Source organism: Micromonospora sp. NPDC005324 (assembly GCF_040607155.1).
GTDB lineage: Bacteria > Actinomycetota > Actinomycetes > Mycobacteriales > Micromonosporaceae > Micromonospora > Micromonospora trifolii.
In genome coordinates this window covers 236,287-291,874 of sequence record NZ_JBEXGE010000001.1, presented here as the reverse complement: position 1 = coordinate 291,874, position 55,588 = coordinate 236,287, and the positions used below count along the sequence as shown (strand labels likewise).

The 55,588-nt window shown below is 72.0% G+C and carries 56 protein-coding genes and 2 riboswitches (1 of these 58 cut by a window edge); of the genes, 24 read left to right on the top strand and 32 right to left on the bottom strand.

Annotated features, from left to right (window positions below; genetic code table 11):
• Window positions 1-985 carry the 5' portion of a folate-binding protein gene (locus ABZS40_RS01445; protein WP_354940538.1) on the bottom strand. Its footprint begins 128 nt before the window's first position, so only the first 985 of its 1,113 coding nucleotides appear in the window; it begins with the start codon at window positions 983-985; the stop codon falls past the left edge of the window.
• Window positions 982-1,410 carry a Fur family transcriptional regulator gene (locus ABZS40_RS01440; RefSeq protein WP_354940535.1) on the bottom strand — a complete coding sequence of 143 codons (429 nt, stop codon included), beginning with the start codon at window positions 1,408-1,410 and terminating at the stop codon, window positions 982-984. Before ABZS40_RS01440 ends, ABZS40_RS01445 begins: the two co-directional genes overlap by 4 nt.
• A 69-nt stretch (window positions 1,411-1,479) precedes the next feature.
• Here ABZS40_RS01440 and ABZS40_RS01435 point away from each other — a divergent pair, with 69 nt between their 5' ends.
• The gene (locus ABZS40_RS01435; protein ID WP_354940533.1) at window positions 1,480-2,358 is read left to right on the top strand and encodes an aminotransferase class IV; all 879 of its coding nucleotides are present in this window, start codon (window positions 1,480-1,482) and stop codon (window positions 2,356-2,358) included.
• Window positions 2,359-2,378: 20 nt separating this feature from the next.
• On the opposite strand, the gene ABZS40_RS01430 is transcribed toward ABZS40_RS01435, so the two are convergent.
• Complete coding sequence (locus ABZS40_RS01430) at window positions 2,379-2,966, bottom strand: FABP family protein (protein ID WP_354940530.1); 588 nt, start codon at window positions 2,964-2,966, stop codon at window positions 2,379-2,381.
• Window positions 2,967-3,080: 114 nt separating this feature from the next.
• Entirely contained in the window at window positions 3,081-3,185 is a 105-nt protein-coding gene (gene mtfM, locus ABZS40_RS01425; RefSeq protein ID WP_282264268.1) for a small membrane protein MtfM, read from the bottom strand.
• Between the two features lie 12 nt (window positions 3,186-3,197).
• On the opposite strand from mtfM, the gene ABZS40_RS01420 reads away from it, so the two are divergent.
• The 3 genes from ABZS40_RS01420 to ABZS40_RS01410 all read left to right on the top strand — a co-directional run bounded on the left by ABZS40_RS01420 (window position 3,198) and on the right by ABZS40_RS01410 (window position 6,083).
• The gene (locus ABZS40_RS01420; RefSeq protein WP_112584197.1) at window positions 3,198-3,572 is read left to right on the top strand and encodes a DsrE family protein; all 375 of its coding nucleotides are present in this window, start codon (window positions 3,198-3,200) and stop codon (window positions 3,570-3,572) included.
• A 79-nt stretch (window positions 3,573-3,651) separates the two neighbouring features.
• Window positions 3,652-4,032, top strand: coding sequence for an SCP2 sterol-binding domain-containing protein (locus ABZS40_RS01415; protein WP_354940526.1), 381 nt, complete (start codon window positions 3,652-3,654; stop codon window positions 4,030-4,032).
• A complete protein-coding gene (locus ABZS40_RS01410) occupies window positions 4,029-6,083 on the top strand; it encodes a glycogen debranching N-terminal domain-containing protein (protein ID WP_354940523.1) in 2,055 nt (684 codons plus the stop codon). The genes ABZS40_RS01415 and ABZS40_RS01410 overlap by 4 nt, the downstream gene beginning before the upstream one ends.
• 19 nt (window positions 6,084-6,102) lie before the next feature.
• Here ABZS40_RS01410 and ABZS40_RS01405 read toward each other — a convergent pair whose 3' ends face one another.
• The 7 genes from ABZS40_RS01405 to ABZS40_RS01375 all read right to left on the bottom strand — a co-directional run bounded on the left by ABZS40_RS01405 (window position 6,103) and on the right by ABZS40_RS01375 (window position 11,192).
• Window positions 6,103-6,870 carry a hypothetical protein gene (locus ABZS40_RS01405; protein WP_354940868.1) on the bottom strand — a complete coding sequence of 256 codons (768 nt, stop codon included), beginning with the start codon at window positions 6,868-6,870 and terminating at the stop codon, window positions 6,103-6,105.
• A 155-nt stretch (window positions 6,871-7,025) separates the two neighbouring features.
• Entirely contained in the window at window positions 7,026-7,484 is a 459-nt protein-coding gene (locus ABZS40_RS01400) for a winged helix-turn-helix domain-containing protein (protein WP_354940865.1), read from the bottom strand.
• A 195-nt stretch (window positions 7,485-7,679) separates the two neighbouring features.
• Window positions 7,680-8,000, bottom strand: coding sequence for a DUF1416 domain-containing protein (locus ABZS40_RS01395; protein ID WP_091402852.1), 321 nt, complete (start codon window positions 7,998-8,000; stop codon window positions 7,680-7,682).
• Between the two features lie 2 nt (window positions 8,001-8,002).
• The gene (locus ABZS40_RS01390) at window positions 8,003-8,851 is read right to left on the bottom strand and encodes a sulfurtransferase (RefSeq protein WP_238676657.1); all 849 of its coding nucleotides are present in this window, start codon (window positions 8,849-8,851) and stop codon (window positions 8,003-8,005) included.
• Between the two features lie 206 nt (window positions 8,852-9,057).
• Window positions 9,058-9,135 carry an Ms5788A family Cys-rich leader peptide gene (locus ABZS40_RS01385; RefSeq protein ID WP_310503780.1) on the bottom strand — a complete coding sequence of 26 codons (78 nt, stop codon included), beginning with the start codon at window positions 9,133-9,135 and terminating at the stop codon, window positions 9,058-9,060.
• 105 nt (window positions 9,136-9,240) lie between these two features.
• Complete coding sequence (locus ABZS40_RS01380; RefSeq protein ID WP_354940519.1) at window positions 9,241-10,029, bottom strand: DUF2993 domain-containing protein; 789 nt, start codon at window positions 10,027-10,029, stop codon at window positions 9,241-9,243.
• Between the two features lie 104 nt (window positions 10,030-10,133).
• Window positions 10,134-11,192 carry a hypothetical protein gene (locus tag ABZS40_RS01375; RefSeq protein WP_354940516.1) on the bottom strand — a complete coding sequence of 353 codons (1,059 nt, stop codon included), beginning with the start codon at window positions 11,190-11,192 and terminating at the stop codon, window positions 10,134-10,136.
• A 241-nt stretch (window positions 11,193-11,433) separates the two neighbouring features.
• On the opposite strand from ABZS40_RS01375, the gene ABZS40_RS01370 reads away from it, so the two are divergent.
• From ABZS40_RS01370 to pstB, 7 genes are all read left to right on the top strand, one after another.
• Window positions 11,434-12,153, top strand: a complete 720-nt coding sequence (locus ABZS40_RS01370; RefSeq protein WP_354940862.1) for a response regulator transcription factor — start codon at window positions 11,434-11,436, stop codon at window positions 12,151-12,153.
• 153 nt (window positions 12,154-12,306) lie between these two features.
• Window positions 12,307-13,185, top strand: coding sequence for a polysaccharide deacetylase family protein (locus tag ABZS40_RS01365; RefSeq protein ID WP_354940513.1), 879 nt, complete (start codon window positions 12,307-12,309; stop codon window positions 13,183-13,185).
• Window positions 13,186-13,243: 58 nt separating this feature from the next.
• Window positions 13,244-14,170 (top strand): mycothiol synthase, encoded by a 927-nt coding sequence (gene mshD, locus ABZS40_RS01360; protein ID WP_354940510.1) that lies wholly within the window; start codon window positions 13,244-13,246, stop codon window positions 14,168-14,170.
• A 313-nt stretch (window positions 14,171-14,483) separates the two neighbouring features.
• Complete coding sequence (gene pstS, locus ABZS40_RS01355; RefSeq protein WP_354940507.1) at window positions 14,484-15,584, top strand: phosphate ABC transporter substrate-binding protein PstS; 1,101 nt, start codon at window positions 14,484-14,486, stop codon at window positions 15,582-15,584.
• A gap of 38 nt (window positions 15,585-15,622) precedes the next feature.
• Window positions 15,623-16,717 (top strand): phosphate ABC transporter permease subunit PstC, encoded by a 1,095-nt coding sequence (pstC, locus tag ABZS40_RS01350; protein ID WP_354940504.1) that lies wholly within the window; start codon window positions 15,623-15,625, stop codon window positions 16,715-16,717.
• The gene (pstA, locus tag ABZS40_RS01345) at window positions 16,714-17,802 is read left to right on the top strand and encodes a phosphate ABC transporter permease PstA (protein WP_354940501.1); all 1,089 of its coding nucleotides are present in this window, start codon (window positions 16,714-16,716) and stop codon (window positions 17,800-17,802) included. Before pstC ends, pstA begins: the two co-directional genes overlap by 4 nt.
• A 17-nt stretch (window positions 17,803-17,819) precedes the next feature.
• A complete protein-coding gene (pstB, locus tag ABZS40_RS01340; protein WP_091402861.1) occupies window positions 17,820-18,596 on the top strand; it encodes a phosphate ABC transporter ATP-binding protein PstB in 777 nt (258 codons plus the stop codon).
• 461 nt (window positions 18,597-19,057) lie between these two features.
• On the opposite strand, the gene ABZS40_RS01335 is transcribed toward pstB, so the two are convergent.
• Complete coding sequence (locus tag ABZS40_RS01335) at window positions 19,058-19,891, bottom strand: NUDIX hydrolase (RefSeq protein WP_354940498.1); 834 nt, start codon at window positions 19,889-19,891, stop codon at window positions 19,058-19,060.
• 135 nt (window positions 19,892-20,026) lie between these two features.
• On the opposite strand from ABZS40_RS01335, the gene ABZS40_RS01330 reads away from it, so the two are divergent.
• Entirely contained in the window at window positions 20,027-20,995 is a 969-nt protein-coding gene (locus ABZS40_RS01330) for a Gfo/Idh/MocA family oxidoreductase (protein WP_354940495.1), read from the top strand.
• Window positions 20,996-21,052: 57 nt separating this feature from the next.
• Here the strand turns inward: ABZS40_RS01330 and ABZS40_RS01325 are convergent, their stop codons facing one another.
• The 3 genes from ABZS40_RS01325 to ABZS40_RS01315 all read right to left on the bottom strand — a co-directional run bounded on the left by ABZS40_RS01325 (window position 21,053) and on the right by ABZS40_RS01315 (window position 23,767).
• Window positions 21,053-22,060 (bottom strand): inorganic phosphate transporter, encoded by a 1,008-nt coding sequence (locus ABZS40_RS01325; RefSeq protein WP_354940859.1) that lies wholly within the window; start codon window positions 22,058-22,060, stop codon window positions 21,053-21,055.
• Window positions 22,061-22,070: 10 nt separating this feature from the next.
• Window positions 22,071-22,697: a DUF47 family protein gene (locus tag ABZS40_RS01320; RefSeq protein WP_053655020.1), complete on the bottom strand. Its 627-nt coding sequence runs from the start codon at window positions 22,695-22,697 to the stop codon at window positions 22,071-22,073.
• Between the two features lie 128 nt (window positions 22,698-22,825).
• Window positions 22,826-23,767 (bottom strand): PPK2 family polyphosphate kinase, encoded by a 942-nt coding sequence (locus ABZS40_RS01315; RefSeq protein ID WP_354940493.1) that lies wholly within the window; start codon window positions 23,765-23,767, stop codon window positions 22,826-22,828.
• Between the two features lie 190 nt (window positions 23,768-23,957).
• Between ABZS40_RS01315 and sigJ the strand changes: the two genes are divergently transcribed.
• Window positions 23,958-24,923: an RNA polymerase sigma factor SigJ gene (sigJ, locus tag ABZS40_RS01310; RefSeq protein WP_354940490.1), complete on the top strand. Its 966-nt coding sequence runs from the start codon at window positions 23,958-23,960 to the stop codon at window positions 24,921-24,923.
• Window positions 24,924-24,948: 25 nt separating this feature from the next.
• On the opposite strand, the gene ABZS40_RS01305 is transcribed toward sigJ, so the two are convergent.
• Window positions 24,949-25,455 (bottom strand): DUF402 domain-containing protein, encoded by a 507-nt coding sequence (locus tag ABZS40_RS01305; RefSeq protein ID WP_238676645.1) that lies wholly within the window; start codon window positions 25,453-25,455, stop codon window positions 24,949-24,951.
• Window positions 25,456-25,557: 102 nt separating this feature from the next.
• Here ABZS40_RS01305 and ABZS40_RS01300 point away from each other — a divergent pair, with 102 nt between their 5' ends.
• Window positions 25,558-27,762, top strand: coding sequence for an ATP-dependent DNA helicase (locus ABZS40_RS01300; protein WP_354940486.1), 2,205 nt, complete (start codon window positions 25,558-25,560; stop codon window positions 27,760-27,762).
• Window positions 27,763-27,885: 123 nt separating this feature from the next.
• Here ABZS40_RS01300 and ABZS40_RS01295 read toward each other — a convergent pair whose 3' ends face one another.
• The gene (locus ABZS40_RS01295; RefSeq protein WP_354940483.1) at window positions 27,886-29,250 is read right to left on the bottom strand and encodes an AI-2E family transporter; all 1,365 of its coding nucleotides are present in this window, start codon (window positions 29,248-29,250) and stop codon (window positions 27,886-27,888) included.
• A 105-nt stretch (window positions 29,251-29,355) separates the two neighbouring features.
• Here ABZS40_RS01295 and ABZS40_RS01290 point away from each other — a divergent pair, with 105 nt between their 5' ends.
• On the top strand, window positions 29,356-29,694 hold the full coding sequence (locus ABZS40_RS01290) for a co-chaperone GroES (protein ID WP_354940480.1): 339 nt from the start codon (window positions 29,356-29,358) through the stop codon (window positions 29,692-29,694).
• A gap of 93 nt (window positions 29,695-29,787) precedes the next feature.
• The gene (locus tag ABZS40_RS01285) at window positions 29,788-29,955 is read left to right on the top strand and encodes a hypothetical protein (RefSeq protein WP_167362445.1); all 168 of its coding nucleotides are present in this window, start codon (window positions 29,788-29,790) and stop codon (window positions 29,953-29,955) included.
• A gap of 27 nt (window positions 29,956-29,982) precedes the next feature.
• Here ABZS40_RS01285 and ABZS40_RS01280 read toward each other — a convergent pair whose 3' ends face one another.
• Window positions 29,983-31,473, bottom strand: a complete 1,491-nt coding sequence (locus ABZS40_RS01280) for a PrsW family intramembrane metalloprotease (RefSeq protein ID WP_354940476.1) — start codon at window positions 31,471-31,473, stop codon at window positions 29,983-29,985.
• A 23-nt stretch (window positions 31,474-31,496) separates the two neighbouring features.
• Window positions 31,497-31,617: riboswitch (SAM riboswitch) on the top strand.
• A gap of 70 nt (window positions 31,618-31,687) precedes the next feature.
• Here ABZS40_RS01280 and ABZS40_RS01275 point away from each other — a divergent pair.
• Window positions 31,688-32,932 (top strand): aminotransferase class V-fold PLP-dependent enzyme, encoded by a 1,245-nt coding sequence (locus tag ABZS40_RS01275; RefSeq protein ID WP_354940856.1) that lies wholly within the window; start codon window positions 31,688-31,690, stop codon window positions 32,930-32,932.
• Window positions 32,933-32,955: 23 nt separating this feature from the next.
• Here the strand turns inward: ABZS40_RS01275 and ABZS40_RS01270 are convergent, their stop codons facing one another.
• Window positions 32,956-34,191, bottom strand: coding sequence for an FUSC family protein (locus tag ABZS40_RS01270; RefSeq protein WP_354940473.1), 1,236 nt, complete (start codon window positions 34,189-34,191; stop codon window positions 32,956-32,958).
• An 88-nt stretch (window positions 34,192-34,279) separates the two neighbouring features.
• Here ABZS40_RS01270 and ABZS40_RS01265 point away from each other — a divergent pair, with 88 nt between their 5' ends.
• Window positions 34,280-34,954 carry a metal-dependent phosphohydrolase gene (locus ABZS40_RS01265; RefSeq protein WP_354940470.1) on the top strand — a complete coding sequence of 225 codons (675 nt, stop codon included), beginning with the start codon at window positions 34,280-34,282 and terminating at the stop codon, window positions 34,952-34,954.
• Here the strand turns inward: ABZS40_RS01265 and ABZS40_RS01260 are convergent.
• Window positions 34,926-35,210 (bottom strand): DUF4031 domain-containing protein, encoded by a 285-nt coding sequence (locus ABZS40_RS01260; RefSeq protein ID WP_354940467.1) that lies wholly within the window; start codon window positions 35,208-35,210, stop codon window positions 34,926-34,928. The two genes, ABZS40_RS01265 and ABZS40_RS01260, sit on opposite strands and share 29 nt — an antisense overlap.
• Window positions 35,211-35,278: 68 nt before the next feature.
• On the opposite strand from ABZS40_RS01260, the gene ABZS40_RS01255 reads away from it, so the two are divergent.
• Window positions 35,279-36,679: an FAD-linked oxidase C-terminal domain-containing protein gene (locus ABZS40_RS01255; protein ID WP_354940464.1), complete on the top strand. Its 1,401-nt coding sequence runs from the start codon at window positions 35,279-35,281 to the stop codon at window positions 36,677-36,679.
• A gap of 11 nt (window positions 36,680-36,690) precedes the next feature.
• Here ABZS40_RS01255 and ABZS40_RS01250 read toward each other — a convergent pair whose 3' ends face one another.
• A complete protein-coding gene (locus tag ABZS40_RS01250; RefSeq protein WP_354940461.1) occupies window positions 36,691-37,227 on the bottom strand; it encodes a hypothetical protein in 537 nt (178 codons plus the stop codon).
• An 88-nt stretch (window positions 37,228-37,315) separates the two neighbouring features.
• Window positions 37,316-39,184 (bottom strand): glycerol-3-phosphate dehydrogenase/oxidase, encoded by a 1,869-nt coding sequence (locus ABZS40_RS01245; RefSeq protein WP_354940458.1) that lies wholly within the window; start codon window positions 39,182-39,184, stop codon window positions 37,316-37,318.
• Window positions 39,185-39,403: 219 nt separating this feature from the next.
• On the opposite strand from ABZS40_RS01245, the gene ABZS40_RS01240 reads away from it, so the two are divergent.
• The 3 genes from ABZS40_RS01240 to ABZS40_RS01230 all read left to right on the top strand — a co-directional run bounded on the left by ABZS40_RS01240 (window position 39,404) and on the right by ABZS40_RS01230 (window position 43,315).
• The gene (locus ABZS40_RS01240) at window positions 39,404-41,983 is read left to right on the top strand and encodes a S8 family serine peptidase (protein WP_354940455.1); all 2,580 of its coding nucleotides are present in this window, start codon (window positions 39,404-39,406) and stop codon (window positions 41,981-41,983) included.
• Window positions 41,984-42,052: 69 nt separating this feature from the next.
• Window positions 42,053-42,988 (top strand): GNAT family N-acetyltransferase, encoded by a 936-nt coding sequence (locus tag ABZS40_RS01235; RefSeq protein ID WP_354940452.1) that lies wholly within the window; start codon window positions 42,053-42,055, stop codon window positions 42,986-42,988.
• 78 nt (window positions 42,989-43,066) lie between these two features.
• Complete coding sequence (locus ABZS40_RS01230) at window positions 43,067-43,315, top strand: hypothetical protein (protein ID WP_354940449.1); 249 nt, start codon at window positions 43,067-43,069, stop codon at window positions 43,313-43,315.
• Between the two features lie 56 nt (window positions 43,316-43,371).
• Here the strand turns inward: ABZS40_RS01230 and groL are convergent, their stop codons facing one another.
• From groL to ABZS40_RS01215, 3 genes are all read right to left on the bottom strand, one after another.
• Complete coding sequence (groL, locus tag ABZS40_RS01225; protein ID WP_354940446.1) at window positions 43,372-44,994, bottom strand: chaperonin GroEL; 1,623 nt, start codon at window positions 44,992-44,994, stop codon at window positions 43,372-43,374.
• 272 nt (window positions 44,995-45,266) lie between these two features.
• Window positions 45,267-46,448, bottom strand: a complete 1,182-nt coding sequence (locus tag ABZS40_RS01220; protein WP_354940443.1) for a hypothetical protein — start codon at window positions 46,446-46,448, stop codon at window positions 45,267-45,269.
• A 95-nt stretch (window positions 46,449-46,543) separates the two neighbouring features.
• On the bottom strand, window positions 46,544-46,747 hold the full coding sequence (locus ABZS40_RS01215) for a cold-shock protein (protein ID WP_124815530.1): 204 nt from the start codon (window positions 46,745-46,747) through the stop codon (window positions 46,544-46,546).
• 325 nt (window positions 46,748-47,072) lie between these two features.
• Between ABZS40_RS01215 and ABZS40_RS01210 the strand changes: the two genes are divergently transcribed.
• Window positions 47,073-47,603 carry a GNAT family N-acetyltransferase gene (locus ABZS40_RS01210; RefSeq protein WP_354940439.1) on the top strand — a complete coding sequence of 177 codons (531 nt, stop codon included), beginning with the start codon at window positions 47,073-47,075 and terminating at the stop codon, window positions 47,601-47,603.
• A 93-nt stretch (window positions 47,604-47,696) separates the two neighbouring features.
• Here ABZS40_RS01210 and paaN read toward each other — a convergent pair whose 3' ends face one another.
• Entirely contained in the window at window positions 47,697-49,370 is a 1,674-nt protein-coding gene (gene paaN / locus ABZS40_RS01205; protein ID WP_354940436.1) for a phenylacetic acid degradation protein PaaN, read from the bottom strand.
• A 111-nt stretch (window positions 49,371-49,481) separates the two neighbouring features.
• On the opposite strand from paaN, the gene ABZS40_RS01200 reads away from it, so the two are divergent.
• Window positions 49,482-51,716: a hypothetical protein gene (locus tag ABZS40_RS01200; RefSeq protein ID WP_354940433.1), complete on the top strand. Its 2,235-nt coding sequence runs from the start codon at window positions 49,482-49,484 to the stop codon at window positions 51,714-51,716.
• A gap of 75 nt (window positions 51,717-51,791) precedes the next feature.
• Here the strand turns inward: ABZS40_RS01200 and ABZS40_RS01195 are convergent, their stop codons facing one another.
• The 6 genes from ABZS40_RS01195 to ABZS40_RS01170 form a co-directional block, all read right to left on the bottom strand.
• On the bottom strand, window positions 51,792-52,070 hold the full coding sequence (locus ABZS40_RS01195) for a hypothetical protein (protein WP_354940430.1): 279 nt from the start codon (window positions 52,068-52,070) through the stop codon (window positions 51,792-51,794).
• A 253-nt stretch (window positions 52,071-52,323) separates the two neighbouring features.
• Complete coding sequence (thrC, locus tag ABZS40_RS01190) at window positions 52,324-53,610, bottom strand: threonine synthase (RefSeq protein WP_354940427.1); 1,287 nt, start codon at window positions 53,608-53,610, stop codon at window positions 52,324-52,326.
• A gap of 10 nt (window positions 53,611-53,620) precedes the next feature.
• Window positions 53,621-53,756: riboswitch (SAM riboswitch) on the bottom strand.
• A gap of 105 nt (window positions 53,757-53,861) precedes the next feature.
• Window positions 53,862-54,062, bottom strand: a complete 201-nt coding sequence (locus ABZS40_RS01185; RefSeq protein WP_354940424.1) for a hypothetical protein — start codon at window positions 54,060-54,062, stop codon at window positions 53,862-53,864.
• Complete coding sequence (locus ABZS40_RS01180) at window positions 54,059-54,433, bottom strand: YbaB/EbfC family nucleoid-associated protein (protein WP_354940421.1); 375 nt, start codon at window positions 54,431-54,433, stop codon at window positions 54,059-54,061. The genes ABZS40_RS01185 and ABZS40_RS01180 overlap by 4 nt, the downstream gene beginning before the upstream one ends.
• The gene (locus ABZS40_RS01175; protein WP_354940418.1) at window positions 54,430-54,861 is read right to left on the bottom strand and encodes a YbaB/EbfC family nucleoid-associated protein; all 432 of its coding nucleotides are present in this window, start codon (window positions 54,859-54,861) and stop codon (window positions 54,430-54,432) included. The genes ABZS40_RS01180 and ABZS40_RS01175 overlap by 4 nt, the downstream gene beginning before the upstream one ends.
• Entirely contained in the window at window positions 54,858-55,580 is a 723-nt protein-coding gene (locus ABZS40_RS01170) for a hypothetical protein (RefSeq protein WP_354940415.1), read from the bottom strand. The genes ABZS40_RS01175 and ABZS40_RS01170 overlap by 4 nt, the downstream gene beginning before the upstream one ends.
• Window positions 55,581-55,588 lie beyond the last annotated feature (8 nt).

Sequence of the window (55,588 nt, the reverse complement as noted above, 5' to 3'; positions counted from 1 at the left end):
CGACCGCCCGGCCGTCGAGGGTCACCGGCGTACCGGCCACCGGCGGCTGATCGGTGGTCACCCCGTCCAGATGCAGCAGTACGAGGCGACGCGGCGGCCGGCCCATGTTGTGCACCCGCGCCACCGTCTCCTGCCCCCGGTAGCACCCCTTGTCCAGGTGCACCGCCGGGGCGATCAGGTCGACCTCGGCCGGAATGGTCCGGTGGTCGGTGTCCACCCCGACCCGCGGCTGCCGGGCGGCCACCCGGATCGCCTCGTACGCCCACAGCCCCGCGACCGGCACCCCGGCGCCGCGCAGCTCCGCCACCACCTGGTCCATTGCCGACCGGGGCACCAGCAGGTCCACCCCGAGCGGACCACGTCGGGCCCAGCCGCCGATCGGCAGCGGTCGTACGTCGTACCGCGCGCTCGCCCGGAGTGGCACGGCACCGTGCGGGAACTTCGGACCCGGCACCGCTACCACGTCCGGTGCGGCGAGCCCGGTCACGCCGAGCGTGCCGAGCGCGTCCATGGCCGCCGGCCCGACCAGCGACAACAGCGCGCGCTCGGCCGTCGCGTCGCGTGGTTCGACCTTGCTGAAGAACCGCATCTTCTCCAGGTAGGTCAGCAGGCCCTGGGTGGCGCCGGGCTCGGTGTCCAGCCAGGTGGTCTCGCCGTCCTCGGCGACCATGGCGTGCTGCTCGATGTGGCCGTGCGGGGACAGCACCAGCAATTCGGTGCCCTCGCCAGCGGCGAGCGCGCTCAAGTGCTGCGAGGTGACGGTGTGCAGCCAACTGGCCCGTTCCTCCCCGGGCACCGCGATGACCCCTCGATGCGACCGGTCGACCAGACCGACAGCGGTGTCGAGGGTGCGCTGCTCGCGCAGCGGGTCGCCGTAGTGAGCCGCCACCCCCCGCACCCCGGCCGCGACGTGCGCCGGATCCGGCTGGTCACGGCTGGCCTCGTCGATGCCCTCGACGGCCACCGCGCCCGCGATGTCGATCATTTCTCGTCCCCGTTCTCGCAGCGTACGCAGACGCCGAAGAGTGACACGTGCCCGATGTCCACCCGGAACCCGCGCTGCGCGGCCAACTGGTCGGCGAGGGGGCGGAGCAGCTCCGGATCGATCTCGTCGATCGCGCCACACTCCCGGCAGACCAGGTGGACGTGTTGGTGTTCACCGGCGGCGTGATAGGTCGGTGAGCCGTGCGACAGGTGTGTGTGGGTGACCAGACCGAGCCGTTCCAGCAGCTCAAGCGTGCGGTAGATGGTGGTGATGTTGACGCCGGCGGCGACCTCCCGGACCGCGTTGTGCACCTGCTCCGGGGTGGCGTGGCCCAGATCGAGCACCGCCTGGAGGACGAGCTGCCGCTGGGCCGTCAGCCGCAGCCCACGGGCCCGCAGCATTTCCGCGAGGGAGGATTCGGACACCGTCCGATCATAGTTCGGCCACCACGCTGTTCCCCGCACCGCGATCGATCACCGCTACGCTCGACGGTCATGGTGAGGTCGTCCGTCGGGAAGAACGCTGCCGACCCGACCGCGCGGATCGCCGTCCTGGGCCGTGGCCCGGTGTCGCCCGGCGACCCGGTGCTCCGCGCTGACGACCTCGGGGTGCTGCACGGCGACGGCCTCTTCGAGACCATGCACCTGCGCGACGGCCAGCCGTGGCTGCGCGACGAACACCTGGCCCGCCTGGCCACTGCGGCCGACGCCGTCGAGCTGCCACTGCCCCCCACCGCCGCGTTGATCGACCTGCTGGACCAGGTACGAACAGGCTGGCCAGCGGCTGTGGAGGGGGCACTTCGGTTGGTCTGCACCCGAGGCCCGGAGGCTGGCGGCCCGCCCACCATCTACGCCACGCTGGCCCCGGTGCCGGCGGCCTCCCGGGCCGCCCGGCGGGACGGAATCACTGTGGCCACCCTGCCGCTGGGGCTGCCCGCCGCCGCCCGCAACGAGCTGACCTGGCTGCCGGCCGGCATCAAGTCCACGTCGTACGCGGTCAACAGCGCCGCCCGCCGCTGGGCCCGCCGAACCGGCGTGGACGACGTGCTCTGGATCTCCTCCGACGGGTACGCGCTGGAGGGCCCCACCGCCAATGTGGTGTGGCTCACCGACGACACGCTCTGCGCGGTGCCGGCCGCCAGCACCGGCATCCTCGCCGGCACCACAGCGGCCTGGCTGCTCGCCCACGCGAGCGAGCTGGGCCTGCGCGCCGCCGAGCGGATGGTCAGCGCCGCCGAACTGCACGAGGCGGACGGCGTGTGGTTCACCTCGTCAGTGCGCGGAGCCGCCGAGGTCCACACGCTGGACGGGGTACGCCGGGCTCGCTGCCCGCATACCCCCGCCCTACAGGCAGTGCTGGGTTTCCCCGTCTAGCCAGCCACCGACCGTCGAGGTCAGCCGCCGACCCGGACGAGTCGGGCCGAGAGGTGCGGGCTGAGCCCGTGCCCCATGGCGGCCATCTCCTGGGCGTAGAGCAGCGCACCCTCGACGATGCCGAAGAGCCGGTGCCCGCCGGTGACCTCCTTGGCGGTCGGAGTCCGGATCACCGCGTCGGTGGCGAACTCGAGCTGCGTGCCGTTGCGCTTGCCCAGGTGCAGCTCCATGACCCCGGTCGGGGTGGTCAGCAGCGCCTCCAGCTCGTCGGTCGCCCGCCCATCCACCAACACCGGCCGCCACCAGCCCACCTCGCGGCCGGCCGGACGGACCGGCTTGCTCTGCTCGTCGAGGATCCAGGCACGCGACTCATAGTGCAGGAACGGTCGGCCGTCGTGGCTGATCCGGATCTCCTGCGCGTAGTCGAAATCCTCGATGGTGGGGAAACCGCCCTTGCCCCGGCCACGCCACAGACCGATGTACGGAAGCAGGGCATCCAGCGCGGGGTGAAGCTTCGGCCCGACCCGCAGGTCGTGGCTCTCCTCGAACGGGTACTCCTCGACCGGCGGCGCGTTCAGCCACGGCGGCTGCAGCGGGTTCTCGCTCACAGGGCCACCTTCGTTCGCGACTGCGGGGCTCGCAAACCCGGCTCACTCCTCGCGCTCACAGGGCCACCTTCGTTCGCGACTGCGGGGCTCGCAAACCCGGCTCACTCCTCGCGCTCACCAGCGTCCTCTCGACATGCGTACGGCTAGGTAGACCAGGCCACCGGCGAGCCCGCCCAGGCCAGCGACCAGCAGGCTGACAAACCCGATCTCGGTAACCATCCCGACCATCCTATGCTGGGCCACATGGCCCGCACTCTCGTCGTCAAGGCCACCGCAGGGGCGGACGCCCCGGAGCGGTGCGCGCAGGCATTCACCGTCGCCGCGACGGCGGTGGCGGCCGGGGTGGACGTCTCGCTCTGGCTGACCGGTGAGTCCACCTGGTTCGCGCTGCCCGGTCGCGCCCAGCAGTTCGATCTGCCGCACTCCGCGCCCCTGGCCGAGTTGCTGCACGTCATCCTGACCAGCGGTCGGGTGACCGCCTGCACGCAGTGCGCGGCCCGACGGGAGATCGGCCCGGACGACGTACTCCCCGGGGTCCGGATCGCCGGTGCCGCGGTCTTCGTCGAGGAGGCGTTGGCCGAGGGCGCGCAGGCGCTCGTCTACTGACCGCACGGCGGTTGTGGGTCGATCCGAGCGGAGTGCCGATACCGACCCGACATCTCGGACGGCTGCCTACGATTCGGATGTGACCGAGGCGGCGGAGAGATTCTTCGAAGCGCTGCCGTCGCGCGCACCCGACGTCCTGGGCGGCCTGGCCGACGGCACCCTTCAGATCGACCTCGGCGACGACCACCGCACCGAACACTGGCTGGTCCGGATGCGGCCCGGGTTCGTGCAGGTCAGCCGGGGGCGTGGCCCGGCCGACGCGATCTGGTACAGCAGCGCCGCCCTCTTCGACCGGCTGATCAGCGGCGAGGCCCAGGGGGTCGCGGCGGTGCTGCGCAACGAGAGCACGTTCAGCGGGAACGTGGTGCTCTTCCTCGCCTTCCGCCGGTTCTTTCCGAACCCGCCCGGCACCCGCGACCCCCGCGAAACGGCCCGCCGAGCAGCCGGGCGACTTCGGTGAACGACCTCGTCAGCATCCTGGACGGCAACACCTTCCTGGTCAGCGATCGGCGGGGGGACATCGAGCCGTCCTACGACTTCCCCACCGGCCTGTTCTCCTTCGACACCCGCTTCCTGTCCACCTGGGTGCTGACCCTGGACGGCGAACGGCTGCACGCCCTCTCCGTCGACGACGCCGAGTCGTACCGCACCAAGTTCTTCCTCGCCCCCGGCGAACCCACGCACTATCTGGACGCCAAGGCGTCGGTGGTCCGCAGCCGGGCGATAGTGGGCAGCTTCGAGGAGGAGCTGACAGTGCTGAACCACCTCGGCGCGGAGGTCGAGCGCACCGTCCGGATCGAGATCGGGGCCGACTTCGCCGACCTGTTCGAGATCAAGAACTCTCGGCAGAAGCGGGGCCGGACCACAGTCACTGTCGCCGAGAACGAGCTGCGACTGACCTACCGGCGGGAGGCGTTCCACCGGGAGACGGTGGTCAGCACCACCGCGCCGGCCCAGGTCGACGACACCGGGATGACCTTCCGGATCCGGTTGGCCCGCAACGGCAGGTGGACCACCCGGCTGCACGTGTCCAGCGTCGTCTACGGGGCCCGGGGCGAGGACATCCGAGCCACCCTGCCGTACGGCGGCAGCCGCAGAGCGGACGTCATCCGGGCCGAGCAGCAGGAGCTGATCGACCGGGCGCCGAAGCTCGGCTGCGACTGCGAGCCGCTGGCCGGGGCGTACCGGCGCAGCCTCAACGACCTGGCCGCGCTGCGCTACGAGTCGATCGCCCTGGGCGTACGGCTCATCGCGGCGGGACTCCCCTGGTTCATGACCCTGTTCGGCCGGGACAGCATCATCACCTCGTTGCAGGTGCTGCCGTTCCTGCCGGAGCTGGTTCCGCCGACCATCCTGATGCTGGCCGGTCTGCAGGGGGAGCGGGTGGACGACTTCCGGGACGAGGAACCCGGCAAGATCCTGCACGAGCTGCGATACGGCGAGACCGCCGGCTTCGAGGAGCAGCCACACTCGCCGTACTACGGGTCGGCCGACTCCACGCCCCTGTTCGTCATCCTGATCGACGAGTACGAGCGGTGGACCGGTGACGCCGCACTCGTCCGCAAGCTGGAGCCGCAGGTCCGCAGGGCGCTGGAGTGGATCGACACCTATGGGGACCTGCTCGGCACCGGCTACCTCTGGTACCAGACCCGCAACCAGAAGACCGGCCTGCAGAACCAGTGCTGGAAGGACTCCTGGGACGCCATCTCGTACGCCGACGGTCAGCTGCCCGGCTTCCCCCGGGCCACCTGCGAGTTGCAGGGCTACGCGTACGACGCGAAGGTCCGGGCCGCCCGGCTGGCCCGGAAGTTCTGGAACGACCCGGAGTACGCCGACGAGCTGGAGCGGCAGGCCGCCGACCTCAAACGGCGGTTCGACAGCGACTTCTGGATTCCCGAGCGCGAGCACTACGCGCTCGCGCTGGACGCCGACGGTCGGCAGGTGGACGCGCTGACCTCGAACATCGGGCACCTGCTGTGGAGCGGCATCGTGGACGAGTCGCGCGCCGGCAAGGTGGTCGAGCACCTGCTCGGGCCCCGCTTGTTCTCCGGCTGGGGGGTGCGGACGCTCGCCGCGGACGAGGGACGGTACAACCCGATCGGCTACCACGTGGGCACTGTCTGGCCGTTCGACAACTCGATCATCGCCTGGGGGTTGTGGCGGTACGGCTTCCGGGAGGAGGCCGGGCTGCTCTGCGACACGATGCTGGCGGCGTCCCGGTACTTCGAGGGTCGGCTGCCGGAGGCGTTCGCCGGCTACGCCCGGGACCTCACCGACTACCCGGTGGAGTACCCGACCGCGTGCAGCCCGCAGGCCTGGTCGACCGGCACCCCGCTGCTGTTGCTGCGGGTGATGCTCGGTTTGGAGCCGCAGGGCGAGCACCTGATCATCGACCCGGCCGTGCCGCCGGGGATGGGCCGGGTCGAGCTGCTGGACATCCCCGGCCGGTGGGGCATGGTCGACGCGTTGGGCCGCAGCCGTGACCCGGAGGATCAGCCGGGCGACGGCTGACCCGAGCGGGCAGCCCGGCTCAGCTCGGGCAGCCGACGGTGGCGGCGAGTCGGGTGGCGTCCGGGCTGATCTCGGCCAGCACCGTGACGGCACCGCTGCGGTACGCGTACACCGGGGGTTGGTCCAGCAGTGGGGCGTTGCCGGCCAGCGGGGCGAGTGCGGCCGTCGAGGCGGCCGGGCCGGGACCGTTCGCGGACCACGCGGTACGGGCGAGCCCGCCTCCCGGACAGGGCGCGGTGACCAGCTCCGAAGCGGCATCGCCCGGCTGGTCGAGGGCCCGCAGCGCGGCGGTCAGCGCGGTTGTTTCCGGCCCGGCAGCGGTGGCCGGGGCCGGGGTGTAGCCGGCGCCGACCGGCCGGCAACCGGTGTCGACGACCAGTCGTACCCGGCCGTCGACCGTCGGTCGACCCTCGACGGCCACGAAGTCTCCGGCGTCGGCGCGCAGCTCGGGGCCGTCCACCCCGGGCCCGACCCCGGCCCGCCAGCTCGCCGGCAGCCGGTCGGCGATGCCGGCCAGCACAGCCCGCTCGTCACCGGTGGCCGCGAGTACCCCGAGCTCGCGTCGCAGTCTCGCCCCGTCCTCGAACGGGGTGACCCGGCAGCCGGACGCGACCCGCGCCGGACCCAGTTCCAGCAGACCGCCCGCACCGGCCGCGCGAGCCAACTCGCCGACAGCCCGGTCGACCACCGGGCCGGCCTGGTCGAGGGAACGCTGTTCGCGCACTGTCGGCGGGTCGTTCCGCACCGATATCCAGGTGAGCCCGGCCAGCAGCACGGCCCAGGCCACGGTCACGGCCAGCAGCCAACGCCGCCGCGACCGGGCCGGTGTCGGCGCGGCGGGGTCGGCCGAAGAGGCCCGACCCGTCTGGACAGCACCGCTCACCCGGCCATGGTGTCACGCGCCCGCCGCCGGGCCGGCAGCGGAGGCGGTCGGCCCGGCGGTCAGTGGTCGTTCAGCCGGGGCGGCGGGTCGAGCCGGTAGCCGATCCCTCGTACGGTGTGCACCTGCGGCCCGCCCGGCAGGCCCCGCAGCCTGCGACGAAGCCGTTTGACGGCGGATTGCAGCGCCGCGGTGTCCGCGCCACCCAGCGCGGCGGCGCAGAGCCGTTCGTAGCTCCACACCACCAGCGGTGGGCCGATGAGCAGCGTGAGCAGCTCTCGTTCGGCGGGGGTCACCGGGAGCACCTCGCCGCGCCAGGTGACCCGGTGTCCGGCCCGGTCGACGACCAGCTCACCCCACTCCACCAGGCCCCGCGCCTCGGTGAGCGGAAGGACTGTGGGATCGACCGGCGCCGTGCCCGTCGGCGACGACAACAGCTCGCGTAGCTCGGTCAGGTCGGAACAGCTGAGCACCGGGGCGCTCCCGCTGAGTTGGCTCAGCACCCGCTCCCGCATCGACATGTCCGTGCCCACGCAGAGGACGATGGGGACCGCTTCGCCGGACCCGCCACTTTCATCCCTGAAATCCACCAGTAGATAGTGACGTATGCCGATGGATTTCGGCACCCGCCCCGGCGTGCCGACGCGCTGTGAGGAAACGACCGGGGCCAGCCACCCCCGGGAGGGCGACCGGCCCCGGTCCATCAGAGCAGTCGGTCAGGCGACGGTGACGGCAACCTCGTTGACGCCCCGGCCGGCAGTGACAGCGGTGTCACCGTTGCCGTGCCGGGACAACGCCCGCAGCGTCCAGGAACCCGGGGCGGCGAAGAACCGGAACTGCCCGGCGGCCGAGGTGACCACCTCGGCGGTGAACTCACCGGTCGAATCGAGCAGCCGGACGTACGCGCCCGGCACCGGCTCGGCCTCGGCGGAGCGGACGATGCCGGTGATGACGGTTTCCTTCTCCAGGTCCAGGCTGGCCGGCAGCGGCGCGGCCTGGTCCGGGGCGGCGCAACCCGCGGCGGTGGGAAGAGTCATGATCAGGCCTCCCCGGGTTCGTCGCCGAGCGCGACAGGCACACCGACCAGCGAGCCGTACTCGGTCCAGGAGCCGTCGTAGTTCTTGACGTTGCGGTGACCCAGCAGCTCCTGGAGCACGAACCAGGTGTGCGACGAGCGCTCACCGATCCGGCAGTACGCGATGGTCTCCTTGCCGTCGTCGAGCCCCGCGTCGCCGTAGATCTTGCGCAGGTCGTCGTCGGACCGGAAGGTGCCGTCCTCGTTGGCCGCCTTGGACCACGGCACGCTGATCGCGGTGGGGATGTGGCCGGCCCGCTGTGCCTGCTCCTGCGGCAGGTGGGCGGGGGCGAGCAGGCGACCGGCGAACTCGTCGGGGCTGCGCACGTCGACCAGGTTCTTCGTGCCGATCGCGGCGACGACCTCGTCGCGGAAGGCCCGGATGGAGGTGTCCGGCTCCTGCGCGACGTACTGCGTCGCCGGACGGGACACCGCGTCGGTGACGAGCGGGCGAGCGTCCAGCTCCCACTTCTTGCGGCCACCGTCGAGCAGCTTCACGTCGCGGTGGCCGTAGAGCTTGAAGTACCAGTAGGCGTACGCGGCGAACCAGTTGTTGTTGCCGCCGTACAGGATGACGGTGTCGTCGTTGCTGATGCCCCGCTCGGAGAGCAGCGCCTCGAACTGCGTCTTGTTGACGAAGTCCCGGCGGACCTGGTCCTGGAGGTCGGTCCTCCAGTCGATCTTGATGGCGCCGGCGATGTGGCCGGTCTCGTAGGCCGAGGTGTCCTCGTCGACCTCGACGAAGACGACGCCCGGGGCGTCGAGGTTCTTCTCGGCCCACTCGGCCGAAACGAGTGCGGTGTCGCGACTCATCGAATCACTCCCTGGTGAGGATGGATGGTGAGCCAACGCGCGCGAATCGATGGATGTATCTGTCGCACCACGCGCGGGACCCAGCGGAAGGACGGGATCACGGGTTCGTGCGACGGCGCCGCTGCCGGGCGTTCGGTGGGATAACCGGAGGGTGCGAGAACCCTGTGCCGGTGGCCGCCGTCAGGCGGCCGGAGACAGCCCCGCCGTCAGATGACGGGGCGACACAGGCAGGTGGCCACGCGGCACAGGTCGACCGCGCGCCGTTTGGTGAGGTGGGTCCCCATGGCCAGGGAGCCTACCAGCCAGCGACCGTGCTGCCACTGGGCCGACCACCATCCGGGAATCGCCGGGATCGCCGAGGATTTCGGCGTCCCACAGCGCCTCCGGCGTCAGCCAGCGGAGTTGATCGGCACGTTCTTGGCGTCGGCGGTGACCGCCAGCCCTTCCGGCAGTGGACGGACCTCCCGGACCGCGAGCTGGAACGGCAACTCCGGCAGGGGCACGTCGATGGAGATGCTCTTGGCGTAGTTGCTCAGGAAGGCACGGGCCAGCGGCAGGTTCGGCAGACCCGCGGCGTCCAGGTCGTTGAACCGCAGGGCGACAGCGCCGTTGTCGGCGACGGTGACGTCGGCGGTGCCGCTGATGGTGAGCTTCTGACCGAGGATGTCGGCCGGGGCCGTGACGGTGAGCTTGCCGTTCTGCTCGCCGAGCGTGAGACCCGGGCGGTTCAGCAGCGCGGCCAGACTCTCGTAGCTGATCGTGCCGGCGCCGTTGACGGTGCCCGCCACGACGTCACCCTGGCCGGTGCGCAGAGTGTCCAGCGAGGCCCGAACGTTGCGGGCGGTCACATCGAGCACGGGCAGCCGGACGGCGTCGCCCTCGACCGAGGCCTGCACGTCGCGCAAATTGATGGTGATCCGCTGGTAACGGCCATCCAGCACCTGGGTGAGGAAGGGAGTTCCGCCCACCTCCACCTCGGGCGCGGCGGACTGCGCGCCCTGCTTGGCGATCTCCTGGCGTACGCGGTCGCCGATCATCCGCTCGGCGACCCCGACCGCCACCCGGTCGGCGACCACCAGCAGACCCGCCAGCAGCAGGAGCAGCACGAACAGCCCGATGAGCAGCTTGCGGCCACGCCGTCGGGGTCGCGCCTGGTCCACCGGATAGTCCTGCGCCACGCCGCCTCCTGTCTCCGCCCGTCGCGCCGCGACGGGTCGCTCCTACCGACGCCGCAGGGCGGCGCACCCGTAGGTACCCGACCGGCTCAGCGCTCAACCGTGACTCAGAGGAAGAGCATGCACATGGCGTACGCGGCGGGCGCCGCCAGAGCGAAGCCGCCGAGCGGACCCTGCATGTGCCGGGCCACCCACATCGTGGGCGGTTCGCCAGCCATCAACCGGCCCGCCTCCGCATACCCCACGGCGAGGTCGGAGAGGACGGCGGTGACCGCCGCGACCAGGCCGATCACGGCGGCCCGGGTCGGCGTGAAGGGAGCCACCAGGTAGCTGCCGAGGAGGGCGCTGGTCAGCGTGCCGACCATCGCGCCGGTCACCACGCCGGCGGCGCCCCGAGGCACCTGCGGGGCGAGCCGGGGCCAGGGCAGTACGGCGTCGGTGAGCCGGGCGACGGTGAGCGCGACACCGCTCGCGGTCAGGCAGACGGTGATCGCCTGGGTGCCGGCCGGGATCCGGCTGAGCACGATCAGGGTGCCGAAGGCCACCACCCCGACCACGATGAGCAGCGTGGAGCCGAGGGAGTCGGTGACCCGGACCCGGTCGACCCGACGAACCAGCTGGCCGAGCACCGCAGCGAGGAACCCACCGGCGGCCAGGTAGCCCAGCGGCGCCAGGCCGGCGACGTCGGTCTGCACCGCCGCGATGTCGACCAACGCCGCGACCGTGGCGCTGATCCCGGCGACCACCAACAGCGCGGGCGGACGCATGGCCATCGTCCAGGCGAGCACGAACAGCAGTTGGACGCCGAAGATGATGAAGGCGAACGGCAGCCGGTGACCGGGGCCTGACGTCTGCGCGCCGAGCACCAGGCCCACACCGAGCAGCGCGGCGAAGCCGGCGATCGTCAGCGCCAGTTGACGGTGCACCGCGACCGGGGCAATGACCTCCTCTTCCGGCTCGTCGATCTCGTCTTCGGATCGGCGGGCCGGCTCGCCGGAGCGACGGGCACGGCGCGGCCCACCCCGTTGACGGCGGTCGCCATCGGTGGTGGCCGGACCGGTACGCGGCGCGGGCGGTTGGCCGCGCGTCGCTGCGGCGGCCGGACCCGGTTGGGGCCCAGCGGGCCACGATTCGCGGCCGGCCTCGGGCGAGGTGGAGGGAAACACGACCCGATCGTGCCAGACCGACGGCCCGACGCGGTGGTCACGGGTTTCAGCGACGTTAAAATCCGGGCCACGATCAGGGGCAAGGTAGACAAACAGGAAATGGCCCGACGGCGCGGCCGAGGCGATCGGTTAGGCTCGACGCGTTACCCGCCCGTCAGCGACGCCGGGACCACGCAATTTCTCAGCGCACTCCTTGATGAGGGCGACTGGTCGCGTGCGGCCTCGCGCCGCCGGGACGGAGGTGATCGTGGAGATCCTGCTGCTGGTGACCGCACGCGCAGGGGAACCGTCGGCTGTGCTGCCGGCACTCGACCTGCTGCCACACTCGGTCCGTACTGCGCCGCGTGACGTTCGCACCCTGGTCGCGGGCCCCAGCCCGGACGCGGTGATGGTGGACGCCCGATCGGAGTTGAGCGAGGCCCGGGCGACCTGTCGGATGCTGCACGCCACCGGGCTCGGCGTGCCGCTGGTCGCGGTGGTGACCGAGGCCGGCCTGATCGCACTCAACGCCGACTGGGGCGTCGACGACGTCATCCTCGCCTCGGCCGGTCCCGCCGAGGTCGAGGCACGGCTGCGGCTGGCGGTGGGCCGGCTCAGCAACGCGACAGCTGGCGCGGGTGGCTCGATCCGGGCCGGCGAGCTGACCATCGACCCGGACACCTACGCGGCCAAGCTCAAGGGCCGCCCTCTCGACCTCACCTACAAGGAGTTCGAGCTGCTGAAGTTCCTGGCCCAGCACCCGGGCCGGGTGTTCACCCGGGACCAGCTCCTGCGCGAGGTCTGGGGCTACGACTACTTCGGCGGCACCCGCACTGTGGACGTGCACGTCCGGCGACTGCGCGCCAAGCTCGGCTCGGAGTACGAGTCGATGATCGGCACCGTCCGCCAGGTCGGCTACAAGTTCGTCGTTCCGCCGTCGCGGTCGCTTCCCGAGGCGGAGCACGTGCCCCTGCCGGTCTGATCCGCGGACCACCCAGGCGATTTCCCATATGCCCTTTTTGCGCAGCTTGGCAGCTCTATTCTGACTGCCGGGTTTGTCGGAGAAAGGGGCGACGGTGCGCGCACTGAACACGGGGGCGACGGGCCGGCGTGACCGGCAAGCCAGGTGCGAGTCGTGACGCGGGGCAGCTCCACCGCGCGGGCCGTGGGGATCGTGACGCTGGTGGTGGCGGGGCTGCTCGGCTCCGCGTACGTGCTGGGCCGCAGCCTCGTCCCCGACCAGACGCCTCGGCACTCCACGGGAGTCACCACGAGCGCCGACGGGCCGCACTACGCCGACCAACCCAGTGTTGGCGAGCCGGGTGGAGCCCCGAGCGCCAGTGCCAGCGCGGTTGAGACCGGCCCGGCCGAGGCCGGCCAGGACGGGTCCGGACGGAACGCCGGCGACGACAACCTGTTCGGCGCGCACGCCACCACCGGCACCCCGCGGCTCGCGCTGACCTTCGACGACGGGCCGGACCCGCGCTACACCCCGCAGGTCCTCGCCCTCCTGCGCGAATACGACGTGCGCGCCACGTTCTGCGTGGTCGGCGAGAACGCGCAGAACCACCCCGACCTGGTCCAGTCGATCGTGGACGCCGGGCACACCCTGTGCAACCACTCCTGGCACCACGACGTCGGCCTGGGCGCCCGATCGGCCGACGCCATCCGCTCCGACCTCCTGCGCACCAACGCGGCGATCCGGGCGGCGGTGCCGAACGCCCCGATCGTCTGGTACCGCCAGCCGGGCGGGGCCTGGACGTACCCGGTGGTGTCGGTGGCGCAGCAGCTCGGCATGACCCCGCTGCACTGGTCGGTGGATCCGTCGGACTGGGAGCAGCCCGGCGCCACCAAGATCACCGCGACGGTGCTGAGCCAGGCCGCACCGGGCTCGGTGGTGCTGCTGCACGACGCCGGTGGGGACCGACAGGGCACGGTGGAGGCGCTGCGCCGGATCCTGCCCGACCTGACCGCCCGGTTCGAGCTGGAGGCACTACCCACCGACCCGACGTGAGCCGCGGCTTTACGGCGACGCTCCGGGCGTCACGACAGCCAACGGATACGGTGGCGGGATGAGCAGCGCGGAGCCGACCAGCGACCAGGTGACCCGGAGCGACCGACTGGCACCGGCGGAGATCGCCGACGTCCTCGCGCTCGCCAGCACCGCAGGTGACACGGACGGAGCCGACCCGCTCGACGAGCACGTCCTGTTGCGGCTGCGCGACGCCGACGCCCCCGCCGTGCATCTGATCGCCCGCGCCGACGACGGCACCCTCACCGGGTACGCGCACCTGGACACCACCGACCCGGTCGGCGGGATCGGGGTCGAGCTGGTGGTGCACCCCGAGTACCGGCGGCGGGGCACCGGGCGGGCGCTCGCCCGGGGCGTACTCGCCTCGGCCACCGGGCCACTGCGGGCCTGGGCGCACGGCGACCACCCCTCGGCCGCCGCGCTCGCCGTCGACCTCGGCTTCACCCGCGCCCGGGTGCTCTGGCAGCTGCGCCGGCCGTTGGCCGCCCCGCTGGGCGAGCCGCGCGTGCCCGACGGGGTGGCGCTACGCGAGTTCCGACCCGGGCTTGACGACACGGCCTGGTTGGCCCTCAACGCACGGGCCTTCGCCGAGCACCCCGAGCAGGGCCGGTGGACGTCGGACGACCTGCGGGTCCGCCTCGCCGAGCCGTGGTTCGACCCGGCGGGCTTCCTGCTCGCCGAGGAGACCGCGACCGGCCGGCTGCTCGGTTTCCACTGGACCAAGGTGCACGAGCGGCCGGGGTCGGCCCGGATCGGCGAGGTGTACGTCCTCGGGGTGGAGCCGACCGCGCACGGCGGCGGGCTCGGCCGTGCCCTGACCACCGCCGGGCTGACATACCTGCGGGACAAGCGCGGCCTCGACCGGGTGATGCTCTTCGTGGACGACTCGAACACCGGGGCCGTCGCGCTCTACGAGCGGCTGGGCTTCGCCCGCTGGTCCGCGCACATCAACTACCACCTGGGCTGACCGTCGGCCGTCGCCCCGACCGGTCACCGGTGGGTGACCCGACCGGTCACCGGTGGGTAACGGCCGGGCGTCGGCGGGATAACGCCGAACCGGATATATGCCCATACTTCCGACAGGTGTGCCCGGGTTCACTTAACGGACAACTCACCCTCAGCAAGCGGTCACCTCGGGGGCCGTACGTGTTCACCTTGCGTTCACTTGCGACCGGCGAACCGGCTACCTGGCACTTCTAACTTTCGTGTCAGCCGGTCAGTGCCGGTCCTCGGGCCCCGGGATCGGGGTGCCAAGTCAGACGCGAAGGGAAACCCCTCAGGTGAAGCTCCAGCGGTACGGCACTATTGCCTGCCTCGCTCTTACTGCGACGCTCGGTCTCAGTGCATGCGGCTCGGACAACAACGAGCCCAGCACCAGCGCTTCGGGCTCGGCCGCCGCGGTCGACTGCGCCACCGGAACGGTGAACGCCCAGGGCTCGTCGGCGCAGAAGAACGCCATGGCCGAGTGGATCAAGGCGTACCAGCAGAAGTGCCAGGGCACCACGGTGAACTACGAGGCTTCCGGCTCGGGCGCCGGCATCCAGGCGTTCATCGCCGGGACCGCCGACTTCGCCGGTTCCGACTCCGCGCTCAAGCCGGAGGAGCAGCCGCAGGCCGACGCCAAGTGCGTCGGTGGCAAGGCCATCCACCTGCCGATGGTGATCGGCCCGGTGGCCGTCGCCTACAACGTCAGCGGCGTGGACAACCTCCAGCTCAAGCCGGCCACCCTGGCGAAGATCTTCGCCGGCAAGGTCACCAAGTGGGACGACGCCACGATCAAGGCCGACAACCCGGACGCCAAGCTCCCGGCGACCACGATCCAGACCGTCCACCGTTCGGACGAGTCGGGCACCACCGACAACTTCACCAAGTACCTCTCGAAGACCGCCGAGAGCGACTGGACCCTGAGCAACGCCAAGTCGTGGAAGGCCCCGGGCGGCACCGGCGCCAAGGGCTCGGACGGCGTGGCCAGCCGGGTCAAGGGCGCGGACGGCTCCATCGGCTACATGGAGTGGTCGTTCGCCGAGAACGCCGGTCTGAAGATGTCGAAGATCGGCAACGGCAACGGCGAGTTCGCCGCGCTGACCGCCGAGGCGGCCGGCAAGACCATCGCCGGTGCTGCCGTCGAGGGTCAGGGCGACGACCTCAAGCTGAAGATCGACTACAACACCAAGGAGGCCGGGGCGTACCCGATCGTCCTGGCCACGTACGAGATCGTCTGCAGCAAGGGCCTCGCGGCCGACAAGCTGAAGCTGGTCAAGGGCCTGCTGGGCCACGCCGCCAGCGCCGAGGGCCAGGCATCTCTCACCGAGCTGGGCTACGCCCCGCTGCCGGAGACGGTCCGCACCAAGGTCGAGACCGCGGTCAAGAACCTCTCCTGACCCGATTCCACACCTCCGCAATCGAATCGAGCGAGCAGATGGGTGAAACCCCTCACCGCTCGGCCGACGCCGGCACCGGCGGGACGCGCGTGACCCAGAGTCACGAGTGGCCCGCCGGTGCCTCGGCGCGTGTGGCCGAGGCACCAGTCAGCACCCGTTTCCCGGGCGGCACCGGGCTGGGCGGCGGCGGCGGCGCACTGCCGCGCAGCCGTAGGTTCGGCGCCGAGCGGGCCTTCCGCGGTCTCACTCTGGCCGCCGGCACCGCCGTTCTGGTCATCATCGCCGCCATCGCGATCTTCCTGGTCGCCAAGGCGGTGCCGGCCCTACGCGCCAACACCGAGAACTTCTGGTCCTACGAGGGCTGGTCCCCCAACGAGACGCAGCCGAAGTTCGGCATCGGCGCGCTCGCCTTCGGCACCGTGCTCAGCTCGGCGCTCGCGCTGCTGATCGCGGTGCCGGTGGCGCTCGGCATCGCGCTCTACCTGTCGCACTACGCGCCGCGCCGGCTGGGCACCGCGCTCGGCTTCCTGGTCGACCTGCTGGCCGCCGTACCGAGCGTGGTCTTCGGCCTGTGGGGACGGGACGTCTTCAGCAGCCCCGTGCGGGACTTCTCGGTATGGCTGAACCAGCACTTCGGCTGGATCCCGCTCTTCGGCGGCGACGGTCCCTTCGGGGCGTCCGTCATGCTGGGCGCCCTGGTGCTCGCGATCATGGTGTTGCCGATCATCACCTCGCTCTCCCGCGAGGTGTTCCTCCAGACGCCCACCGCGAACGAGGAAGCCGCCCTCGCCCTGGGCGCCACCCGTTGGGAGATGCTCCGCACCGCGGTGCTCCCCTACGGCCGCCCCGGCATCATCGCCGCGATGATGCTCGGCCTCGGCCGGGCGCTCGGCGAGACCATCGCCCTGGCGCTGACCCTCGGCATCACCTTCGGAATCTCGTTCAACCTGATCCAGAACGGCGGTAACACCATCGCCGCCAACATCGCCAACGCGTTCGGCGAGGCGAACGAGACCGGCCGGGGTGCATTGATCGCCTCCGGCCTGGTGCTGTTCGCCATCACGCTGATCGTCAACATCACGGCGCGGGCGATCATCTACCGCCGCCGGGAGTTCACGGAGTCGGCCGCATGACCACAACCGTCACCTCCCACCGCACCCGGCCACCGGCCCAGCCCGACTCGCTGCGGGCCAAGCGGCTGCCCTGGTACGCCGCCCCGGCCATCGCCGTGGCAGCCCTGGCGCTCTCCGCCGTGGTCGTCTACGGCACCGGCATCGGCGGCCCGGTCCTCGTGGTCGTTCTCGGCGCGATCCTCTATCTGGTCGGCCTCTTCGCCGCCGCCAACGCGGTCGAGGGGCGCCGGTCGGCCCGCAACCGCACCTGGAGCGCGCTGATCCACTCCGCCTTCGTCCTGGCGGTGCTGCCGCTCATCTCGGTGGTCTGGACGCTGGTCAGCAAGGGCACCGACCGACTGGACGCCGACTTCTTCCAGACCTCGATGAACAACATCGGGGCCCGGGACCCCAACGGCGGCGCCTACCATGCGATCGTCGGCACGCTGGAGCAGGTCGGAATCGCCACCCTGATCACCGTGCCGCTCGGCATCCTCTGCGCCATCTACATCGTCGAGTACGGCCGGGGCAAGTTCGCCTTCGCCATCCGCTTCTTCGTGGATGTGATGACCGGCATCCCGTCGATCGTCTCCGGCCTCTTCGTGCTGGCGTTCTGGGTGCTTGTCGTGTCGCCGTGGTTCAACGACGGTCGGCCCAGCTTCTCCGGCTTCGCTGCGGCGCTCGCGCTGAGCGTGCTCATGCTGCCCACCATCGTCCGGTCCACCGAGGAGATGCTCCGCCTCGTCCCGGCGCCACTGCGCGAGGGCGCGTACGCGCTCGGCGTACCCAAGTGGAAGACGATCCTGCGGGTGGTGCTGCCGACGGCGCTGCCCGGCATCGTCACCGGCGTCATGCTCGCCGTCGCCCGCGCGGCCGGCGAGACCGCGCCGGTGCTGCTGGTCGCCGGCGGCGGCGCCGCCATCAACGCCGATCCCTTCCAGAACAACCAGTCGTCGCTGTCCCTCTTCGTCTACCAGCAGGCCGGTGACGCGTCGAAGTACGCGCCGGCACGGGCGTGGACCGCGGCGCTCACCCTGGTCGCCCTCGTGCTCATCCTGACGATCGCGGCGAAGCTGCTGGCCCGTCGCAACAGGCTCAGCCGATGAACCCCGGAGGTACCACCATGGCCAAGCGCGTCTCCGCCTCGAACGTCACCGCGTACTACGGCGGCTTCAAGGCAATCGAGAACATCAACCTGACGGTCGAGCCGAAGACGGTCACCGCCCTCATCGGGCCGTCCGGTTGCGGCAAGTCGACGTTCCTGCGGTCGATCAACCGGATGCACGAGGTGCTGCCGGGGGCACGGGTCGAGGGCAGCCTGACCATCGACGACCAGGACATCTACGACCGGGACGTGGACGTCACAGCGGTCCGGCGCACCATCGGCATGGTCTTCCAGCGGCCCAACCCGTTCCCCACCATGAGCATCTTCGAGAACGTGGTGGCCGGGCTGAAGCTCAACGGGGTCCGCAAGAAGTCGATCCTGGAGGACGCGGCCGAGAAGGCCCTGCGCGCCGCGAACCTGTGGGGCGAGGTCAAGGATCGGCTGGCCAAGCCCGGCGCGGGCCTCTCCGGCGGTCAGCAGCAGCGGCTCTGCATCGCCCGGACCATCGCGGTCGAGCCGCAGGTCGTCCTGATGGACGAGCCGTGCTCCGCCCTGGACCCGATCTCCACGCTGGCGATCGAGGACCTGATGTTCCAGCTCAAGGACAAGTTCACGATTATCATCGTGACGCACAACATGCAGCAGGCCGCGCGGGTCTCGGACCGGACCGCCTTCTTCTCGATCGAGAAGACCGGCGACCCGGGCCGGCTGATCGAGTACGACAACACCCAGAAGATCTTCAGCAACCCGAGCGTGAAGAAGACCGAGGACTACATCACCGGCCGCTTCGGCTGAGCCGCTGATTCCCGGTCCGCTAGGGGCGTCGGTCGACCTGACCGACGCCCTTCTGCGTACCCGATGCGGTTTCCGGTCCGGCGGCGGCGCGGCGCGGTCCGGCCCCGCACTGCCGCAGTCGATCAAGGAGTTGTGGTGGGTGACAAAGGTTCCAAAGAAGACTAAACCAGGCACCACCACTCCATGATCGACAAGTCTATGCTCCCCCGGGCCCCCCTTCCCCGCGATCTTGCACTTGCTGTTGCGATATAAAGGGTGTTTGCGCGCATATCGGCGACCGAAACTGCAAGATCGCGTGCCTCCCACGCGTCTGAGGCAGCAGTACCCCTGAAGTTGTGCGGATCTTGAGGGGCACCCGCCGACGCTAGCGCCCAGAGGCGAGGTCACCGCAGCGCGGGCAGGGCCCAGCGCGCGGGCAGCGGGGGCCGACGGCCGGGCCGGTGGACAGCCTCGGCTGGTGCTCAGCCCAGGACGAAGCGGGGCTCGCCGTCCGGGGGCAGGTCCAGGCGCGGGGTGACAGGTGTGGCGGCGTCCCGGTCGGCCGCCGCCCGCGCCACCCCGGCCAGGTCGCCGGCCGCCGCCACCTGGGCCAGCGTGACAAGTGTCGGTGGCAGCATGGTCAGCTCGCCGGCCCGCGCGCGGGCCCGTGCGTCCGCCGGCCGGATCCACAGGGTGTGGTCGGCCTCGCCGGAGACGTCGCGGGTCCGCTGGCCCGCCGGCAACAGGGCGATGAAGAAGTACGTGTCGAAGCGGCGCGGCTCGAACTCGGGAGTGATCCACCGGCTCCAGGGCAGCAGCAGGTCCGACCGCAGGGTGAGCTGACGGTCGGCGAGCAGCGCGGCAAAGCCCAGCCGGCGCCCTTCCAGGTCCTGCCGGGCCGCCTCCCACTCGTCGCTGCTGACGTCGCCCACCACTGTCTCCCGGTTCGGGCCGGCGAGCAGTACGCCGGCCTCCTCGAAGACCTCCCGCGCGGCGGCGCAGACCACCGCCTGCGCGGCCTCCGGGGCCACCCCGAGCCGGTCCGCCCACTCGCCCGGCGTCGGGCCGGCCCAGTCCAGGTGTGCCTCCGAGTCGGAGCGGTCCACACCGCCGCCGGGGAAGGCGTACATCCCGCCGAAGGTCATCGCGGCGACCCGGCGGATGACGTACACCTCGAAGTCGGTGTCGGTCGGACGCAGCAGCAGCACGGTGGCCGCGACCCGCGGCGTCGCCGGGGTGCCACCCTCGGCCTGGAACCGGCGGGCGTGCTCGACCAGGGCGGCCGGGGCGGCGAAGCCGTCACTGTCGATCGTCATGCCCGCGAGCCTAGTTCCCCCGGCGGGCGGGGTGCGGAGCGCTGCGGGGCGGCCAAGGCACACCGGGGTCCCGCCGGATGAACTGCTCGGCGGCCGGGCAGCGGGCGGTTCACCTGCCTCGGCTAGCGTTCCGGCATGACTCGTTGGGGCATCCTGGCCACCGGCCACATCGCCAGCCGTTTCGCCGAAGACCTCCGGCTGGTGCCGGACGCCGAGTTGGTGGCGGTCGGTTCCCGCGCCGCGGAGAGCGCCCGGCGCTTCGCCGACACGTACGGCGCGAAGCGCGCCTACGGCTCCTGGGTGGAGTTGGCCGCCGACCCGGAGGTGGACGCGATCTACGTGGCGACCCCACATGCGGCTCACTACGAGGCGGCGATGACCTGCCTCACCGCCGGGCGGGCGGTGCTGCTGGAGAAGCCGTTCACCCTCGACCTGGCCACCAGCACCGAGTTGGTCGACACTGCCCGCGCCGCCGGGGTCTTCCTGATGGAGGCCATGTGGATGCGACTGAATCCGATGATCCTGCGGGTGGTCGAGCTGATCGCGCACGGGGCGATCGGCACGGTGACCGGCGTCCGGGCCGACTTCGGGGTGGCCGGGCCGTTCCCGCCGGAGCATCGGATGCGCAACGCGGCGCTGGGCGGGGGCGCCCTGCTCGACCTGGGGATCTACCCGATCAGCCTGGCTCACCTGCTGCTCGGGGTGCCGCAGCACATCCGGTCCTGGGCGCAGCTCGGCCCGGAGGGGACGGACGAGAACACCGGAATGCTGTTCGGCTACGACACCGGAGCGCTGGCGACCCTGAGCTGCGGCATGGTCGGGTTGAGCGGGCAGACGGCCTCGATCACGGGCACCACGGGGCGGATCGACCTGTCGGAGCCGTTCTTCCGGCCGGGTTCGGTGACGGTGCACCGGGCCGGCGCCGAGCCGGAGACGATCGTCGCCGACGGGGCCGGCAACGGCTACCAGTACGAGGCGATCGAGGTGCAGCGCTGCCTGGCCGCCGGCCTGACCGAGAGCCCGGCGGTGCCGCATACCACGACCCTCGAGGTGATGACCCTGCTGGACACGGTCCGCGAGCAGATCGGCGTGCGTTACGTCTGAACGGCGGAAGGGCCCCCGGCCACGGTGGGACCGTGACCGGGGGCCCTTTTCGGGAACTCAGCCGAAGAGCGGCCGGACCAGCAGGTACGTGACGCACGCGATCAGTGCGGCGGCCGGGAACGTGATGATCCAGGCCAGCACGATGTTGCCAGCCACGTTCCAGCGGACCGCGGAGAGTCGCTTGGTCGCGCCGACACCCATGATGGCCGAGGTGATCGTGTGGGTGGTGGAGATCGGGGCCTTCAACACCAGGGCGTTGAAGTAGAGCACCGCGCTGGCGACGGTCTCGGCGGCGAAGCCCTCCGGCGGCCCCAGATCGATGATCTTGCGACCGAGGGTCCGGATGATCCGCCAACCACCGGCGTACGTGCCGAGGGCCAGCATCGTCGCCGAGGTCCAGAACACCCAGCCCGGGATGTGCGTCTTGCTCTCCTGGAAACCACCGGTGTAGAGGGCCAGCACCACGATGCCCATGGTCTTGGCGGCGTCCTGCATGCCGTGGCCGACCGACATGGCGGCCGCCGAGGCGGTCTGCGCCCAGCGGAAGCCCCGGTTGAGCTTGCCCGGCTGCCCCTTGCGGAACAGCCACAGGATGGCCAGCATCAGCAGGTAACCGAGGGTGAGGCCGACGATCGGCGACAGCACCATCGGCAGCAACACCTTCTCAGCGATGTTGACCCACTGCACGATGCCGCCGGTGGAGAGCAGGGTCGCGCCGACCAGGCCGCCGAAGAGCGCGTGCGAGGACGACGAGGGCAGACCGAAGTACCAGGTGATCAGGTTCCAGGCGATCGCCCCGAGCACCCCGGCGAAGACCACACCGAGGCTGCTCACCCCGGTGGGGAGGGTGACCAGGTTGTCGCCGACGGTCTTGGCCACCCCGGCGCCGAAGTGGGCGCCGACGAAGTTGCCGACCGCGGCGAGCCCGAGGGCGATCCGCGGGGTCAACGCCCGGGTGGAGACACTTGTCGCGATCGCGTTGGCGGCGTCGTGGAAGCCGTTGGTGTAGTCGAACGCCAGGGCTACCCCGATCACCGCCAGCACGGCGATGAGTTCGGGTGTCACGGTCACAGGATCAGGACTCCTTGACCGCGATGGTCTCGACGGTGTTGGCCACGTGCTCGAAGGCGTCGCAGGCGGCCTCCAGCTCGTCGGCGACCTCCTTCATCTTCAGCACCGTCAACGCGTCGTACTCACCGGAGAAGAGGCGGACGAGCAGCTGCCGGTTGATCCGGTCGCCCTCGTTCTCCAGCCGGTTGCACTCGATCCAGTAGTCCTCGAGATCCTTCATCGACTTCAGCCGGGGCATCGCGTCGGCGGTCAGCTTGGCCTGCTGGTCGAGCACGTTGACCATCTCGTGCAGCTCGCGGGGCAGCGCCGGAAGCTCGGTCAGCCCGTACAGGTAGAGCAGGTCGCCCACCGCTTCCAGGTGGTCCATCACGTCGTCCAGCAGCGAGCCGAGCCGGTAGATGTCCTCCCTGTCGAACGGGGTGATGAAGGTCGAGTTGATCTTCTTGTACAGGTCGTGGGTGATCTGGTCGCTGTCGTGCTCGACCTCGGTGAGCCGCTCGCTGACGGACTGTACGTCCACGCCGGGCAGGGCCAGCTCGTTGAGCAGCGCGGTGCCCCGGACCAGGTTCTGCGCGGCCCTGGTGAAGAGCTCGTAGAAGGCGCCCTCGGTGGGGCGGAAGGAAAACTTCACAGCACAGACCTCGTCGCGTCGGTGGAAGGGTGGCGGCGCCCAATGGGTGCCCGCTCGGTGAATGCTAGGAAACGGCCGAATCGGGAATTCGCCGGCCCACCCCTGGCCAGGCGTCATTCACCGGTCGTTCACCTGCTGTTCATCTCGGCTGTCCCACCCGCACCCGCTCCCCCAGCGAGGAGGCGTTTCCGCTCCCGTGCCACGTCGAAATCGGCAGCCGGATACCCGAGATCGAGCGTGTCGAACGTCTCACGCAGCAGGTGGGCCACCGCCCAGTCCCGGTACCACTTGCGGTCCGCCGGCACCACGAACCAGGGCGCGGCGTCCGTGCCGCACCGGCTCAGGGCCTCGGCGTACGCGGCCTGGTAGTCGTCCCAGTGCCCCCGCGAATCGATGTCGGAGGGGTTGTACTTCCAGTGCTTGCGCGGGTCGGTGAGCCGGTCCATGAGACGCTTGCCCTGCTCGGCGTACGAGATGTGCAGCATCACCTTGATCACTGTGACGCCACCCTCGGTCAGCTCCCGCTCGAACGAGTTGATCTCGTCATAGCGGGCTCGCCAGGTCGTCTCCGGCACCAGCGAGCCGACCCGGGCGATCAACACGTCCTCGTAGTGCGAACGGTTGAACATCCCCACGTACCCCGGCGGCGGCAGCTCCCGGCGGATCCGCCAGAGGAAGTCGTGCCGCAGCTCCTGGCGGGTCGGCGGCCCGAACGAGCGGATGTGCAGGCCCAGCGGGTTCATCGCGCCGGCCACCCGCTTGATCGTGCCGTCCTTGCCGCCGCAGTCCATGGCCTGGAGCACCAGCAGCACCCGGTGCGCCGGCCGCTCCGACCCGGTCTTGGCCATCGCGAAGAGCATCTCCTGCTGCCGGCCCAACCCCTCGCCGACCAGCTCCACCTGCTCCCGCGCCCAGGTCTTGCGGTGCTCGCCGCGGCCCGCGGGCTCTGGCAGGCCGGGCATGGACCGCGGGTCGATCGCGCCGAGATCAACCGGCGCGGTGACCCGCAGCAGTTCCCGCACGGAACCGCCGTCCGGTGCCACGATCTGCCCTTGCTGGGGTGCGCTCATGCACGGATCATCGCCCACCCACCGCCGTTCCGCCCGCCGAGAGCCACCTCCGGGCCGGGGCCCGCTGATCGGCACCGACCGGCCCGCGCCGACGGCAGGCACCACTCCGCCGTACCGTTTCGGGGCTGCCGGCGCGCCCGCTCGGCGGGAGGATGGAGACCGGAACGCCGACCGGAAGGGGTGGTGGGTCGTGCGGGAACTGGCGACGGAGTTCGAGGCCGAGCGGGGCCAACTGCTCGCGGTGGCCCACCGGATGCTGGGCAGCCGCAGCGAGGCGGAGGACGCGGTGCAGGAGACCTGGCTGCGCTACGCCGGGGCGCTGGCCGAACCGCCAGCCCGCGCCGAGATCCGTGACCTGTCCGCGTGGCTGACCACCACCTGCGCTCGGATCTGCCTGGACGTGCTCCGCTCGGCCCGGGTCCGCCGGGAGGCGTACCCCGGGCAGTGGCTGCCGGAGCCGGTGGTGAGCCCGCTGGGCGGCCGGGCGCCGGCCGACGGCTACGCGCCCGACCCGGCGGAGCGGGCGGTCCGCACCGACGAGGTCGGCACGGCGCTGCTGGTGGTGCTGGAGCGGCTCGCGCCGGAGCAACGGGTCGCCCTCGTGCTGCACGACGTGTTCGCGCTGCCGTTCGCCCGGGTCGCGGGGGTGCTCGGCACCACCGAGGTGGCGGCCCGGCAGCTCGCCTCCCGGGCCCGACGGGCGGTCACCGCGCCGGACGTACCCCGGCACACCGCCGATCCGGCCGAGCAACGTCGGGTGCTCAAGGCGTTCGTCGCCGCCACCGAGTCCGGCGAGCTGGACCAACTGCTTCAGGTGCTCGCGCCGGACGTGGTCTTCGTTGGCGACTCGGGCGGGCACTTCCCGGCAGCCCGTCGGCCGGTGCTCGGCGCGGACGCCGTGGCCCGCCTCACGCTCGGCCTGTTCGGCCGGACCGGCCGGTACGCCGACCGGGTGCTGGCTCGGCTCGTGCTCGTCGACGGCATTCTCGGCCTGCAACTGGAGACGTCGCACAGCGACGGGCGACAGATCCGCCTGGTCACCGCGTTCGCTGTCGACCAGGGCCGGATCACCGCCATCTACAACCAGCTCAACCCGGAGAAGCTGACCGACCTGCCGCCGCTGGCCGCCGACGACGGCTGGCCGCCACGCTGGTGAGCCGGCCCGACCCGGGCGTGCGGCCTCAGACCACCAGGGCCAACCACTTGCGGTACGCGGTGGCGAACGGCTCGGTGCCGTCGCCCAGTGCCCCGAACAGCCGCTGTGCCGCGGCCTCGGCCTCGGCCACCACGTCGTCCGGGTAGCCGAACCGGGCCCGGTGCTCGGCGAACTCGTCCTCGTCGAGCAGCTCCACCAGGCCGGTGGCCCGACGCCGGACGACGTCCAGATCGAGGTCGATCAGGTGGACGGTGTCGTCGGACTCCCAGCGGGCCGGGGTCGCGATGTCGCAGTAGACCTCGCTGGTGCGGGGCGGGGGGTTGAACATGGCCGTCCACCAGGCGCGATGTGGCACCAGCAGCACGAACGGGATCTTCTCCACCGAGGGCCGGCCGTGGTAGACCGACTCGGTGCCCTCGGGCACGCCGAGCCAGACGCCGAGATCGTCCTCGGTGAGCCGGCGGGCCGGGTAGTCACGGTGGGCGCTGCCGTCGTACTTGCGGTAGATCACGCGGACCATGTCGCTCGGCATGATTCGCACCCTAACCGATACAGCCCAACGCGTCGTAGCGCGGCCGTAACCGGACGGGGTTGCCGCAACGCCTCCCCCGGTCGGCGTCGCGCCACGCGGCGGATGGGCGCTGTCGGTGTCGGCGGCGCCGGGTACCGTCGCACGGTGACTCCGCCCCGCACCGCCGCCGGTTCCGCCACCCCGTCGGCTCGGGCCAAGAGCCGGCGGCGGGGCGCCCGGCCCAGTGGCACCGAGCTGCTGGCGGCGGCGGTCGGCGCGGTGCCCGGCGGCGCGGAGCGCCCCGGCCAGCTACAGATGACCACGGCGATCGAGGAGTGCGTCGCCGGCGGCGAGCATCTGCTCGTGCAGGCGGGCACCGGCACCGGCAAGTCGCTCGCCTACCTCGCGCCGGCGCTCACTGTGGACGGCCCGGTGGTGGTCTCCACCGCCACCCTGGCGTTGCAGTCCCAGCTGGTCGACCACGACCTGCCCCGACTCGCGGACGCGGTCGAGCCGGTGCTCGGCCGGCGGCCCACCTTCGCCGTGCTCAAGGGCCGCCACCACTACCTCTGCCTCGCCCGACTGGACAACTCCACCGAGGAGGAGCCGGAGGACACCCTCTTCGACGCCCCTGCGGCGCGCCCCGGCGGCGGGACGAAGTGGCTCGGTGAGGCGGGCCGGTTGGGCAAGCAGGTCGAGCGGCTGCGCGACTGGGCCGAGAAGACCGCCACCGGCGACCGGGACGAACTGGACCCAGGCGTCGACGACCAGGCCTGGCGGCTGGTGTCGATGCCGGCCCGCGAGTGCGTCGGCGCGACCCGTTGCCCGTTCGGGCAGGAGTGCTTCGCCGAGGCGTCGCGCGCCCGCGCCCGGGAGGCCGACATCGTGGTGACCAACCACAGCCTGCTCGCTGTCGACATGCTCGCCGACCGGCACATCGTGCCGCCGCACAAGCTGCTCATCGTCGACGAGGCGCACGAGCTGGCCGACCGGGTCTCCTCCGCCGCACAGGCGGAGCTGGTGCCGGAGCTGATCGACCGGACCACCCGGCGGGCCCGTACGCTGCTGCGCCCGGAGACCGCCGAGGCGCTCACCGCCGCCGGTGACGCCCTGGCGGTCGGGCTGGCCGAGGCGCCGGCCGGGCGGATCACCTCGGGGCTGCCGACGCCACTGCGGGAGGCGTGCACGCTGCTCGACGCGGCGACCCGCTCCGCCCTGGACGCGATCGGCGACGTCAAGTCCGACGACCCCGACCCGGTCCGCAAGCAGCAGGCGAAGGCCGCCCTGGACGAACTCTCCACCACCGCGCAGCGGCTGTTGGAGGAGGGCGACCACGACGTGGCCTGGGTGGAGAAGAACGACAGCGGCAACCGCCGGGCGCTGGTGGTCGCGCCGCTGTCGGTGGCCGGCACCCTCGCCACCCACCTGTACGACGAACGCACCGTCGTGGCCACCTCGGCGACCCTGGCGCTGGGCGGCCGGTTCGACACCGTCGCCCGCGCCCTGGGGCTGGACGCGCCACCGCCCGCCCCGCCGACCCCCGCCGCGGCAGCGCTGGCCGCTCGCACCGGGCCGGGCCGGCCGGCCGCCGAGGCGCCGGGCCGTCGCCTCGCCGGCGAGGTCAACCCGAACGCCGTCGTCCCGGCCACCGAGGGCCCCGGGTGGCGGTCACTCGACGTCGGTTCGCCGTTCGACTACGCCCGGCAGGGCATCCTGTACGTCGCCGCGCACCTTCCCCGCCCCAGCGTCTCAGGGCTGCCCGAGGCTGCCGGAGAGGAGCTGCTCGGGCTGGTCGAGGCGCTCGGTGGTCGTACTCTGGGGCTCTTCTCCTCCCGGCGGGCCGCGCAGCAGGCGGCGGAGCTGTTGCGCGCGCGGACCGACCTGCCGGTGCTGCTCCAGGGCGAGGAGGCGCTGCCGCTGCTGGTGCGGCGCTTCCGCGAGGAGCGCGCCACCTGCCTGTTCGGGGTGATGTCGCTCTGGCAGGGGGTGGATGTGCCGGGTGACGCGTGCCAGCTCGTCGTCATCGACCGGCTGCCCTTCCCCCGCCCGGACGAACCGCTGGCGGCGGCCCGCGCGGCGGCGGTGGACGCGGGCGGCGGCTCGGGCTTCGCGGCGGTCAGCGTGCCGATCGCGGCGGTCCGGCTGGCGCAGGGCGTGGGCCGGCTGATCCGGGCGACCGGCGACCGGGGCGTGGTCGCGGTGCTCGACTCCCGGCTGGAGACGGCCCGAGGCTACGGGCCGTTCCTGCGCCGCTCACTGCCCCCGTTCTGGTACACGACCCGTCCCGAGGTGGCCCGGGGCGCCCTGGAACGCCTGGCCAAGTCCTGACCCGCGCCGCCTGGGCAGGCTCAGGATCGCGCTACAACGAGGAAAGAGTGGTCTCCCGCTGGCGGGAGGCCACTCTTTCCATGATCCTGATCCTGCGTGATCTGGCGGGCGGGACGCGCGGGGCTAGGGGGCCTGGGAGGCGACGACCACGGCGTCGGGCGGGGTGTCCGGGACCCTACGGGCGGCAAGCCGGCGGACCGCTGTGTTCAGCACCGCGATGAGCGGCACGGAGACCAGCGCGCCGGTGATGCCGGCCAGTACGACACCGGCGGCGATACCGATGATCACCGCGAGCGGGTGGAGGGCGACCGCCCGGCCCATGATCAGCGGCTGGAGCACGTGCCCCTCGATCTGCTGTACGCCGATCACCGCGCCGAGGATGATCAACGCGGTGACCGGGCCGCTGTCGACGAGGGCCACCAGCACCGCCACGCCGCCGGAGAGCGCCGCACCGACGATCGGGATGAACGCGCCGAGGAAGACCAGCGCGGCCAGCGGGAAGGCGAACGGGATGTCGAAGACGACAAGGAAGATGCCGATGCCGACCGCGTCGATGAAGGCGACCAGCACTGTCGCGCGGACGTAGGCGCCGAGCGTGTGCCAGGAGGCGCGGCCGGCGTCGTCGACCTTCCAGCGGGCGGCCACCGGCAGCAGCCGGACCAGGAAGCGCCAGATCCGGTTGCCGTCGCGCAGGAAGAAGAACGTCGCGAACAGGACCAGCAGCGTGCCGGTCAGCACCTCGGCCAGCGTCGCGGCGGTGCTCAGCGCCCCGCTGGTGAATTTCGAGGTGTTGTCGTTGATCCAGGCCTGCGCCTCGTCGATGTAGCGGTCGAGCTGAGTGTCGGAGAGGTGCAGCGGGCCCGTCTTCAGCCAGTTCTGGATCTGCCGGACACCCTCCGACGACTTCTCGCTCAGCTCCGGTACGCCGCGAATGAACTCGTTGACCACCAACGTCAGCGTGCCGATCACCGCGGCCAGGCCGCCGACCAGCACCACAGCCGTCGCCAGCGACCGGGGGAACCGGACCCGTAGCAGCCAGCCCACCGCCGGGGCGAGCAGCGCGGAGAGCAGCAGCGCGATGGCCAGCGGGATGATGACAATCTTGATCGTGCCGACGATCCGCAGCAGCGCCCAGGCCACCACGCCGATCACGATCAGTCGCCAACACCACGCGGCGGCGATCCGGAGCCCGTGCGGAACGTCGGCGTCGTCCCGGCTGGTGGTGGAGCTGTGCAGGTCCACCGGCGGTTCCGCGCCGTAGACCGTGGCGCTGGGTGGCGCGGTCGGCCCCGGCGCAGCCGGCGACGCCACCCGGGCCGCCTCCGACGCGTCGTTCAGCGCATCACTCGACGTGCCCTCGTCGGCGCGCGCCGACTCCTGTCGTGACTGGTAGGCGCGGCGAAGCCGCCCGCGTACCCGCTCGAAGCGGCTCAAGCGCACCTCCTGGCAGAAAACCCGGCCCGCCACCGGCGACAGGTCGGACAGCATACGTCCGTTCCCGACTTCGTAGGGCGGTTCCGCCACACAATGCCCCGACCACCTCCGGCGTAACCACCGGCAGGCCACCGTTGGCCACACGGTAGCGTCTGCGGCGTGACCGTCGACAACGATCTCGACGCCGGCCTGCCGATCCGCCTGCTGCACGACCGCGTGCTGGTGCGGATGGAGGGCAGCGAGGGCGAACGCCGCTCCACCGCCGGCATCGTCATTCCGGCTACCGCCGCGGTCGGCAAGCGCCTCGCCTGGGCCACCACGGTCGGGGTGGGGCCGAACGTCCGCGCCATCGTCTCCGGCGACCGGGTGCTCTTTGACCCGGACGACCGCTCCGAGGTCGAGCTGCACGGCCGCGGTTACGTGCTGCTGCGGGAGCGGGACGTGCACGCCGTGGCCGCCGAGCGCATCGAGAACGACTCGACCGGCCTCTACCTCTGACGCACCTCCCCCGGCCACCAGGCCCCGCCGCGCACCGTTTGCCCAGCCGCACGACGGGAAGCCATCCGGCGACCGTGGCCCTGGGGAGGGACGATGCCGGTATTCGTGAAGAAGTTGTTGACCTGGGGCAGTGTCGCGTTCCTGATCTACTTCATGGCCTTTCGGCCGGACGGCGCCGCGCAGATGTTCCGAGGGATCGGGGCCGCGCTGATCGCGATGTTCCAGGGCCTCGGTGACTTCCTCACCTCGCTGCTGGCCTGAGCGGCACTGCCGACCAGCTCGCAGCTGTCAGGGATGCGTCGGCGGCCAGGGCGACGCCGGGCGCAGGCCCTGCCAGCCGGGCGGGGCGTACCCCACCGGAGCCGGGGCGGGAGCCAACACCACAGGGATCGGCACCACCGGCTCGTCCGGCGCGTCCACAGCGCGCTGCGTGCCGTCCGGGAAGCGCAGGTGGTAGCGGCTGCCGTCCCAGACCCCCGCCGGGGCCTGCGGGTCCCGACCCACGAAGAACGACCGGTACTCGGTGATCGCGTCCAGCAGCTCCCGCTCCTCGCGGGCGGTCCGCTCCTGGTCGGCGGGTTTGCGGTCCAGGCCGCGCAGCGCCCCGTCGCGCAGCAGGGCCAGCCGGGTGGCGGCGGACTGGTAACCCCGCATCGCCCGCACCCCGGCGTCACCGGCCACCCGCCGCGCCCAACTGCGGGCGGCGTGCCGTCTGCCGAGACTGCTCAGGGCGGCCACCTCGGGCGGGCTGAGCCAGCCGGCGCGGACGTAGTCGGGCAGGACCCGCTCGGTGAGCCGCCCCTCCCAGGCGCGCAACCACAGCGCCAGCCCCACGGTGCCGAAGAAGACCGGCACCATGAGGCCCAGGAAGCCGTACAGCATGATCACGGCCTCGCCGGTGGCCTGGGTCAGCGTGGGCAGCAGGTTCCACGTGCCGTGCAGCATCATCGCCAGCAGCAGGCCGGCGATCGGGGCGAGCACCCGGATACGCCGGTCGGCCGTCCGGGAGGCGATACCCAGCCCCACACCGGTCATCGCCGTGAAAAGGGGATGGGCGAACCCGAACAACAGGATCCGCAGGATGAAGATCGCGATGACCTGCTGGATGCCGGTGGCCGGGCCGTACCGGTCAGCGCCGGACGCGTATCCCAAGCCGCCCAGGTAGAGGATGTTCTCCACCATTGCGAAGCCGACCGCGCTGAGCCCGCAGTAGACCAGGCCGTCGGTGATCCCGGACCACTCGCGGCGGCGGAACACCAGCAGCAGGATCGGGCCCAACGCCTTGGTCAGCTCTTCGATGAACGGCGCCACCAGCACCCCGGTCAACGCGGACGGCAGACCCCAGTCGGCGAAACGGTTGGCCGCGAAGTCGTTCACAGTGAGCGAGGCGGCCGTGGAGACGAACGCCCCCCAGGCGAAGCAGAAGATCAGATACTTCAGCGGCTCCGGTTCGTACCGATCCAGCCAGAGGAAGCAGGCGACCAGCACCGGCACCGGCAGGATGGCGGCCACCACCCCGATCAGCAGGGCCTGCACACCGAGCGACTGGCCGAGCGTGAAGACCATGAAGACGGCGCACGCCGCGATCAACAGCACCACCCCGGCCAGCGCCAGGAACCGCCGCCAGCCCAGTCGGCGCAGCGGCATCCGGGGCGTCTCACCCGTGGGCGGGACGGCGGGCGCAGGCGGGGCGGCGGGCGACGGCGGCAGCGGTGAACCGGGCGGGGTGTCGGCCATGCGGTCAGCGTAGCCATCCGCCGCCGGCTGGTTCGGCCGCATCGGTAGCCGCTATGCTGCCGGCAGGTCACGAGCGCCAGCGTCAAGCCCCGGCTTGCTGGCCGGCAACCCTCGTCGAGTTCGCGGTGGGGTGCCCCGGGTGATGACCGGGCCCAGCCCGATCGGTGTGCTGGGCAAGCGCGGACTCCGTCCCGATGTCGCACCCGGGGTCCCTGACCCCGGAGGTTCCGGCGTGTCCGTCACTCTCGTCCCCTCGCTGCCCAGCCTGCCCACAGTGCCGTCGGCGCCGTCCGCGCCGCTCGACGTCCTCGGCGTGCCTGGCGAGATCAACCTGGACTACGCGGCCAGTGCGCCGTGCGCGCGGGCCGCCGCCGACGCGGTGGCCGAGCTGCTGCCCTGGTACGCCAGCGTGCATCGCGGGGCGGGAGCGCTGTCGCGGCGCTGCACCCTCGCGTACGAGCAGGCCCGGCAGACGATCGGCGACTTCTTCGGCGCTCGCGCCGACGATCATGTGATCTTCACCCGCAACACCACCGACGCGCTCAACCTGCTGGCGCGGGCCGTCCCGGCCGGCACGACTGTGGTCACGAACGCCGGCGAACACCATGCCAACCTGCTGCCCTGGCCGCGCGGGTCGGTGCGGCTGCCGGTGCCCAGCGACCCCGCCGGGGCGGTACGCGACCTCGCCGCCGCCCTCACCGAGCTGCGCCGGGGCAGCAGCCCCGCGCTGCCGGTGCTGGTCGCGGTGACCGGTGCGAGCAACGTGACAGGTGAGCGGTGGCCGGTCGCCGAACTGGCGCGGGTGGCCCACCGGCACGGTGCCCGGATCGTGCTCGACGCCGCGCAGCTCGCCCCGCACGCCCCGGTCGACCTGCTCACGCTCGACGTCGACTACCTGGCCGTGTCCGGCCACAAGCTGTACGCGCCGTTCGGCGCGGGCGTGCTGATCGGCCGGGCGGACTGGCTGGACGCTGCCCCGCCGTACCTGGCCGGTGGTGGGGCCACCAGCCATGTCGGGCCGGCCACCCACGACGTGACCTGGGCGACCGGCCCGGCCCGACACGAGGGCGGCACCCCGAATCTGCTCGGCGCCGTTGCGCTGGCAGCGGTGTGCAAGGCGCTGGACGACGCGGACCAGGGCGCGCTGGCCGCCCACGAGCAGGCCCTGCTGGCACGGCTGCGCACCGGCCTCGCCGCCCTGGGGCACGTCGTCGAGCTGCGCACCTTCGGCCCGGACGCGCCCCGGGTCGGCATCGTCTCGTTCGTGGTCGCCGGCTGGGACTCCACCGAGGTGGCCGCGCGGCTGGCCGCCGAGCACCACATCGGCGTACGGGACGGGTTGTTCTGTGCCCACCCGCTGGCCCGGCGTCTGCTCAGCGAGGCGGCGGGGCGTACCGGCCGACGGGACCTGCCGCCCACCGCGCTGCGTGCCAGCATCGGGCTGGGCAGCACGGCCGCTCAGGTGGACCGGCTGCTCGCGGCGCTGGCCGAGCTGGGCTGAGGCCCGGCCGGCGATGGCCCAGCTCAGCCGACCGGCGGGGCGGTGGGTGGCTTCGGCGTCTCGCCGGGCTCGGCGGGCTCACCGACCGGCCGCTCCTGCTCCCCGAAGGCGGTGCGTATCCACCGGTTCGCCTCCTCCTGCTCGATTCCGGAGGCGACCAACAGGTCACTAGCTGTGGTGCGGATCTGGGCGACCACCACGCTGCCGGAGAAGCCCACCCCGGCGCCGTACGCCCGGCCGGCCTCGCTGACCGCCCGCAGCGACCGCTCCCGGGCCTTCTCCGGCTCCTCGCCGGCGGCGAACTCGTGCTTGAGCAGCCGGACCGACTCGGCGAGGTGGCCGATCGCGTCCGGCATCGGGTCGGGCACCGGTTCCTCGTCCTCGACCAGCGTGACGGACCGGCGGATCAGCGTGCCGCTGTTGCGCATCGCCCTGTCGATCGGGTCGGCCGCCTGCGCGTAGTGGGTCAGTTCGTCGCGGCGGTGCCAGCGGGCCGGGGAGAGGGTGGCGGTCTCCTTGGCCCCCTCGATCGCCTCGCCCAACGTGGCCAACTCCTCCTTGTTGTTGCGCAGCCTCTCCAGTGCGCCCTGGATGGTGGCCCGATCCTGGTTGCGCAGCCCGTCGGCGGTGGCGTCGAGTTGGGCGGCGAGCAGGTCCAGGGCGGGTCGGGCCGCTCGGTTGATCACTCGAAGTGGGTTCAGCGGCAGCAGCACCGCCGTGACCAGCAGCGCGATCCCACCGCCGAGGAACGCGTCGACGAAGCGGGGGATCTCCAGGTTCTGCGTCGACGGGCTCAGCGTCACGATCAGCACCGCAGTGGCCGCCGCCTGGATGACGATGGCCACGCTCGCACCGGCGAAGATGGTGAGCAGGATCGCCACGGTGACCACCAGGCCGAGCTGCCACGCCCCGGTGCCGAGCAGGTAGATCAGAAGGTCGCCGACGAACACCCCGACTCCCACACCGACGATCAACTCGATGGTCCGGCGGAACCGCTGGCCGACCGACGCGGCCAGGGTGCCGACCGCGGAGATCGGCGCGAAGACCGGTTGCGGGTTGCCGAGCACCTTGTGCGAGATCAGGTACGCGAGCCCGGCGGCCAGCCCGGCCTGCACGGCGAGTCCGCCGGCCATCCGTACCCGGTGCAGTCGGTCGTGCAGGGTGGCCCGGCCACGGTGGCGCAGTTGTTCGGTGGCCTCGGCGATCCGCGCGCCGTCGATGTCCACCAACCCGTCGCGCAGCGCGGCACGTCGCACCATCGGCTGTCGCTTGTCCCGGGCCACGGCCATGGGCGCGACTACCCGTGGTGGGCCCGCTGAACCCTCCCTTCCCGCGCGTCGCGGGAAGATGCGGCAGACTCGGGCGGTGGTTGATCTGTGGAACCGGTGGCTGGCGGCGGCCCGAGCTGCCGGCGCGAGGCCCGACCCGGACACGACAGGGGCCGGTGAACAGGTGATCGCCCGCTGGCGGGAGCCGCACCGGCACTATCACACGCTGGCCCATCTGACGGCGGTGCTCGATGTGGTGGACCAGCACGCCGACCTGGCCGCTCGGGCCGACGTGGTCCGGCTGGCGGCCTGGTTCCACGACGCGGTCTACGACCCGCGGGCCGCTGGCAACGCCAACGAACGGGACAGCGCCGCGCTGGCCGAGAGCGTGCTCACCGGGCTCGGGGTGCCGGCGCCCACTGTGGCCGAGGTGCGCCGGCTGGTGCTGCTCACCGCCGGGCACACGGTGACGCCGGGCGACCGGGACGGGGCGTTGCTGTGTGATGCGGACCTGGCCGTGCTGGCCGCGCCGCCGGCCCGCTACGACCGCTACGCGGCGGCGATCCGCCAGGAGTACGCCCATGTGCCGGAGCCGGCCTTCCGGGCTGGGCGGGCCGCCGTGTTGACCGGCCTGCTGGCGCTGCCCGCGCTGTTCCGGTCGCCACCGCTGGCGAGCCGGTGGGAAGAGCCCGCCCGGGACAATGTGCGCCGCGAGCTGGCCGCGCTCACCGGGGAGCCGGAGAACGCGGGCTGACCAGGTGCTTCGGCCGACGCAGGCCGGTGGCACGGAGCAACCGGACCAGCTCCCGGCTCGGCACCACCTGGGCACCGAGCCACACCGCCGCCGCGAACCGGTCGGCCGGGATGTCGTAGTGGTCCCGGTCGAAGCCGCGCCGGGGCGCGCCGAGCGCCTCGGCGAAGGCGTGCAGTTCGGCGTACGAGACGTCACTGATCAGGTGCGACCAGAGCCGACCGCGCCACGGCCAGGCCGGCCGGTCCAGGTAGAGCATGGTGCCCAAGTTATCCCGCCCAGTCGATCATGTTGATGATCGCCGGTCGGCGACCTAGCCTCGGCTGCATGGCCCCCACCGCGCTCCTCGACGACCTGCGCGCCGCGCTCGGTGACGACGCCGTGCTCACCGACCCGGACCTGCTGCGCATGCACCAGCGGGACGAGGCCGACCTGTGCGCGGCCGGCGTCCCGCTGGTGGTGACCCGCCCGCGCGACACCGAGCAGGTGGTCGCCGTGATCCAGGCAGCGGCACGGCACGGCGTACCGGTGGTGCCGCAGGGCGCGCGGACCGGGCTGGCCGGCGCGGCGAACGCGGTGGACGGCGCCGTGGTGCTCAGCACCGTCGCGATGAACGAGATCCGGGAGATCGACCCGGTGAGCCGGATCGCTGTGGTCCAGCCGGGCGTGGTCAACGCGGCGCTGGCCGGGGCGGTGGCCAGACAGGGCCTCTGGTACCCGCCGGACCCCGGCTCGTGGGAGTCCTCCACCATCGGCGGCAACGTGGCCACCAACGCCGGCGGCATGTGCTGTGTGAAGTACGGCGTGACCACCGAGTACGTGCTCGGCCTGGAGGTGGTGCTCGCCTCCGGCGAGGTGCTGCGCACCGGCCGGCGTACGGCCAAGGGGGTGGCCGGGTACGACCTGACCCGACTGTTCGTCGGTTCGGAGGGCACCCTCGGCGTGATCACCGAGGTGACAGTGGCGCTGCGCCCCGCCCCGGCCGACTCACTGACCCTGGTGGCGGTCTTCGGATCGACCGCCACGGCCGGCGCGGCGGTGGCCGAGATCGCGGCTCGCGGGCTCACCCCCAGCCTGCTGGAGATGCTGGACCAGACCCACCTGCGGGCGATCGAGGCGTACCAGCCGATGGGGTTGCGGACCGACGCGCAGGCCCTGTTGCTGGCCGCCGCCGACACCGGCGCCCGGGCGGCGGACGACCTGGCCGTGCTGGCCGAGGTCTGTGAGGCCGTCGGCGCCGACGAGGTCTACGCGGCCACCGACGCGGTGGAGGCGGCGGCGCTGCTCCAGGCTCGCCGGCTGGCCCACCCGGCCATGGAGAAGTTCGCGGCGGACGCCTACCCGGGCGGCAACGGCGGTCTGGTGATCGACGACGTGGCGGTGCCGCGCGGCGCGCTCGCGGCGCTCCTGGACGGGGTCGCCCGGATCGCGGCCCAGTGTGAGGTGCCGATCGGCGTGGTCGGGCACGCCGGGGACGGCAACATGCACCCGAACATCGTGGTCGACCGGGCCGACCCGGCGAGCGTGGAGCGGGGCCGGCGGGCCTTCGACGAGATCATGCGGCTCGGCCTGGACCTGGGCGGCACGTGCACCGGCGAGCACGGGGTGGGGCTGCTCAAGCGGGACTGGCTGGCCCGGGAGATCGGGCCGGTCGGTGTCCGGGTGCATCAGGCGGTCAAGTCGGCGCTCGACCCGGCCGGCCTGCTCAACCCGGGCAAGGTGCTCTGACCGGCTGCTTGTCAGCCCTTGACCTCGGCCGGGGTCGCCTGGGTGAGCAGCAGCAGGATCTCCCCGGCGACCGGCGTGAGCTCCTCGCCTGGGCAGTCCTGCGAGGTGATCAGACCGGTCGAGGTGATGAGGCTGGACGTCAGCGCGTCGATGCAGGTGGTCCGGTACCGCCGGGCCTGGTCGGTCTCGTCGGCGAGCGCCGGGTTGGCGAGCAGCACCTGGAGCCGTTCGGTCAGCTCCGGTGCGAGGGTGCCCCGGGAGGTCACGCCGTCGCCGGCGCAGTCGACGCACTGCCACGCGCCGTTCCCTTCGACGCTCAGGGTGCGCATCGGCCCGTCTTCGCCGAGCCGCTGGAGCAGGCTGACCTGACCGGCGGCGACAGTGGTGGGGATCTCCAGCTGCGAGCCGCCACCCGCCGTACCGGCGGTCGGTTGCGCCGCCGGGGTGCTCGGCTTGTCTCCGTCGAAGAGGGAGCACCCGGTCAGGGCGCCGACGAGCGCGACGGCGAGCAGGGGTGAGAGCAGACGAGGTCGCGCGCGGGGTAGCACGCGCGGAAACCTACCCCACCGTAGGTAGCGTTCGAAACCACCATCCGGGCCGGTATCGATGGTTACCCATTGGTAACGTCGCAATTCGTCATCGAGCGGACGGGCGCAGCTCCGCCTGCTCGTCATCGCCGCCCCGGTCGGCCGCGTAACCCCGGACGTCCGGAGCGCCGAGCCGGGCCGCGTCCGCCGCCGCGTCGTCCGGCATCAACTGGGACTGCCGCTCCGCCTCCACCCGGACCCGGTAGTGCTCGACCTCGCGTGCCCTGGTCGCCGCGTCCCAACCGAGCACCGCGCCCATCAACTCGGCGGTGTGCTCCGCCGACTCCAGCCCCCGGTGGCTGGTCTCGAACGAGATCCGGGTCCGCCGGGTCAGCACGTCCTCCAGGTGCAGCGCACCCTCGGCCCGCGCCGCGTAGACGACCTCCGCCGCCAGATACTCCGGAGCACCAGCCAGCGGAGACGCCAGCAGAGGATCGGCGTCGACCAGCGCCAGCAGGTCCAGGGTGAGGGTGCCGTACCGCTCCAGCAGGTGCTCCACCACGCCCACCGGCACGCCGTGCCGGCGCGCCAGATCGGCCCGGTCCCGCCACATCGCCGGGTACCCGTCGGCGCCGAGCAGCGGCAGGTCGGCGGTACGCGACGAGCGGGCGCCACCGAGCCGGCGAGCGGCCCGGTCGACCACATCTGACGCCATCACCCGGTACGTCGTGTACTTGCCGCCGGCGACCAGCAGCAGCCCGAGCATCGGCTCGAAGACCGCGTGCTCACGGGAGAGCTTCGAGGTCGAGTCGGCCTCGCCGGCCAGCAGCGGCCGCAGCCCGGCGTACACCCCCTCGATGTCGGCGGTGGTCAGCGGCCGCTCCAGCACGGTGTTGACCTGCTGTAGGAGGTAGTCGATGTCGCGGGCCGAGGCGGCCGGGTGGGACCGGTCCAGCCGCCAGTCGGTGTCAGTGGTGCCGATGATCCAGTGCCCACCCCACGGGATGACGAAGAGCACCGAACTCGCCGTACGCAGGATGAGCCCCGTCTCGCCGGTGATCGCCGAGCGGGGCACCACCAGGTGCACCCCCTTGGAGGCGCGCACCCGGACGCCGGGCCGCAGGCCGACGTCGTTGAGCATCCGGGACATGTCGTCGCTCCACACGCCGGTGGCGGCGATGACGGTGCGGGCCTGCACCTCGAACTCCGCGTCCGGCGAGCCCGGCGGGGCCTCCAGGTCCCGGACGCGGACGCCGGTCACCTCGCGCGCCTGCCGGATCAACCCGACGGCACGGGCACTGCTCACCACAGTGGCACCGAGGCTGGCCGCGGTGCGGGCCAGGGTGACCACCAGCCGGGCGTCGTCGACCTGCCCGTCGTAGTAACGGATCGCCCCGGCCAGCGCGTCGGCCCGCAGACTCGGGAAGATCCGCCGGGCGCCCTCCCGGGTCAGGTGACGGTGCAGGGGCATGCCCCGGCCACCGCCGAAGACCCCGGCGAAGACGTCGTACGCGGCCACTCCGGCGCCGTAGTACGAGCGGCGGAAGACCCGGGCCGGCAGGTCCCGCAGACCCCGCCCGGCCGGCAGCGGCACCATGATCGGCACCGGGCGTACCAGGTGCGGCGCGAGCCGGGTGGCCAGCAGGCCGCGCTCGGTGAGCGCCTCGTGGACCAGGTGGAACTCCAACTGCTCCAGGTAGCGCAGGCCACCGTGGATGAGTTTGCTGGACCGGCTGGAGGTCCCGGCGGCAAGGTCACGCGCCTCGACCAGCGCCACCTTCAGGCCCCGGGACGCCGCGTCCAGAGCGGCACCGGCTCCGGTCACCCCGCCCCCGATGACCAGCACGTCGAAGCGCTCGGCACGCAGTCGACGCAGGTCGGACGCACGGCGGACCGGTGAGAGCTGACCGGCGACGGATCGGGAGACATTGGGGTCGCGCACCCGTCCACCGTAACCGCCGAGCCACAGTCTCGACATTCGCCGCCCGTCCCGCACCGCGCCTACCTGCTCCGCAGCGCACGACATGTCTCGCCACCCGATCCAGGCCGACCGATCGGAGATCTTGGACAGTTTCCGTCATCGCCTGACGGAAACTGTCCAAGATCTGCGCGGTTCTTCGCACCGAGCCGGCGATGCGCAAGCCCCGGAACCCGACGGTCGGGCCGAAACCCTTCGTCGTAGTCGTAAGGTTCTCGGATGCAAGGTCAACCTGCGCACCCCGGCCTCAGCGAGCGCAGTTCCCCGTGGCCGGTGGTCGCGGCCGTGCTGGTCGGCTGCTGGACGGTTGCGATCACCGTGGGCACCCAGACCGGTGGCTGGCTCACCGACCAGGTGCTGCTGGGCTTCGGACGGGACCGCCTCGGCTGGCTCTGGCCGGTGCTCGGCCTGGCCACCGTCGTGCTGGCCGGCACGCCCGCCCTGCTGCTGGCCCTCCTGCCCCGGTCGGGCGCGGTCCGGGCCACCGGGCGGGCCTGGTTGATCGGGGCACTCGCGCTCGGCGTGCTCACACTGCTGCGGGTCGTGCCGCCGGTGCACCATGAGGCGTACCTCGCCGCGCTGGCCGGCGCCGCGTTGCTCGGCGCGCTCGTCGTGCGCTGGTCGGCGCGCCGATGGGCGTACACCGGGCTGGTTGGCCCGGTCGGCGGCCCGGCACCCACCGGAGACGACGACGCCGTGCGGCCCGAGGTCACCGGAGACGACGACGCCACGCGGGCCCCAGCCACCGGGAACGGCGACGCCACGCGGCCCGCAGCCACCGAAGAGCCGGTCGGACGGCGCGTGCGCCGACCTGGCCCGGTGCCGCTGCTCGCGGTCGCCGCCGGGTTGGCACTGCTGCTGCCGTGGGCCTGGCTGGGCGCGCTCGGCGGTCTCCTGGAGACCGCGCTCGCGCTGCTGGCGGCCGCCGCGCTCGGGGTGCTGGCCGCGACTCTGCTGGACGCCCCCTTCTGGGCCCCGTTCGCGGTGGGGCGACCGCCCCGGCCGGCTCGGCTGGTGCTGGTCGGCGGTCTGGTCGCCGGGGTGGCGCTGCTGCTGCTCGCGGCCGGGACCGGCCAGTCCGGCGCGCAGTTGCCCGCCCTGCTGACAGTGCCGCCGGTGGGTTTCGCGCTGGCCGCCCTCTGGGCTGCGACCTGGCGGCCCACCGCCGACCCGGCCACCGCCGACCCGGCCGAGGCCACCCGCGCCGGCCGAACGGCGACCGGCTGGCTCGTGGGCCTGGCCGCGCTCGGCCCGCTGGCCTTCACCGACCCGGAAGAGATCAGCCTGCTGCTGGTCGGCACCCGGGACATCCCGTTCTGGGTGGCGGCCGCCGCCGGCGTCGGGCTCGCCGTCGCGGTCCTGGTCGCCATCGGGTACGCGGTGCTGCTCGCCCGGTCGACGGCACGCACCCCGAACAGGCGGTTCGCCGTGGTGGCGGCCGTGGTGCTGCTGGTGGCGTTCGGCGTGGTCGACCTCGGCCCCGGCCAGCCGGGCCTGTACGGCGAGCGGCTGTTCGTGGTGCTGCGCGCGCAGGCCGACCTGAGCGATCTTCCGGCCGCCGCGCCGGGTCGGGCCGGGCGCGACGCCCGCGCGGCGGAGGTCTACCGGCGGCTGGTGACGACCGCCGAGCAGAGCCAGGGCGACCTGCTCCGGGGGTTGAACCGGCTGCGCCTCGACCCGGTGTCGTACTACCTGGTCAACGCGGTCGAGGTGGACGGCGGCCCGGCGGTGCGGGCCTGGCTCGCCAGTCGACCGGAGGTGGCCCGGGTGCTGGTCAGCCAACGCCTGCGCCCGCTGCCGGCCCCGGCCGGGCAGAGCCGGGGCACCGCGCCCAAACCCACCGGCCCGCAGTGGAACATCCTCCAGATCGGCGCCGACCGGGTGTGGTCCCAACTCGGGGTCACCGGCACGGGCATCGTGGTCGGCAGCTCCGACTCGGGGGTGGACGGCGGCCATCCGGCGCTGCGCGCCGGGTTCCGTGGTGGGGACGACTCCTGGTACGACCCGTGGGACGGAACCCGGAGCCCGACCGACCAGGGCGGGCACGGCACCCACACGGTGGGCAGCGCGGTCGGGCGGGACGGCATCGGGGTGGCACCGGACGCGCAGTGGGTGGGCTGCGTCAACCTGGACCGCAACCTCGGCAGCCCCGCGCACTACCTGGACTGTCTCCAGTTCATGTTGGCGCCCTTCCCGGCCGGCGGCGACCCGTTCACCGACGGCCGTCCGGAGCGCGCCCCGCAGGTGCTGACCAACTCGTGGGGCTGCCCGCCCATCGAGGGTTGCGACCAGCGCGTCCTGCGGCCGGCCACCGCCGCCCTGGACGCCGCCGGGATCTTCGTGGTCGCCGCGGCCGGCAACACCGGCCCGTGGTGCGCGTCGATCGACGATCCGCCGGCCCCGTACCCGGACGTGCTGACAGTGGGCGCGGTGGACGCCCAGCGACGGGTCGCCGAGTTCTCCTCGCGCGGGCCGGTGCCGGGCGGCTCGGGTAAACCGGACGTGCTGGCACCGGGGGTGGCTGTGGTGTCGGCCATGCCGGGCGGCACGTACGCCGCGCTGGACGGCACGTCGATGGCGACCCCGCAGGTGGCCGGGGTGGTCGCGCTGATGTGGTCGGCGAACCCGGCGCTGGTCGGCGACGTGACCCGGACACGGCAGATCCTGCGGGACACCGCCACTGCGGCGACGCCCACCTACCGCTCCGACAGCCCCTCCGACGCCTGCGGTGCTCCGTCGAACGTCACCGGCGCCGGGCAGGTCGACGCCTACGCAGCGGTTCGCGCCGCCCAGCAATAGGCAGGTTTCCTTCCTGAAGTGTTGAGCCGGGGGTGCGGCTCAACACCCGGTGATCTAGGGTCGGCGACCATGGGCGCCGAGATCACCGTCACCGAGCTGACCGCCGACCTGGTCCCCAGCGTCGTACAGCTCTGCCAGCAGGCTCTCGACCTGCCCGAGGACGCCGCCGAGGCGGCTGCCATCGTGGACGTGCTCTGGACCCGGGCCGCCGCCGACCGGCCGGTGGTCGGGCTGGGCGCGTACCGGGGCGCGGACCTGGTGGGGGTGCTGATCTGTTCGGTGTCGTCGACCGAGCCGGAGATGGGGCACGTCGACCTGGTCGCGGTCCTTGCGGAACAGCGGCGTCGGGGCGTCGGCCGGGCGCTGCTCCAGCGGGCCGAGCGGGTGCTAGCCGAGCGCGGGGCGACCGAGGTGCTGCTGGCCGGAAATCCGCCGTACTACGCGTGGCCGGGCATCGACGTCCGCTACACGCCGGCGGTCTGCGCCGCCCTGGCGCTCGGCTACCAGCAGGACCGGACCGCCTGGAACATGACCGCGGACCTGTCGTACGACGGGTCGCCCGCACTGCGGTCCACCGTGGCGACCGAGCGGCGGCTGGCCGACCAGGGCATCACCGTACGCCGCGCGGAGCCGGCGGACCTGCCGACGCTGACCGCGTTCGCCCGGTCCACCTTCGGCGGGACGTGGGAGGGCGAGCTGGCCGGTTCGGTGGGGCGCGCCGACGCCGGTTGCCACCTGGCAGAGCGGGACGGTGAGGTGCTCGGCTTCGCCGCGTACGGGTCGTCCCGGCCGAGTTGGTTCGGGCCGATGGGCACCGCGCCGGCCGCGGAGGGGTCGGGCATTGGTGGCGTGCTGTTGCGGCGTTGCCTGCGCGACCAGCGGGCGGCGGGGCTGGACCGGGCACAGATCGGCTGGGTAGGTCCGGTGCCGTTCTATTCGGGCAGCGCAGGTGCGTGGATCGAGCGGGTCTTCTTCCTGTACCGGCGAACCCTGTCCAGGGCATAACCGGGGCAAACAGGACATAGATCCATTCGCCCGCATCGGCCATCGCCGCCCCCTACCGTTTCGGTAGAGGAGGCAGCCATGACCACGGATGACAACCAGACCGAGGACGGCACGCCGATCACCTGGAAACCGGTGGGTGAACTCCCCGGTCAACTGCCGCTCGACCGGCTCGACTACGGCGACGCCGAGCAACTGGCCGAGATGACCACCGACGGTGAGCCGTCGGTGGTCGAGGAGCCGCAGGAGATGGTGGACGCGCCGATCCAACTGCTTCCGCCGTACAACCGGGCACAGAAGCGGCGCAACCAGCGCCCACTACCGACCTGACGACGAACGGGGCGGACCGCGTCAGCGGTCCGCCCCGTTCGGTGTCGGAACTGGACTCAGAAGTCCATGTCCCCGCCACCCGGGCCAGCCGGGGCAGCCGAGGTCTTCTCCGGCTTGTCCGCGACAACGGCCTCGGTGGTGAGGAAGAGCGCCGCGATGGAAGCGGCGTTCTGCAGCGCCGAGCGCGTGACCTTGGCCGGGTCGATGATGCCCGCGGCCAGCAGGTCGACGTACTCGCCGTTGGCGGCGTTGAGACCGTGACCCGCTGCGAGGTTACGGACCTTCTCCACCACGACGCCGCCCTCGAGGCCGGCGTTGACGGCGATCTGCCGCAGCGGGGCGTCCAGCGCGACCTTGACGATGTTCGCACCGGTCGCCTCGTCGCCGACCAGGTCGAGCTTGTCGAAGGCGGTCTTGCCGGCCTGCACCAGCGCGACGCCACCACCCGGGACGATGCCCTCCTCGACGGCGGCCTTCGCGTTGCGAACGGCGTCCTCGATGCGGTGCTTGCGCTCCTTGAGCTCGACCTCGGTGGCCGCGCCGACCTTGATCACCGCAACGCCGCCGGCCAGCTTGGCCAGCCGCTCCTGCAGCTTCTCCCGGTCGTAGTCGGAGTCGCTCTTGTCGATCTCGGCCCGGATCTGGTTGACCCGGCCCTGGATCTGCTCGGCGTCACCGGCACCGTCGACGATGGTGGTCTCGTCCTTGGTCACCACGACCTTGCGGGCGCGGCCCAGCATCTCGAGGCTGGCGGCATCGAGCTTGAGGCCGACCTCCTCGCTGATGACCTGGCCACCGGCGAGGATGGCGATGTCGGTCAGCATGGCCTTGCGGCGGTCACCGAAGCCCGGCGCCTTGACGGCGACCGACTTGAAGGTGCCACGGACCTTGTTGACCACCAGGGTGGCGAGAGCCTCGCCCTCCAGGTCCTCGGCGATGATCAGCAGCGACTTGCCCGACTGCATGACCTTCTCCAGGATCGGGAGCAGGTCCTTCACCGACGAGATCTTGCTGTTGGCGATCAGGATGTACGGGTCGTCGAAGACGGCCTCCATACGCTCCGGGTCGGTCATGAAGTAGGCCGAGATGTAGCCCTTGTCGAAGCGCATACCCTCGGTGAGCTCCAGCTCCAGCCCGAAGGTGTTGCTCTCCTCGACGGTGATGACGCCTTCCTTGCCGACCTTGTCCATCGCCTCGGCGATGATCTCGCCGACGGTGCTGTCGCCAGCGGAGATGGAGGCGGTGGAGGCGATCTGCTCCTTGGTCTCGACGTCCTTGGCGAGCTTGGACAGCTCCTCCGAGACGCTCGCGACAGCAGCCTCGATGCCCCGCTTCAGGGCCATCGGGTTGGCGCCGGCGGCCACGTTGCGCAGGCCCTCGCGAACCAGGGCCTGGGCCAGGACGGTCGCCGTCGTCGTGCCGTCGCCGGCAACGTCGTCGGTCTTCTTGGCGACCTCCTTGACCAGCTCAGCGCCGATCTTCTCGTACGGGTCCTCGAGCTCGATCTCCTTGGCGATGCTCACACCATCGTTGGTGATGGTGGGGGCACCCCACTTCTTCTCGAGCACGACGTTGCGGCCCTTGGGGCCGAGGGTCACCTTTACGGCGTCGGCGAGCTGGTTCATGCCCCGCTCGAGGCCGCGGCGCGCCTCTTCGTCGAACGCGATCATCTTGGCCATACGGCGTTGTCCTCCTGGACACTCACGGGCCACCCGAGATGTGTGCCCCGGATGGGCCGCCTGGTGTGCGCACCTTGGGACGTCGCCACCTGGCGACGACGACGTCCTACGGCCGGGCCGGATAGCCCGCGACGACCGGCCATGTGCTGCCCCGGTGTCTCCACACCGGCACAACCTGGCCCCACCGTCCCGACCGCTGGCACTCACGGTATGCGAGTGCCAATGACTTGTTTAGCACTCTCCCCTGCCGAGTGCAAGCACGATGCCGCCGCTCAGCCGAGTTCCGCCGACAGTCCGGCGGTGTTCACCGGCGCCTCATGGGCACGCTGCTCGGCGTACGTCACCAGCAGACCGATCATCTGAGCGAGGTGGGCCGGCAGTGCCAGCAGTGCGGTGATCCCGATCACCACCACCGTCCCGGCGGCGGTACCCGCCGAGGAGAACGGATCAGTTCCCAACGCGGAGGTGCCGATCCCTTCCAGGCCACCGGGGATCAGGGTGCCGACGATCACCGCCACGGCCACCAGGGCCACCCGACCGAGCAGCAGGCCGAGCCGGTCATGGAACATCCGGAACGATCGACCGATCGGGTTGTGGCGTTCGAAGAGATAGACCGGGCCGGCCATGCTCAGCGCGAAGGCCAGGTAGATGCCCGGCAGCACGCAGAAACAGACACCGACGCCGATCAGCAGACTGACCAACAGGGTCCAGCCCCACAGCCCGAGCGCCCGACGCAGGCCGTAGCGCAGCGCGGACTCCAGGTCAGCCGGCTGACCGGCCGCCTGTCGGGTGATCACCCAGGTGCCGGCGGCCCAGCCGACAGACTGCACCAACCCGACCACCAGGCTGCCGCCGACCAGCAGGACCAGGAGGCTCAGCAGTTCGGCGGCGAAATTGTCCGGCAGCGCGGGGGCCGACGTCGATTCGGCCTGGGCGGCCCACTTCGCCGACGGGTCCAGCCCGAGGGAGATCACCGAGAGCACCGCCGCCGGCAGCACCTGGGTGAGCAGCATGATCGGCACCAACTGCCGCCAGCCCCGGCGCAGCGCTCCCCCACACCTGGCGAACCAGCCGCCGATGCCGGCACCGGGCGGCGTGACCAGGGCGTCGTTCGGGTCGAACCCGTAACCCGGCGGGTACCAGCCTGCCGGTGCCCCCGGATACCACGGCTGCCCGCCGTACGGACCCGACCCGGGCGGGTAACCCCCGGTGGGCGGGAACGCCCAGCCCTGCGGCGGCGGGGTCGCACCCCAGGCATCCTGCCCGGGATCCCAGCCGGGCGCCGGACCGGAAGGGCCAGCGGGGCCGGAGTGCGGGCCAGCCGGGGGCATGCCCGGCCCCCAGCCGGGCGGCGGACCGGCGTGGCCGGGACTGCCGGCGGACGAGGACGGGTCGGACGGGTCCGGCTCCCCCGACCCTGAGGACGGAGTGGGCGGGGGTGGCTGGTCGGTCATGAACGCTCCTCAGCATCGGCTGGAACGGTTCACGATCTTCCCGGCTGCGCGCCCCGGCCGCAGCCCCGACTCACGGGGCCGATCGGCCAGGAGGCTCAGCCGATGACGCGTACGTGCTCTGCCTGCGGGCCCTTCTGGCCCTGGGCGATCTCGAACTCGACCCGCTGACCGTCGTCCAACGCCTTGTAACCGTCCATCTCGATCGCGGAGAAGTGGACGAAAACGTCCTGACCGCCGTCCACGGCGATGAAGCCGTAGCCCTTTTCGGCGTTGAACCACTTCACGGAGCCCTGTGCCACGGTGCACTTCCCTCACTCTGCGCGGCGTTGCCTGACTCGGCGCCCGGCACGGCCGGACGCCCCCGACCACCGACTCAGCGATCGATGACCGCCATTGGAGTAGGTGACCGAAATCGCACGCTACACGAGGAGTGACAGCGGCGCACGGCCACAAATCGGACACACTTCCGGGCGTCCCGGCCGCGCTGACCGGCCGGGTTTCCGAGCCACCGGATTCGCCAGCGTCATTGCGAAATGGAGGAAGGGTCGCAGGGTGCTCCCGAGGTGACCGGGATCGGGCCCAGCTCACGAAACGCCGTCCCTCCCCTGTGGTAGGCATGCGGACATGACCACCGACATGGGCTCGCCGGCCCTGCGGCTCGCGGAGATCCGCCGGGTCCGGCCGGAGGACGCCGCCCGGATGCGGGCGCTGCGCCTGGAGATGCTTGCCGACGCGCCGTTGGCCTTCCTGGAGACCCTGGCGGACGCGGCGGCCCGACCGCACAAGGAGTTCGCCGCCCGGGTCGCCTACACCTCGGCCGGCGCCAGTAACGCGCAGTTCATCGCCGACCCGGGCGGCCGGCTGGTGGGGCACGCCGGTGGCACGACCCACCCGAACGAACCCGGGCTGACCGTGATCTACGCCGTGTACGTCACGCCGACCTGGCGCGGCAGTGGCCTGCTCGGCGAGCTGATCGACGGGGTGGCCGCCTGGTCGCGGGCCTGTGGCCGACCGGAGCTGCTGCTGGAGGTGGTGGTCGGCAACGACCGCGCCTACCGCGCGTACCAGCGCCTGGGCTTCAAGGACACCGGGGTGCGAGTCCCCCACCCCACGATCCCCGCCCTCAACGAACTACAGATGCGCAGAACAGCCTGACCCACACCCCCACACGAACACCCGCCGCCGCGGCCGGTCGCGCCCACGGCGGGTTTCCGGGGCAGCCCCGGAAACCCCCACCGCAACTAAAGATCAAACATGACGCCGCGACTGCACGATCCGGAACCGGTTGGCGACGTAAGCCCCGTCGGTCAGCGCCGAGTTGGCAGCAGCGTTGGCCCCACTGCCGTGGAAGTCGGAGAACGCCGCCGACTGGTTGACGAAGACACCACCGGTGAGGTTGCAGGACAGGTGCACCCCGACCTCGACCGCGACAGCCTCGGTCGCGTCCAGCACGGCCTCGTCGGTCGAGTAGACCCCGGCGGTGAGCGCGCCCTTCTCGCCGACCGTCCGGCGCAGCAGCTCCAGGCTGTGCGTGGTGGAGTCGGTAGCGATGGCGAACGAGATCGGCCCGAACCACTCCCGGCCGTACGTCTCCGCGTCGTCAGCGGTCAGCTTCACGATCGTCGGGGTACGCACCACAGCGTCGGCGTACGACGGGTGGGCCACGGTCCGCGACTCCAGCACCGGCTCGCCGACCTTGGTCACCTCGGCCAGCCGCTCCAGCACCCCGTCGTTGACGATGGCGCCGGTCAGCTCCACGCCTCGGGCCGGGTCGGCGGTGAGCTTGCCGACGGCGGCGGCGATCCCGCCGGCCACCTCGTCGAAGCTCTTGTGCCCCTGGTCGGTCTCGATGCCCCCGGCCGGGATGAGGATGTTCTGTGAGGTGGTGCACATCTGCCCGCTGTAGAGGGTCAGCGTGAACCCGAGGTTGCGGCACATGCCGGCGAAGTCGTCGGTGGAGTCGATGACGACGGTGTTGAGGCCGGCCTTCTCGGTGTAGACCGATGCCTGCCGCGCGTGCGTCTCCAGCCAGTCGCCGTACTCCGTGGAGCCGGTGAAGTCGACGATCCGGACGGCGCGGTGCAGGGCCAGGTCGCTGGCGAGCTTCTCACCGGGCGCCTCGGCCGCCAGCATGATCAGGTTCGGGTCGAACCCGGCCTCGGCGAGCACCTCCCGGGCGTACTTCACGGTGATGGCCAGTGGCAGCACCGCGCGCGGGTGCGGCTTGACGATCACCGGGTTGCCGGTGACCAGCGAGGCGAACAGTCCGGGGTACGAGTTCCAGGTCGGGAAGGTGTTGCAGCCGATCACCAGCGCCACCCCACGCGGCACCACGTGGAACGTCTTGGTCATCCGCAGCGGGTCACCCTTGCCGGCGGCCTTCTCCCAGCCCGCCGTGCCCGGGTGCCGGGTCATCTCCGCGTACGCGTACGCCAGCGCTTCCAGCGCCCGGTCCAGCGCGTGCGCGCCACCGGCCTGGAAGGCCATCACGAACGCCTGCCCGCTGGTGAACTGCACCGCGTTGGCCAGCTCGAAGATGTGCTTGTGCAGCCGGTCGAGGATCTCCAGGCAGACGCCCACCCGGGCCTGCGGGCCGGCGTCACGCCACGCCGGCAGCGCGGCGGAGGCGGCGTCGACCAGCTCGCCGGGGCCGGCGTGCGGGTACCGCACCGCCAGCTCCACCCCGAACGGGCTCGTCTCGGTGGCGACCCGAACGCCCGCGCCGGGCTGGTCGAGCGGGAAGTCACCACCGAGGTACGCCTCGAAGGCGGCCTTGCCGTCGGCGGCGGCGGTCTCGCCGTACACCCGGGGGCTGGGGGATTCGGGATAGGCGGACCAGTAGCCCCGCTCCGTGATCGCGGTCAACGCGCGGTTGAGGGTGTCGGCGTGCCTGTCGTACAGGGGATGCGGGGTCTCCGTCATGCCCGCCATCATGCAACAACCAGGCCCGCGAGCAGTAGGGCCGGTGCCGGCTGGCGATTGGTTCGGTTGAGGAAGGGTAAGCGCCGCCCTCGGGCCAGGGAGGGACGCGGGGTGGGGATCACTGAGATCCGGGTGCACGGCGTCGCCGACAAGGGTCCGGAGACGATTCTCGATCGGCCGGTGGTGGTCCGGGTCGCGGGCGACGACGACGCCGGCTTCTTCCGGCCCCGGCCTGGTTTCGGTGACCCGGCCGAGTCGGACGGGGCGACGCTGGAGGCGTATCGCTGGAGCGGTCTGACCAGCGGCACCGCGACCCGGACCTTCTCACTGGTCCTGCTGCTGCCGTTCATGCTCAGCAACATCGTGATCTGGATGCTCCCGGTCATCGGGCGTTCGGGTACCGCCGGCCGGGCGGTGTGTCGACTGCTGGCGGCTTCGTTGACCGCCATGTACGTCCTCTCGACGGTGGGCGTCTCGCTGGACCTGATCGCCTGGCAGTGTGCGGCGTACCCACGATGCCTGGAGGACCGCCGGGAGATCTCCTGGCTGGGCGGCGTGACGCCGGGGTTGCGGCTGGCTATCCTCGCCATCCTGCCGATCCTGGCTATCGCACTGATCTGGCGGCTCGGGGCGCGTACCTGGCAACTTCCCGAGGACAGCGCGGCGACGCCGCAGGGCGTGGGCGCGGACCGCCTGGACACCCCTGCGTTCTGGGACAACCGAGCGCTACTGCGACGGCTACGGTCGGTGCACGTCGCGGTGGCGCTCGGCACCCTGAACGCGACGCTGCTGCTGCCGCTGGCCAGTCACGATGCCGCGCTGACCGGTTACGTGCTGCTCGGCGTCAACGTGGCACTGCTCGCCGGGACCGCCGTTCTGCTCTGCCGGCCGACCATCGAGCGGCACGGCGGCCCGGGCAACGGCCGCTCTCCCACCCAGGCGGCGCGCCGTGCGGCCGTGGTGCTGACGGTGCTGACAGTGGCGTACGCGTCCGCACCCCGGTCACCGTGGGCGGCCACCGGCACGTTGCCCTGGTACGACGTGCTGGTCGCCGGGCTCTTCGCCACCCAGTTGGTGCTGCTGCTGGCGCTGGGGGTGCTGGTGCTCAGCCGCCACCGGCGGACCGGGCGGACCTTCGTCGCCTGCCTGGGCGCGCCGGTGCTGGCATCGGTGGCGATCGGACTGGCTGTGGCGTTCTCCTCCGGCGTCACCTACGCGGTCGCCGAGTACCTGGACCGCGGCTCCAGCCCCACCCCGGCCCGACCGCTGCCTCCGGGGGCGCCGCCGCTGTCCCCGCCGGTCGCGTACCGCTGGGCGGCCCTGGGCTTCTCGGTGGCGCTCGTCGTCGTGTGGGTGGTGGCGGTGCTGGGCGCGCGGATCCGACGGACCCGGCACCGTCGACAGGCGGAGGAACTGGTCCACCGGGACTTCCCGGAGGCGTCCCGGGTGCCGCCGGAGCGCGTCGAGGCGGTGCGGGACGCAATCGTCAGGGCGCGCCTGGCGGACCGGCTCGGCCCACTGCTGCCGATCGCGTACGCGGTGTTGGCGCTGCTCACCCTGGGCGCGGCCGGGCTCTCCGTCCTGCACCAGGGGCCGGGGGCGCTCGCGCTGCGCCTGGGCGGGCAGACGCTGGCCCGGCCGGTGATCTTCGTGACCGACCTCGGCGGGGCGCTGACCGGCGTGTTCGCCCTGGTGTTGGCGGCGGCCGGGCTGCTCGCCTACCGGTCGGCAGGCATCCGGTCCATCGGAGTGCTCTGGGACCTGGCGACGTTCTGGCCACGCGGAGCGCACCCGCTCGCGCCGCCCTGCTACGCGGAGCGGGCGGTGCCCGAGCTGACCCGCCGGATCGGGCAACTCATAGCGAGCGGCGATCAGGTGGTCCTCTCCGGGCAGAGTCACGGCAGCGTGCTGGCCGTGGCCACGGTGCTCCAGTTGCCGGCGGCGTGCCAACGGCGGATCGCGCTGTTGACCTACGCGAGCCCGCTGGGCAACCTGTACCGGCGTTTCTTCCCGGCTTACGTCAACGACTCGGTGCTGTCGGAGGTGGGCGAGCGACTCGACTGGCGGTGGATCAACCTCTGGCGCTACACCGACCCGGTCGGCGGTTGGATCTTCGCCGGTGATCCGGTGGCCCGGCCCGGCCATCCCACAGCCCGGTTCGGCGGCCGGGCCGCCGAGGTGGACCGCCGGGTGCGCGACCCGGCCGGGTTGGCTGTCGGGCCGACCGACACCGTGCCGCCACCCGTGCGTGGGCACCACTTCATCTCGGACCAGGATTTCCACAGCGCGGTCCGCGAGCTGACCCGGCGGCTGGAGGAGGGTGAGCCGCCCGCGGTCAGAGGGTGAGCTGCCAGTCGGTCCAGGAGTCCACCGGGCGGAAGCCGAGCTGCTCGAGCACGCCCGCCGGCGAGGAGCGCAGATCTACGCCGAGCTGGTCGGGTTTGCCTCGGTGGCGTTGTCGGTGTTGTCGAGCTGCGGCAGGTCCAGTTGCAGGAAGCCGGCCGGGACGCCGTCCAGTCGGGCCAGCGCCCAGAGCGTGCGGGTGCCGGGCAACGGCGTGTGGAACAACGCGTCGAACCGGCGCCGGCAGAAGGGCGGTAGGTCCGGCAGATCGGCGTCGTTGACCGCCACCCCGATCCGGTACGCCTCGTCGACGGAAGTCCGGTCGGCGCCGTCGAACGACGCGATCGTGATGCTCATGCCGCTGAGGGTGCATGCGGGAAAAGCGATCGGGCCAGCGAATTGATCGCTGGCCCGATCGAACGTGGTCGGGAGGGGCACTCGCACAACGCCTCCGGCGTTGGGTCGCAAGAACTTCAAAAGTCTTCGGCGAAATGCCCTCCCGCACGGAGCATCTTGCGCCGTCCGGTTCCTGCCGTCAAGTCCGTAGCGGCGGGTTTTCCACACTCACAGCGAAAACCCAGTTACCGGCTGATCCACTCGGTCCCCCCTCTCAGCCGAGGAGACCGGCGTCCCGGGCGGCGCGCAACGAGGGCTTGATGTGGTGGGTCGGCCCGACCTGGCCGGCCACCGCGTCGATGGTCTTCAGACCCTCGCCGGTGTTGAACACGACGGTCTCGGCCGTCGGGTCGAGCCGACCGGATTCGACCAGCTTGCGCAGCACGGCCACTGTCACCCCACCCGCGGTTTCGGCGAAGACCCCGGCGGTACGGGCCAGATCGCGGATGCCCGCCCGGATCTCGTCGTCGTCGGCGTACTCCATCCAGCCGCCGGTGCGGCGGACCGCCTCCAGGGCGTAGAGGCCGGCCGCCGGGTCGCCGATGTTGAGCGACTTGGCGATGCCGGTCGGCTTGACCGGGACGATCGTGTCGGTCTCGGCGTGCAGGGCGACGGCGATCGGGTTGCAGCCGGCGGACTGCGCGCCGAAGACCTTCCAGCCGTCGGCGGGCGCCTCGACCAGGCCGATCTCCACCAGCTCGGAGAACGCCTTGTCAATCTTGGTGAGCAGCTCGCCGCTGGCCATCGGGATGACCACCTGCGCCGGGATCCGCCAGCCGAGCTGCTCGGCCACCTCGTAGCCGAGGGTCTTGGAGCCCTCCGCGTAGTACGGCCGGACGTTCACGTTGACGAACGCGGTGTCCTCGAATTCGTCGGTCTCCACCAGCTCGCCGCAGAGCCTGTTGACATCGTCGTACGAGCCGTCGATGGCGACCAGCTCGCCGCCATAGACGGCGGTGGTGATGACCTTGCCCTGCTCCAGGTCACTGGGGATGAAGACCACCGAGGGCGCCCCGGCGCGGGCCGCGTGGGCGGCCACCGAGTTGGCCAGGTTGCCGGTCGACGCGCAGGCGAACCGGCTGAAGCCGAGCGCCTTGGCGGCGGTGAGAGCCACCGAGACGACCCGGTCCTTGAACGAGTGGGTGGGGTTGGCGCTGTCGTCCTTGACCCAGAGCGGCGCGGTGATGCCCAGCTCGGCGGCGAGGTGCGGGGCCGCCACCAGGGGGGTCAGCCCCGGGTCGAGGGTGACCCGGGTGGCCGGGTCCTGACCGGCGGGAAGCAGTGCGGCGTACCGCCAGATGTTGTTCGGGCCGGCCTCGATCTGCTCGCGGGTGACGGTGGCCAGCGCGGCGGCGTCGTAGTCGACTTCCAGCGGGCCGAAACACTCGTAACAGGCGTGCTGGGCGGCGAGCGGGTAGCGGGCCGAACAGGCACGGCAGACCAGGGCGCGGGCGGGGCTGGCGGAGGTGTCGATGCCGGAGGCGACGAGCGTCGACGTCATGTCGAGAGTCCTCTCATCTTTCCCCGCATCGCACGGTGCGGCGGGGACGGAATTGGCACCTGCCCCACGGGTCGCTCAGCGGTGAGCGCGCGGGGTGGTTGCCGGGGCGTCGTCGGGCCGTATCCCTCAGCCCCTCTGGATGAGGTATTCAGTTGTGCCGTCGAGTCTAGGACAACGCTGTCGGTCGTTGCTACCGCAGATCCCACGGTGTGAGCCGCCCGCCGGCATCCCGGCGGGCGGCGCGCTGCTGGTCAGCGCCGGCGTCGACGCCCGAGGTAGAACACCACGGCCCCGAAGACGGCCAGTACGACAACGAGAATCCAGCCGGCGGTCGCGATGGCGCCGCCCGTGGGCGGTTCGCTGCCGGCGAGCAGCCAGACCGCACCCGACACGACGAGAAGCGCGACCACGACGGACACCATGACGACCACGGCGCGCTGCGCGGGAGTCATCGCTGCCGCCGCTGTCGATCGGTGCCGGGCATCGCGGCGGCCCCCGGGTTGGCCAGGATCTCGGCGACCGAGCGGCCACCGATGGTCAGCGACCCGAGCAGGGCGGTGCGGGCCTGCTCGGCTTCGGCCTCGGCGGCTCGAATCGCATCGCGGACGTGCTCGCCCAGGGTGAGGTTGTCCACGGCGCGGCGGGCCTGCGGCGTGATCCGTACGTCGAGCAGCTGACCGCCCGGTCCGACGGTGGCGATCACCGCGCCGTCGCCGGCCGCAGCCTGGTACTGCTCGCCCGCCGGCCGCTCGGCGAAATCCGCCGCCGCCTCCATGGCGGCAGCGATGTCACGACGGATCGTCGACAGGGCATCGGGGTTCATCTGGCCCTCCGGGCGGCGGCGCGCAGGGCCTCGGCGGCCGACGCGGAATCGTACGTCTGCGGAACCGGTGCGGGAACGTCGACCGGAACGGGCTGCCCGGAAACCTCGGCGATCGTCGCGCTCAGCGCCTGGGCGGCGCGCATCCTGGCGTCGCCCACGGCTGTCACGCAGGCTGCCCCGAGGGCCTGCGCGTCGAGGTCGCGGACCGCCTGCGGGCTCAGGTAGACGTCTTGGACCCGGCCGGCGCCGGTGGCCCTGACCACCACTGTGCCCGAGTCGTCGGTGCCCTCGTAGACCGTCTCCTGCGCCTCGGTGATCCGGGCGAGGACCCCGTTGAGCTGGTCGGTCATCGCCCGCAGCGACCCAGTGGTCAGGGCCGCGCGTTCCGCCTCGCGCGTCGCACGCTCGAAGGCTGGTACGTCGCTCACTCCTTCATCCACCCCTTCGGCTCGGCGATGCGGACCCGGACCTGCTCGGGCAGTTGCAGGCTCGTGGTGTCGATCCGGTCGCTGTCGCTCGTGAACATGTTCTCCAGAACGCTGAAGGCGTCGCCGACGTCACGGCTGGCCGTCCACACCTGCTGCACGAAGGTCAGCACGGCGGTGAGCGTCGTGATGGCGAACGCCGCCCAGGCTCCGACGATCGCCCACTGCACGGCCGGTGTGTAGGGGCCGGAAAGGTAGGCCACACCGGCCGCCACCAGCGCCGCGCCCGTGACGCTGATGTAGCTGACCAGGTTCGTGGTCAGCCCCCACCACATGTCGTCGCACATGTTGCGGACGTTGCTGGCCGCCTGCGCGATCGCGTCGAGGGCCGGCTCGATGCGCGTTTCCAGGAACGCCTTGAACGCCTCGGCGCCCTGATCGGCCCAGTAGGTGTCGACGTCACCGCGCGCCCGGGTCAGCCCCGCCTTGCACTGCTCGAACACGTCGCTCATGTCGTTCCACGCCTCGGAGCCCTTGTCCCACGGGTCCGGCGTACGGATGTTGATTTCGACAAGGGCGGTGAGGCCGACCACCACCGCCGGGCCGCCACCGGTGGGCCAGACGGCCGCTGCGAGGGCGGTGCCGAGGACACCGACCAGCACCCACAGGTTCTCGGTGGTGTCGCCGTCGAGTCGGTCGGAGTAGAGCGAGGAGTCGGACATCGCGGCTC

Coding starts and splice junctions, on each gene's coding strand:
- ABZS40_RS01435 (WP_354940533.1), top strand. CDS start 1,480: ATGGTGAGGTCGTCCGTCGGGAAGAACGCTGCCGACCCGACCGCGCGG.
- mtfM (WP_282264268.1), bottom strand. CDS start 3,185: ATGGTTACCGAGATCGGGTTTGTCAGCCTGCTGGTCGCTGGCCTGGGC.
- ABZS40_RS01420 (WP_112584197.1), top strand. CDS start 3,198: ATGCTGGGCCACATGGCCCGCACTCTCGTCGTCAAGGCCACCGCAGGG.
- ABZS40_RS01400 (WP_354940865.1), bottom strand. CDS start 7,484: ATGTCGATGCGGGAGCGGGTGCTGAGCCAACTCAGCGGGAGCGCCCCG.
- ABZS40_RS01395 (WP_091402852.1), bottom strand. CDS start 8,000: ATGACTCTTCCCACCGCCGCGGGTTGCGCCGCCCCGGACCAGGCCGCG.
- ABZS40_RS01390 (WP_238676657.1), bottom strand. CDS start 8,851: ATGAGTCGCGACACCGCACTCGTTTCGGCCGAGTGGGCCGAGAAGAAC.
- ABZS40_RS01385 (WP_310503780.1), bottom strand. CDS start 9,135: ATGGGGACCCACCTCACCAAACGGCGCGCGGTCGACCTGTGCCGCGTG.
- mshD (WP_354940510.1), top strand. CDS start 13,244: ATGAGCAGCGCGGAGCCGACCAGCGACCAGGTGACCCGGAGCGACCGA.
- pstC (WP_354940504.1), top strand. CDS start 15,623: ATGGGTGAAACCCCTCACCGCTCGGCCGACGCCGGCACCGGCGGGACG.
- pstA (WP_354940501.1), top strand. CDS start 16,714: ATGACCACAACCGTCACCTCCCACCGCACCCGGCCACCGGCCCAGCCC.
- pstB (WP_091402861.1), top strand. CDS start 17,820: ATGGCCAAGCGCGTCTCCGCCTCGAACGTCACCGCGTACTACGGCGGC.
- ABZS40_RS01335 (WP_354940498.1), bottom strand. CDS start 19,891: ATGACGATCGACAGTGACGGCTTCGCCGCCCCGGCCGCCCTGGTCGAG.
- ABZS40_RS01330 (WP_354940495.1), top strand. CDS start 20,027: ATGACTCGTTGGGGCATCCTGGCCACCGGCCACATCGCCAGCCGTTTC.
- ABZS40_RS01315 (WP_354940493.1), bottom strand. CDS start 23,767: ATGAGCGCACCCCAGCAAGGGCAGATCGTGGCACCGGACGGCGGTTCC.
- ABZS40_RS01305 (WP_238676645.1), bottom strand. CDS start 25,455: ATGCCGAGCGACATGGTCCGCGTGATCTACCGCAAGTACGACGGCAGC.
- ABZS40_RS01300 (WP_354940486.1), top strand. CDS start 25,558: ATGGGCGCTGTCGGTGTCGGCGGCGCCGGGTACCGTCGCACGGTGACT.
- ABZS40_RS01295 (WP_354940483.1), bottom strand. CDS start 29,250: ATGCTGTCCGACCTGTCGCCGGTGGCGGGCCGGGTTTTCTGCCAGGAG.
- ABZS40_RS01285 (WP_167362445.1), top strand. CDS start 29,788: ATGCCGGTATTCGTGAAGAAGTTGTTGACCTGGGGCAGTGTCGCGTTC.
- ABZS40_RS01280 (WP_354940476.1), bottom strand. CDS start 31,473: ATGCGGCCGAACCAGCCGGCGGCGGATGGCTACGCTGACCGCATGGCC.
- ABZS40_RS01270 (WP_354940473.1), bottom strand. CDS start 34,191: ATGGTGCGACGTGCCGCGCTGCGCGACGGGTTGGTGGACATCGACGGC.
- ABZS40_RS01265 (WP_354940470.1), top strand. CDS start 34,280: ATGCGGCAGACTCGGGCGGTGGTTGATCTGTGGAACCGGTGGCTGGCG.
- ABZS40_RS01260 (WP_354940467.1), bottom strand. CDS start 35,210: ATGCTCTACCTGGACCGGCCGGCCTGGCCGTGGCGCGGTCGGCTCTGG.
- ABZS40_RS01255 (WP_354940464.1), top strand. CDS start 35,279: ATGGCCCCCACCGCGCTCCTCGACGACCTGCGCGCCGCGCTCGGTGAC.
- ABZS40_RS01245 (WP_354940458.1), bottom strand. CDS start 39,184: ATGTCGAGACTGTGGCTCGGCGGTTACGGTGGACGGGTGCGCGACCCC.
- ABZS40_RS01240 (WP_354940455.1), top strand. CDS start 39,404: ATGCAAGGTCAACCTGCGCACCCCGGCCTCAGCGAGCGCAGTTCCCCG.
- ABZS40_RS01235 (WP_354940452.1), top strand. CDS start 42,053: ATGGGCGCCGAGATCACCGTCACCGAGCTGACCGCCGACCTGGTCCCC.
- ABZS40_RS01230 (WP_354940449.1), top strand. CDS start 43,067: ATGACCACGGATGACAACCAGACCGAGGACGGCACGCCGATCACCTGG.
- groL (WP_354940446.1), bottom strand. CDS start 44,994: ATGGCCAAGATGATCGCGTTCGACGAAGAGGCGCGCCGCGGCCTCGAG.
- ABZS40_RS01220 (WP_354940443.1), bottom strand. CDS start 46,448: ATGACCGACCAGCCACCCCCGCCCACTCCGTCCTCAGGGTCGGGGGAG.
- ABZS40_RS01210 (WP_354940439.1), top strand. CDS start 47,073: ATGACCACCGACATGGGCTCGCCGGCCCTGCGGCTCGCGGAGATCCGC.
- paaN (WP_354940436.1), bottom strand. CDS start 49,370: ATGACGGAGACCCCGCATCCCCTGTACGACAGGCACGCCGACACCCTC.
- ABZS40_RS01195 (WP_354940430.1), bottom strand. CDS start 52,070: ATGAGCATCACGATCGCGTCGTTCGACGGCGCCGACCGGACTTCCGTC.
- thrC (WP_354940427.1), bottom strand. CDS start 53,610: ATGACGTCGACGCTCGTCGCCTCCGGCATCGACACCTCCGCCAGCCCC.
- ABZS40_RS01185 (WP_354940424.1), bottom strand. CDS start 54,062: ATGACTCCCGCGCAGCGCGCCGTGGTCGTCATGGTGTCCGTCGTGGTC.
- ABZS40_RS01180 (WP_354940421.1), bottom strand. CDS start 54,433: ATGAACCCCGATGCCCTGTCGACGATCCGTCGTGACATCGCTGCCGCC.
- ABZS40_RS01170 (WP_354940415.1), bottom strand. CDS start 55,580: ATGTCCGACTCCTCGCTCTACTCCGACCGACTCGACGGCGACACCACC.